This window comes from Methylocapsa sp. S129 (assembly GCF_009765995.1).
Taxonomy (GTDB): Bacteria; Pseudomonadota; Alphaproteobacteria; order Rhizobiales; family Beijerinckiaceae; genus Roseiarcus.
This window is the reverse complement of record NZ_LMUI01000048.1, coordinates 397,144-452,804: the sequence shown is the minus strand read 5'-3', so window position 1 is coordinate 452,804 and position 55,661 is coordinate 397,144. Positions and strand designations below refer to the sequence as shown.

Here is a 55,661-nt window from a genome sequence, read left to right as displayed (position 1 = left end):
ACATGGGCGCCGCGCAACAGTGCGATCTGCACGGCCGCGAACCCGGTCATCGTCCCCCCACCATTGATCATAATCGTTTGGCCCGCGGCGAGTCCGAGAAGATCGAGACTGCGCGTGGCCGTTTCGACGGCCATCGGCAATGCTGCGGCTTCGACGAGATCGAGACCCTTTGGGACGGGCAGCCAGACGGCGAGGATCGCAAACTCCGACGCCCCGGCGGTCGGATAGCCCCTATAATCGGGGACGCCGAAAACGAGGTCGCCGATATTGACGCCTGTGACGCCCTCGCCGATTGCGTCAACGGCTCCCGACACGTCGAACCCTATCCCGCGCGGCGGAGGCACGGCCAAGAAGCCTTTGCATACAGCCCAATCGGCCGGGTTGAGCGCGCACGCATGCACCCTCACGCGGATGCGGTCCGCCTTTGGGCTGGGAATGGCGACTTCTTCCAGATGCAGCACGTCTGCGGGTTCGCCATAGCTACGGACCTGAAGTGTTTTCATGGTGGCGGAAGCTTGATCGGCCATCGTGGTTCTCCTGGCTGGTCGCCTCGTGGGCGCGAATGCCTGTTGGCGGTTGTGCAATCCAAGCCGCGCGGCTAGGATCAGTCAGTGACTGACATAACAGATAATGTCAGTCACTGACAATAACATTCGGATGGTTCGATCCATGCCTCGAAGCGGAGAGAAAGTGCGCCGCCGTCTTCAGCAGGCGGCCTTGGAACTGTTCGGAGAACGTGGCTATGAGCTGACCACAGCCGCCGAGATCGCCGCGAAAGCAGGGGTCACGGAACGCACCTTTTTCCGTCACTTCGCCGACAAGCGGGAGGTGCTGTTTGACGGCGAGACGGCGCTCAGCGACATCCTGAACAGCGCCCTGCGTGAGGCGCCGGCCGAGCTTGGCCCCTGGGACGCGTTGTTCCGCGCCTTCGAGGCGGCGGAGCGGCTTTTCGTTGAGAACCGCTCCTTCGCCGAGCCTCGGCATCGCCTCATCGAGAGAAGCCCGGCGCTTCAGGAACGTGCGCTTGCCAAAACCAGATCGTTGATCGCGGGGTTAGCGTCGGCGCTACGCGAGCGAGGCGTTCCCGATCACGCGGCGATGCTCGCGGCCCAGATGGGGATGGCCGCGCTCGGCCACGCCGTCGCGTGTTGGTTCGACGACGGTTCGAGCGGTCTGGGCGACCATCTCGCGCAAGCCTTCCGTAAAGTGCGCGATCTCTCCGCGTCCAGCCCAGGGATCGGCTGACGCGCAAAGGCGCCATTCGAGAGCTTGGTGCGGCGCCCAATATCAAGAATGATGACGCACAGACTCTCGGTCGAAAATTGGCTATTTCTGAGAGAGGCGGGGCGCCACAAAGCTGCCATCTGATCCAGTTCATGTCCTCGCCGCTGCTTGGCCGCGGCCACAAGCGCCGGGAGCAACATCATGCGCAATAGCCCTGTCATGAAAAACCTGCTTCCGCTCGGCGCAACGGCGCTTTTGCTGGTCGGCGCTGTCCTGATACTGGCTGGCGTCGTCGTACAATTCGCGGGGAAGCCTGAGACGGGAGGGCAAAGCTTCTGGCTCTATGAAATCTTTATGGGCGGCGGCGCGTTTTGCATGTTTCTCAGCGTCTGGATCAGTTGGCGATGGCGCAAAGGGCAACGGCGCCTGCAGCGATGACGACGATCCGGCGCTCATCGAGCGGGAAGCGGCTCAAGGGCCGTGCAGATATCAAGACTTCCGCACGGTCCGCGGGGCGTCTCGGTAGCGCAGCGCATTGACCAGCAAAGCGAAGGCGGGCGTGGGCTGGCGACGGCTTGGATAGTAGAGGTGGTAGCCGGGATAGGGCGGACACCAATCGGCGAGCGCGCGGATGAGCCTCCCCTCCGCGAGATGCGTCTTCACGCTGTCCTCGGGCAGATAGGCGAGGCCGAACCCCGCCAATGCAGCGTCGAGTATGGGGGCGCTTCCGTTAAACACGAGTTGCCCCTCGACCCTCACCCTCAGCTCGCGGCCGCCTTTCTCGAATTCCCAGGCATAGAGCCCGCCATGGGTCGGCAGGCGCAGGTTGACGCAGATATGGCCGGTCAGGTCTTGCGGAATCTTCGGCATTGCCCGTTTGGCGAAATAGGACGGCGCGCCGACGACCGCCCAGCGCAGGTCCGGCCCGATGCGCACGGCGACCATGTCCTGCGCCACCATCTCGCCGGCGCGAATGCCGGCGTCGTAGCGCCCCGCGACGATGTCGGTCAGGCCGTAGTCGATGATGGCCTCCACTTTGATATCCGGGTAATCCGGCAGAAGCTTCTCCAGGGCAGGCCAGAGGACTGTTTTTAGAGCGTGGTCGTGCATCGTGATGCGGATCGTGCCGGAAGGCTTGTCGCGCAGCGCGCTCAGTGCGGCCAGTTCCGCGTCGACCTCCTCAAGGCGCGGCCCGGCGGCGCGGATCAACCGCTCCCCGGCTTCGGTCGGCGCGACGCTGCGTGTTGTGCGGGTCAGCAGCCGGATGCCGAGCCGCGCCTCGAGCCCGCGAACGGTCTGGCTCAGCGCCGATTGCGAGACGCCGAGCTGCGCGGCGGCGCGTGTGAAGCTGCGCTCGCGAGCCACTGCGAGAAAAGCTGCGATATCGTTGAGATCGGCGCGGGGCATTCAGAAGCTCAACTTATAGGTCCATTCGGACTTTAACGCCTAATCCTGGACAGACACACCCTTTAAATACTTCACCGACAGCCACGGACCGCCCGGCGCCCTCAGCAGGGCGAGGCGACCCTGGACCCATGGCGAACGATGGAGACGGACGATGGAGATCAAGCGACCAGGCTTTCAGCCTTCCGGCAAGGGACCGGCCGACTGGTTTACGGGCGCGGTCCGCATCGACCCGCTGTTCAGCCCGCCCGACCCTGCCCGCGTCGCCGGCGCGCTCGTCACTTTCGAGCCGGGCGCCCGCACGGCCTGGCATACCCATCCGCTCGGCCAAACGCTGATCGTGACGAGCGGCTGTGGCCGGGTGCAGCGCGAGGGCGGCCCCATCGAGGAAATCCGGCCCGGCGACGTCGTCTGGTTTGAGCCGGGCGAGAAGCACTGGCACGGGGCCGCGGCGACCACAGCCATGAGCCATATCGCGATCCAGGAGAAGCTGAACGGTTCGCCCGTCGACTGGCTGGAGCACGTCACCGACGAGCAGTACCGCAAATAAGCTCGCGTCTTGGCGATGCAAGAGGAATTCGTTGTGAACTTATCTTTTGATAACAAAGTCGCCCTCGTCACCGGCGCCGCTTCTGGCATGGGCCTGGCGACGGCTAAGGCCTTCGCAGAAGCGGGCGCCGCCGTCGCGCTCGCGGATGTCAATGAGACTGCTGTTCGCTCCGCCGCGGAGGACTTGGCGGCTGTTGGCCATAAGGCGATTGGCATCCGCTGCGACGTCGCCGATGAGGCTGAGGCGGCGATCATGGTCCAGCAGACCGTCGCCACCTTCGGACGGCTGGACGCGGCGTTCAACAATGCCGGCGTGCAGGCTCCCCCGAGCGACATGGCCGACGAGGCCGCCGAGGAATTTGATCGCGTGAACGCGATCAACCTGCGCGGCGTGTGGGCGTGCATGAAGCACGAACTCCGTCACATGCGCGAGCAAGGGAGCGGTGCGATCGTCAACTGCTCTTCGCTGGGTGGTCTCGTGGGGCTGCCCAGCCGGGCGGCCTATCACGCCTCCAAGCATGGCGTGATCGGACTGACCAGGAGCGCCGCGCTTGAATATGCCCCGCGGAATATCCGCATCAACGCGGTATGCCCCGGGATCATCGATACGCCGATGGTCGCCGGCATGCTGGTCAGTCAATCCGAAGCCATGAAGGAAATGATGAAGGATGTGCCGATCGGGCGGCTTGGCCGTCCCGAGGAGATCGCCGCGGCGGTTCTTTGGCTTTGCAGCCCTGACGCAAGCTTCGTGATCGGTCACGCACTTCCGGTGGATGGCGGCTACACCGTCCGCTGAACGACGAGAAAAGAGCGAGGCGTGTTCGCCGATACTTTGTGACAGGCGCCGTCAAAGCAAGGAGCTCACCCATGCGAGGAACTGTTCTCTACGGCCCAGGCGATGTGCGTTTCGAGGAGCGCGAAGCCCCCAAAATTCTCGCGCCGACGGATGCCGTCATCCGGATCTCGGCGACCTGCGTCTGCGGGTCGGACCTGTGGCCCTACCGCGGCCTGCAAGCGACTCCCGGACCGACGCCGATGGGACATGAATATTGCGGAATCGTCGAGGAGGTCGGCAGCGCGGTCAAGTCGGTCAAGCCGGGGCAGTTCGTCATCGGCTCGTTCTTCGCCTCCGACAATACCTGTCCGCACTGCCGCCTGGGCTATCAGACCTCCTGTCAGAACAGGGAATTCGTAGGCGGGGCGCAGGCGCCGCTGCTCCGCGTCCCTATGGCCGACGGTACGCTCGTCGCCACGCCGGGGATTCCGTCCGACGATCTGATCCCGAGCCTGTTGGCGATCTCGGATGTGATGGGCACTGGCTGGTTCGCCGCCGATGCGGCGAATGTAAAGCCGGGCGCAACCGTCGCCGTCGTCGGCGACGGGGCAGTCGGCCTGCTCGGCGTGCTCTCCGCCAAGCTCATGGGCGCCGAGCGGATCATCGCGATGAGCCGTCACGAGTCGCGGCAGAAGCTCGCGCGCGATTTCGGCGCGACCGACATCGTCGTCGAGCGCGGCGAGGAGGGCGTGGCTCGCGTCAAGGATATGACCGACGGAGTTGGCGCTGATTCGGTCCTGGAATGCGTCGGCACACAGGAAGCGATGATGCAGGCGATCCGCTCCATCCGCCCCGGAGGTTTCGTGGGTTACGTCGGCGTTCCGCATGGCGTCGAGATCAATGGCGAGGCGCTGTTCTTTACCCATGTTCACCTTCACGGCGGCCCGGCACCGGTGCGCCGCTACCTACCCGACCTTATCGAACAGGTGTGGGACAGGAAGATCAACCCCGGCAAGGTTTTCGATCTCACGCTGCCCCTCGACCAGGTGGCGGAAGGCTACCGCGCCATGGACGAACGCCGCGCGATCAAGACGCTGCTGCGTCCATAGATCAGGGAGCGTTCGCACATGACGACATGGCCGAAAGACGAATTGCGCGAGATCGCCGAGGCCGACGATTTGCGCATCGCGCCGTACCGCGACGACGGCGTGACCTACGGCACGCCGACATGGATATGGTCTGTGGCGGTTGGCGACGCGCTTTATGTGCGCGGCTACAACGGGCGGAAGTCTCGGTGGCTTCAGGCCGCGCTGCGGCAGAAGGCGGGACGGATCGCCGCCGCCGGCATGACGAAGGAAGTCGCCTTCGAGCCGGTCGATGGACCGATCAACGACCGCGTCGATGACGCCTACCGTGCGAAATATCGCGGCAGTCCGTATCTCAATCCGATGATCGGCGCCGGCGCGCGCGCCGCGACAGTCAAGGTCATGCCACGCGAAACGCATGACTGACAATCAATTCTTCGATCGCCTCAACGGAGGACACTATGCAGAAGCGTAAGCTCGGAAACAGCAACCTCGAAGTCTCGGCTCTTGGGTTTGGTTGCATGGGCTACGGCCCGGCCGCGGACAGGAAGGACATGATTGCGCTGATCCGGGCGGCGGTCGAGCGCGGCGTCACTTTCTTCGACACGGCCGAGACCTACGGTCCCTTCACCAACGAAGAACTCGTCGGCGAAGCCCTCGAGCCCCTCCGTAGCGAGGTGGTGATTGCAACCAAGTTCGGCCACAACATCGATCCGAAGACTGGACAACGTCTCGGCGGCCAGAACAGCCGTCCCGATCACATCAAGGTCGCGACGGAAGGTATGCTGAAACGGCTTAGGATCGATTGCATCGACCTGCTCTATCAGCATCGGGTCGATCCCGACGTGCCGATGGAGGATGTCGCCGGGGCGGTGAAGGACCTCATCCAGCAGGGCAAGGCCAGGCACTTCGGCATGTCCGAGGCCGGCGTGCAATCGATCCGCCGCGCGCATGCCGTCTTGCCCGTCACTGCGCTTCAAAGCGAATATTCGCTATGGACGAGGGAACCGGAAGCGGACGTTCTGCCTGTTCTCGAAGAACTCGGGATTGGCCTCGTTCCTTACAGTCCGCTCGGCAAGGGCTTCCTGACCGGCAAGATCAACGACGCAACGACATTCGACAACTCGGACCTTCGTAGCCGCATTCCACGGTTCGAGCCGGAAGCGCGCCGGGCGAACCAGGCGCTGGTCGATCTCCTCCGTTCGATCGCCGATCGCAAGGGAGCGACGCCCGCGCAGATCGCGCTTGCGTGGCTGCTAGCGCAAAAGCCCTGGATCGTTCCGATCCCCGGCACCCGGAAACTGGATCGCCTGGAGGAGAACCTCGGATCGGTGTCGGTGGCGCTGACATCCATGGATCTGCGCGAAATCGAGGAGGCCGCCGCCAAGATCAAAGTGCAGGGCGCCCGCTATCCCGAGGACATTTTGAAATTGTCCGGTCTCTGAACGCAGCCCGGCGGCGTCGGTCAGAGGCGCCAGCTTTCCGGAGGACGCCGACATCAACGAAATCCTGTTCAGGCCGACCAGCCAGGCCTATTGAGGAAGAAGCATGCCCCACGTCATTGTAAAATTGTCTTCAGGCAGATCGGAGCCGCAAAAAGCGCGCATCGCCGAGGAAATCACGAAAGCCGTCATGGCCAGCGCAAACTGCACGGAGGCAGCGGTCTCGGTGAGCATCGAAGATGTCGAGCCGAACGATTGGGTCGAACGCGTCTACAAGCCTGATATCGCCGGCCAGTGGAACAAACTCTACAAGAAGCCAGGGTACAACCCGCTTTAGCTCGCGCGATTTCAGCCTCGGGCTCCAGGCAGAGGACGCCCCGGCAGCGCGCGAGCCCCGTGGCGCCGATCCCAATCCTGCTGGACGCGTTCGAGCACGCGCATGGTCGGCAAGACCGACCAGCCGGGGACCGCGGAGTCGCGCCCCTCACGCGCAGCCTGCACGAAGTCGCGCAGCGCCATGGCGCATTCCTCTTGCTGCGCGGCCATTGCGATCTCGCCGTCGCCCGTCGTCAGAAGCGCCTTGAGTTCGTCGAAACGATAGGAGTCGCGATCGGTCACGACGAGGAGATCGTAAATCCAGGCGCGCGAATAATAGGAGCCGGTGCAGACGATCGCACAGTCGTGCGCCGCCTCGATCATCAGCGCGACCTCCATCGGAATGCCGGTACGGACGTCGACGGGCGACATCAACGAATGAACGGCGAGGATTTCGTCATCGGCCTTGGCGAGATCGCCGCCGGCGGCCATCCACAGGGCGAAATCGACGAGATGCGTGACGTGGTGCCACAATAAATTGTCGGTCCAATCGCGCCTCAGCCCTGTGGCGCCGGTGTTGGACAGGCGATGGATGAAGAAACGGCAGTCGATCAGCCGGACACGCTCCGCCCCGGCATGGACCCGCTGGCGCAACGCCTCACGCTCCGCGCCAAAGCGGCGGGGGTGACAGAGGCCGAGAATGCGTTTGTGCCGCTTCGCCGTCGCCGCCACGCGTTCGGCGTCGGCAAGATTCATCGCGATGGGGATCTCGACCAGCACATGCTTGCCATGTTCAAGCGCGGCGATGGCCTGTTCCGCATGCAATTCGCTCGGCGTGGCGATGACGACAATATCAACTTCGGGATCGTTCAGCGCAGCGCCATAGTCCGTCGTCCAATGGAGGTAGCCTTGCGCGGCGGCGAAGGCGGCCGTCTGATCCGGCTGCACGCCGACGAGCGTATGCCGGCGGCCGTCGATCGCCCTGAGATTTTCGGAATGCCACTTCCCCATCATGCCGTGGCCGACCATGCAGACATTCATCAATGGGTCTCCCGCCTGCGCGCTGACCGGCGCGGCCTGGTTGCGATTGCCAGGATGTCATGTTGCCGTATAACATGATTATAGACAAGACGACGTCGACGCAGGAACGCCGAAACGGCGCATGAATATGGGAGGAAAAAATGTCGCCATCGAGCGTGACGCGCCGACAAATGCTCGCCGCTTCGGCGGCTGTCCTGGCCGGCGGCGGGGCTCTGTCCCGCCCGGCGGCGGCGGACCAGCAGGTGACGCTGCGCGTCTCGTCTTCCGATCCGATCGACGAGAACGCCGCTCACTACCTCTGGTTCGCAAAATTCGCGGCGAACCTGAAAAACGCGGTCGGCGACCGCATCAAATTCGACTATTTCCCCAATAGTCAACTCGGCAAGGAGGCCGACGTCGTCGAACAGGTGAAGATCGGCTCGACCGACATGATGGTCACCGGCTCCTCGATCTGGGCGACCGTGGCGCCTGAACTTGGCATGCTCGACCTTGGCTATATGTTCGACAGCTACGATCATGTCGCCAAGGCGATGGATGGCGAAGCGGGCAAGGCGCTGGAGAAGATCCTTGCCGACCGCACCGGGGTGGGCGTGCTGGGCTGGGGCTTCCATTTCGGCGCGCGCAGCGTCTACACGAAGAAGCCGGCGGCGCGTCTCGCCGATCTCAAGGACGTCAAGCTGCGCGTATTGCCCGCGCCCGCCTTTATCGAAACGTTCAAGGTGATGGGCGCGATCCCGACGCCCATTCCCGTGAACGAGCTTTACACCGCGCTGCAGACCGGCGTGGTGGACGGGTTTGAACATGACCCCGGCACATGTCTCTCCCTGAAGCTCTATGAGATCACTAAATTCTGCTTTCTGACCGAACATTTGTTCAGCCCCATGGGCGCCTTCATCGGCAAGCGCGCGCTCGCCAAAATCCCCGACGATTTGAAGCCGGCGTTCGCCAAAGCGGCGCTCGCCGCGACCGCTGAGGAGCGCGCCGTTGCGCTCGAGAAAACGAAGAGCGAGATCGAGCAGTTGAAAGGCTTCGGCGTAGCCTTCGCCGCAATGCCGGCCGAAGAACGTCGCGCGATGCAGGACGAGATGGCTAAGCGCCTCTATGCCGATTTCGCTGAGAGCCATCCCGCGACAAAGCCGGTCTTTGCCGCCATCGCCGCGGCGCGCGGCTGACGGGGGGCGCCGGTCTGGGGAGCGAAGCCGCGTGAGCGCGAGCCTCGAAACGCTGCAGTCGCCGCTGCCGCCATTCGCCGCCTTCGGCTGGGCCGGGCGTTGGCTCGCCGGCATGATTGCGCTCGTCGAATATATCTCGGCGCTCGTGCTCGCCGTCGACGTCGCGGTCGTATTCGCTTCCGTCATCTGCCGTTACTTCCTGCAGCAGCCGCTCGATTGGGCCGAGGAGGTGGCGCGCGCCCTGATGGTGACGCAAGTGTTCCTGGGCGCCGCCGGCATGGTCGGACGTCGCGGTCACGCCGGTATCGATGCGGCGCGCGGCCTGTTTCCGGCGCGCTGGCGTCCCTACCTCGTTCAGTTGTCGGCATGGATCATCGCCGCGATCGCCGCCGCGATATTCGCTTCCTCCATCGATCTTTTGATCGAGACGGAAGGCCAGACGACGCCATTCGGCATGCCGGGATGGATTTTCATCTATCCGGTCATGGCCGGTGGGCTCATCATGTCCATTCTCGCAATCGCCGTCGCCTTGACGGGTCCTGCGCGAACCGCGTGGATCACGCTTGGCGCGGGAATCGCCCTCGTATTGGCCGTCTGGGGTTGGAACGAGGTCATGCCGGCGGCGGCGCTCTCACCTTTCGCGCTGCTGAGCAGTGCTTTCCTCGGCAGCCTCGCGATCGGCGTGCCGATCGCTTTCGCCCTGGCTCTCTCGGCGCTTCTCTACTTCCTGGCGGATCCGAGCCTGCCCATGTCGATCTACTCCCAGCAATTGATGGCCGGAAGCGACCATTTCGTACTGCTCGCCGTGCCGTTCTTCGTTCTTGCCGGCCTCGCCATGGAGGCGAACGGCATGTCTGCGCGCCTGATCGAGCTTCTCTTACGCCTGATGGGACGCCTGCGCGGCGGCACGAATCTGATCATCATCGTCGCCACCGCGTTCTTCTCCGGCATTTCCGGTTCGAAGCTCGCCGATATCGCGGCGGTGGGCGGCATCATCATGCCGGCCGTGCGCAAGACCGGACAGGATCCCAATGAAGCGGCCGGCCTCCTGGCGAGTTCGGCGATCATGGCCGAAACGATTCCCCCTTGTGTCAACATGATCATCTTCGGCTTCGTCGCCAATGTGTCGATCGGCGGCCTGTTCATCGCCGGCCTCGTCCCGGCGGCGGTGCTGGCCGCCGGGCTCGCGGCGGTGGCGGTGATCTACGGCAAGCGCATCGATCCGAGCGAGGCTTTGACCACGCACACGCCGCTGCTGCGCCTGATCGGCGGCGCGCTCGTCGCTTTGGTGATGGTCGCGCTTATCGGACGCGGCGTCACGTCGGGCGTCGCGACTTCCACGGAGATTTCCGCTTTCGCCGTGGTCTACGCTCTGGCGGTCGGCGGGCTGGCGTTTCGCGAATTGACGCTGCGATCGCTGATGCGGCTGTTTGTCCGATCCGCCTCGATGGCGAGCGGCATCCTGTTCATCGTCGCCGCCGCTTCGAGCTTTTCCTTCGCCCTGACCATCGAGCAGATACCGCGTTACCTCTCCGACGGATTGACCGCCTTCGGAGAGGCCAATGGCGCGCGCGCCTATCTCTTGGCGGCGGCGGCGCTGATGATCGGTTTCGGCTCGGTGCTGGAAGGCGCCCCTGCCCTTATCATCTGGGGTCCCTTGCTGACCCCGATCGCCCAGCGCCTCGGCATCCATCCCTTGCAGTTCGGGACTGTGATGGTGATCTCGATGGGGCTCGGCCTGTTCTCGCCGCCGGTGGGTCTTGGCCTCTATGCGACCTGCGCCATCACCGGCACGGAGACGACAAAGGTGGCGCGGCCGATGATGAAATATCTCGCCGTTCTGATCGTCGGACTGGCGCTCCTGATCTTTGCGCCAGAGCTTTCCCTCTGGCTGCCCGGGCGGTTCGGGCTGCGCTGAATCCCGCGATCACTTCGCCGACAAATCCTTGAGCCACGCCAGAACGGAATCCGCCGCCTGGTCTGGCGTGTTGAGGTGGTTGCCCGCGACCGAGACATAACGGTTGAGCGGATTGGCCGGAGCCCCTGCGAAGGCATAGCCAGGACCTCCGCGCTGCGTTGGATCGTCGGCGCCCGCCACCCACAGCAGCGGCGCCGTAAGCTTGCGCGCATTGTCGGGAATATTGGCGGACGAAGCCGGGCCGAAGAAGCTCAGATAGATCGCAGAGGTCGTAGCAATTTCCGTCGTATAGGCGCCGGTCGGGCCAAACACGATATCGGCGAACGAAACGGTCTCGTCGCCATTGCCGTTCGCGACAAGTTCGTGCGCCCTCGCGATGCTATCAGCGACTTCGGCGATTTGAGCGACCTCGCGCGCATCATGCGCCGGCGCCAGACCGAAGATCCCAAGCAATCCGCTGTGACCAGCCCCATAAGCGATGGCGGCATTGCCACCGAGACTGAAGCCGCCAACCACGATCGACGTCGCCCCGAGATTCCTAAGCCTGACGATCGCTTCATCGATGACAGCCAGGCAATCAGCGAACGGCGCCTCATAGGCGCGACGGCCGGACCAACACATATCCGGACGGCCAACGAGATAGCCGGCCTTCTCCATCGCCTGCGCCAGGCCATCGATAACGCGGCCAGGCGCGCCCTGCTCGCCATGCATCAGCACGATTCCGATTCTGTCGGCAGCATGGGCTGGCGCGAGCGCCGCCGCGATGCAGCACATGGCGCCCAGCGCGACAATCAGTGTAACGAAGCGTCGAAGTCCGAGATCGGCAACCGTCATGGACAGCCTCCCAATCGATCATTCATCGGCCGCGGCAAGCGACTATTCCTTCACCGCCCCGGTCAGGCTCGATACGTAATATTCGACGAAGAACGAATACAGGATCACGACCGGCAAGGAGCCAAATAGCGCCGCCGCCATCAGAGAACCCCAATGATAAACGTCGCCCTCCACGAGTTCGGTGATCGCGCCGACGGACACTGTCTTGTTCTCGGAGGAGGAAATGAAGGTGAGCGCGTAGATGAATTCGTTCCACGACAAAGTGAAGGCGAAGATGCCCGCCGAGATCAAGCCAGGCACCGCGAGCGGCAGCGTGATCCACCACAGAACCTGCAGTCGCGAGGCGCCGTCGATCAGCGCGCATTCCTCCAGCTCATAGGGGATGGTGCGGAAATAACCCATGAGCAGCCAGGTGCAGAACGGCACGAGGAACGTCGGATAGGTCAGGATCAAAGCCCAGTCGCTGTCATAGAGGCCGAGCTGGAAGATGATCGCGGCGAGCGGGATGAACAGGATGCTCGGCGGCACGAGATAGGCGAGGAAGATGGCGAGGCCGACGTAGCGCGCCCCTGTGAAGCGCAGCCGTTCGATCGCATAGGCCGCACAGACGCTCGAGAATAGCGACAGGATCGTCGACGCCACCGTGACAAAGATCGTATTGAACAACCATTGCGGATAGCTCGTCTCGAACAGGAGTTTATAGATATGCGACAGGGTCGGATGGACGATCCAGAACGGATTGAAGCGCGCATAGTCATAGAGTTCTTCGTCCGGTTTGAAGGTCGTCGTGGTCATCCAATAGAAGGGAAAGAGCAGCACGAAGACGAGGATGGCGAGCGGAAGGTACAGCGTGACCACACGGCGCGGCAGCCGCTCCAGATAGTCCATTCCCTGCGGTTCGCCTTGCCTGGCCATGGTTTAGTCCTGTGATCCATGTTGCCAGCGTCGACGCTGTAGTCCGAAATAACTGAACATGATGGCGGCGAGCAGGAACGGCACCATGGCGTCGGCGATCGCCGCGCCCTCGCCGAGATGACCGCCGGTGATGGCGCGCTCGAACGACAGCGTGGCCATCAGATGGGTGGCGTTGATCGGGCCGCCGCGCGTGATGGCGTAGATGAGCTGAAAGTCGGTGAAGGTCAGCAGCACTGAAAAGGTCATCACCACGGCGATGATTGGCGAGAGCACCGGCAGTGTGATGTAATAGAAGCGCTGCCAGGAACTGGCGCCATCGAGCGTCGCCGCCTCGTAAAGAGAAGGCGAGATTGTCTGCAATCCGGCGAGCAGTGTGATGGCGACGAAAGGAATGCCGCGCCATACGTTGGCCGCGATCACCGCCCAACGCGCATGCCAGGGTTGGCCGAGAAAATCGATATATTGGTGAAGGAGGCCGAACTTGATCAGCGCCCAGGAGACGATCGAGAATTGCGGATCGTAGATCCACCAGAACGCGATGGCCGAGAGCACGGTCGGCACGACGAATGGCAGCAGCACGATGGCGCGAAGCAGCGATTTGAAAGGCAAACGCCGATTGAGCAGCAAGGCGAGATAGAGGCCGAGAGCGAACTTCAGAATGCTGGCGACCACTGTGTAGAAGGTCGTATTGAACACGGCGAGCCAGAATACGGAATCATGGGCGAGCGAGACGAAATTGGCGAGGCCGACGAAATGCCCGGGCGCGCCGATCGGCGTGTCCGTGAGGCCTAGCCAGAATCCAAGGCCCAAGGGATAGGCGAGAAACACCAGCAGGATGGCGGCCGCCGGAAGCATGAAGACGAGGCCGAGAAAATTGCGATCGTCAGCCAGGCGCGCAATCCATCGGCGCCGAACCGCGATTGGCCGGATGTCCGCGCCCATCATGGCGCCGTTCCGCTTCTGTTGGCTCTCATCAACTCTTGTAGTAGCGCTTGGCGCGTTCGGCGGCGCGCTGCGCGGCGGCCTTGGGAGTCTGGTCGCCCGTACAGGCTTCCGCGAACATGTCGACGCAGACGAAATCGCCCATCACCGCCGCCGAAGCCTGGCCGAGCGTGCCTGAATAGCCGACGGGGAGAGCGTATTTCAAGACATCGCGGAACGGCGTCGTCTTAGGATCGGCCGTCCAGATCGGATTGTCGTTCCAGGCCGGCAAAGGCGGCGCGACATAACCGTTCGAAGCGGTCTCCCAGAAGTCCACCTGCGCCTTCTCCCACATGAAGCGCAGATATTCGCGCACGGCGTTCGGATATTTCGTATAGGCGTAGGAATAGGTGTTGAGGATGTTCTGCTGTTCCGTCGGGTGGCCAGACAGCCCGATCGGCATGTTGGCGTGATCCATGTCGGCGGCTATCGCGTTGAGCGCCGGTTCGGGCGAATTCTTGGCGACGGTGTAAATCGATATTCCGTTGAACGTCAGGCTGATCTGATCAGCGAGGAACGCCTTGTTGTTGCTCGAATCATTCCATGAAAGAACGCCGTCGATATAGGTCGCGTAAAGCTGCTTGGCGTATTCGAGGGCGGCGACCGTTTCGGGCGAATCGATGACGACATTGTTATTGTCGTCGACCATTTTTCCGCCATGCGCCCATAGGCACCAATGGACCCAGCCGTTCGCATCGCCGGTGGCGTGACCAAGGGCGAAACCTGCCGGTTTGCCCGCGGCTTTCAGCCCCTGGCACAGCTTGAGATAGCCGGGGAGATCCCTGGGGAACTCTTCGAACCCGGCGGCGCGCATCGTGCTGATGCGGTAGTTGAGGCAACCGCCGGTCGCGCCTTGCGGCAAGGCGATCCATTTCTTGCCAAGCATGCCGTAGGTTCGGGCGATCGGATACCAGCCGCCATATTTTGCGCCGAGGTATTCGGCGAGATCGGTGACGTCCAGGAGCTTTTCCGAGAACTTGAAAGGATCGTCGTTGGTGCCCATGATGATGTCAGGGCCGGCCCCAACATTAGCCGCGACGGCGGCCTTCGGGCGGATGTCGTCCCAGTTCTCCGCGTCGACGCGCACCTTGACGCCGGTCTGTTCGCTGAATTTTTTGGAATTGGCGACAAAGCTGTCAAATTCCGCCTGGATGAACTGCTTCCAGCGCAGCACTCGGATCGAAGCGTTTGGCTCGGGGGCGCCGCCGCTCCACGTCGCATCCGCCAGCGCCGTCCGACTCTGGAGAAGGCCGGCCCCCACGGCGATCGCGCCGGACTTCAGTATTTGCCGTCTTGTCACGTCGCTCATGCATTCCTCCCTTGATCGCGGCGCCGGCGCTTCTTCATCGCGCCGTTTCTTTTGGCCGATCGTTATTTTGCCATTCGCACCACAAAAACCGGCGGAAAGGAAGGCGGACGAGGCCGCTATTGCCGCGTCGTGTTTTCAACGAGAGCGGCGAGGAACCCCTCCTCCTCGGGCGTGAGATCGACCAGGGGCGAGCGAACCGGGCCGGCCGGACGGCCGACGACGCGCAGGCCGGCCTTGACGATGCTGACGGCATAGCCGCGCCGCCGGTTGCGGATGGCGAGGTAAGGCACAAAGAAGCGCCGTAGCGCCTGGCTGGTGAATGCGCTGTCCTGCGCCTGAACCGCGGCGTGAAAGCGCATCGCAAATTCGGGAATGAAATTAAACACAGCCGAAGAATACGTCGAGATTCCAATGCCGTGATTGGCGTTTGCGTAGACTTCGGCGGTCGGCATTCCGCCGACATACACCAACCGATCGCCCAGAATGGTGCGAATGCACGTCAATTGCTCGACATTGCCATGGCCGTCCTTGAAGCCGATCAAATTCGGATGGGCGTCGCAGAGCAGGCGCAGGGTCTCGAGTTCGAACAGGCAATTGTCGCGATGATAGACGATCACGCCGATGCCCACGGCGCCGCATAAAGCGGCGACGTGCCGCCGCAGGCCTTCCTGCTCCACCTGAACGAGATAGGGAGGCAACATCAAGATTCCGTTGGCGCCCGCGCGCTCGGCGCGGCGCGCGAACTCGATCGCCAGCGTTGTGCCGTAGCCGACGCCCGCGATGACCGGCGTTCTTCCGCCGGCGGCTTCGACAGCGGCTGCAATGACGCTTTCATATTCATCCAGACCGAGCGAGAAGAATTCCCCCGTTCCACCGGCCGCGAACAATGCAGCCGGCCCGTGGTCGAGGAGATCGGCGACATGATGGCGATAGTTTTCAGGATCGAAAGCTCCCGCCGCTGTAAAATGCGTGACCGGAAAGGACAGCAGTCCGGCGCCGACGACCGCCTTTAAATGCTCGTGTTGACTCACCATGAAATGATCTCTGCTCGTGACATGTTCTTAAGCCGGCGGTCTCGAACGGCGTTCGGGACCGAGGCCGGGCGATTGTTATTTGATTTGCTCAACGTCGCCTGGAGCGCGGAAGCGCTTATTGACTCGCGGTCCTGCGCAAACGGCCCCTTCTCCGCCTTTTGTCGAGGCGCGGTTCGTCGCTTGGAGACAGACTCAATCTGAGCCCAATCTACGGCGCGGACGGGCGAACGCTCTTCGCCCATTGGAGAAGCGCCATTCGCCGCGTCCGCGCGAAAATGGCGGGTTAGATCTTGGCGGATTGATAACTCGTCACCTCCATGCCGATACACACTTCAACAACGGTCGGTGTGGTCCAGGACATATTTCTCTCCCTTGCATAAACGCCGGAATCGCCCGGCGAACGCGCTGCGCAGAGATAGCATTCACGGAGGCCGGGGACAAGAGATTTGTATGGTGACCTTATGTTATGATATACTTTCTGATGTCGTCGGCGACGCTGCGGCGGTCCCGCCCGGTCGCAAAAATGATTTGGCGGCAAACGGGGCGCCGCGGCGTCAGCGCCGTCGTACCCCGCTTGAACGCTGAACAGGGATTTGGGCTGCGACGATGGGGGGGCGCAAATGTCGTTGAAAACTAGGCGATTGGCCCTTGTAATAAGACGGGTCCGTGCAATACCGGTCAGCGAAGCTCTTTGGATGGACGGTGCGCCCTTGTGAAGAAGGCTAGAAATATTTCCCTCACGCTCGGACCCGCGCTCAACCGAACGCAGGAATTGGCCCAACGGCTGTCCGCCGAGATCAGGAGCGGACGTTTGCTCCCCGGGTCGCGTCTTCCGACCGAACAGGAATTGTCGGTGGCGACCGGCGTGAGCCGAACCGTCGTGCGCGAGGCCGTCGCGGCGTTGCGGGCCGACGGGCTCGTCATCACGCGGCAGGGGCTCGGCGCTTTTGTCGCCAGCGACGTGCAGCGCTGGCCGTTCCGAATCGATCCGAATGAATTGAAATCAGGCGCCGACGTCCTGCAGATTCTCGAACTGCGCATGAGCCTGGAGATCGAAGCTTCGAGCCTCTCCGCCGAGCGCCGCACGAGCGAAGATCTGGTGCAAATCAAGGCGGCCCTAGACGCGATCGAAACGGAAATTGAAAGCGGCGGCAACGCCGTCGACGCCGACTTCAAGTTCCATCTGACGATCTTTCGCTCGTCACGGAACCGCTACTTTCCGCAGTTCCTCGAGTTTCTCGGGAATTTCATCATCCCGCGTCAGGTTTTGAACGTGGAAAGGGAGAGCGAGAAACAGCGCAGCCAATATCTGCATCGCATCCAGGCCGAGCATGTCGCGATCTACGACGCGATCGCCGCGCAAAATCCAACGGCGGCGCGCAAGGCCGCGCGACGCCACTTGTCAAACTCGCTGCACCGGTATCAGGAAATCGCCGCGCGCGCCGCCGAGGCCGCGAGCCTCTAGCCTCGACCAGGAAAGCCGAAAAGTTCGGCGGGATTGTCCACCAATATGCGCTGGCGCGCCGAAGGCTCCGGCGTCCAGTCGGCGAGAAGGTCGAACAGGATCGCGTCGTCGGGCTTGTCGCCCGCCTTTTCGGTCGGATGCGGCCAGTCGCTGCCCCATAACATTCGCTCTGGCGCGGCTTGCGCGAAAGCCTTGGCGACCGGCGCAATGTCCGCGTAAGTCGGCGGTCCAAGTTTCGAATCCTGATAGGCGCTCGACAATTTCACCCAGGTGCGGCCGGCGTCCAGCAGCTTGCGGAGAACCGCATAGGCCGGATGGCGCACGCCCGCCTCCGGCGGAATGCGGCCGCGGTGATCGAACAGAAGGGGCGACGCCAGGCGCGTAAACAAATCCTCGGACTGGGCGATCTGATCGGCGGTCATGTGGATCTGCACGTGCCAATCGAGCTCGTGAACGCGTTTCGACAGCGGCTCCAGCATGTCGACGGTGGTTGTCCCCCCGCGCATCACCAGATTGAACCGGATGGCGCGCACGCCGTGAGCGTCGAGCCGCCTGAGTTCGGCGTCCGTGACGCTCGTGTCGACGACAGCGACGCCGCGCGCGACCGTTGGCCCGAACTGCGCCACGGCGTCCAGCGTACAGCTATTGTCAGTCCCGTAGGTCGAGGGCTGGACCACCACCACACGGCTGACGCCGAGGCGCTGCTGCAACAGGCGGTATTCGTCAACGCTGGCGTCCGGCGGCCGCAGCGCGGCGTTCGATGCGGCGGTAAAGCGGCTGTCATAGATATGGATATGGCTGTCGGTCGCGCCTGCCGGGGCGGTGGTCTTGGGGCGCTCGGCTCCCGCTGAATTTTGCGCGCTCTGCGCCGCCGCGGCTCCGGCGCCGCCAGAGCCGGCCGCGGCCAAGGCGGCGCTCTTGAGCAAGGTGCGTCGATCCACTTCCGCTTGCATGATTTTCTCCATCGCGTCTCTCGTCCGCAAGCAATTTCATCCGCGCCAAAAGGGAGCGGGGCGCAGGATCATGTTTTCCTGCCGCGCGAAATGCGGCACGCCCTTGACAAGAAACTGCTTGAACTGCGGATCGGCGAACAAAGCCGTGCGGCGTTTGATGCGATCGTCGAGACTGGCGTAGCCCCAGAGATGGACGACTTCGTCGACACGCCCGTCCAGGCTGCGGAAATAGCCCAGGCAATTGCCAAGATGATTGAGCTGGACGGGCAGTCCTTCCGCGGCATAGAGCTTAAAAAATGCATCGAGCACGCCCGTATGCGCTTGGTACGTGCGCATTTCGACGAAATCGGCGGCCTCGCCGACATTCTTCACCGGCATGAACGGCGCCGGTTGGAACAATCGATCCGACTCGCTTCTGATCATGCCCGCGACAGCGGCGCGAAAAGCACGCCAATCCGGATGGGCGGCAAGCCGCGCGCGTCGATCCGTCCGATCGGCGACATCGGTGTGACGCCACATCTGGATCACGCGTTGCAGAGATCCGATCTCGACGATGTAGCTGCCGGCGCAGTCTCCGAGCGCCTCGCGCTCGATCGCCCAGCCCTCGCGCGCATAGGCGTCAAGATAGGCGTTGAAGTGATGCGGTATCACGCTGATGACGCGGAACGCCGTAAGCAAGCGGAATGCCTCCCATCAAAGCGTTGTATGATGACCACATAAATGGATGCCGTTACGATGCGCCTTTGTCAAGGTCTCCGGTTCAGGGCGAGCGTCCAAACCTCATGGGCTGGAGCGCTGCGCCGCCAGCCGCCGCACGATGTCGAGCGCACGCCCGAGCAGCGTCGCCGAAGCCTCGTAGGTGCGAAAGCCCGAATGCGCGCTCAATGTGACGTTGTCGAGCTTGGCGAGCGGATGATCGGCCCGCAGCGGTTCAAGCGCGAAAACGTCCAGCCCGGCGCGTGCAATATGACCATCGTTCAAAGCATCTGCGAGCGCCTTCTCGTCCACCAGCGCCCCGCGCGCCGTGTTGATGAGGATGGCGCCGCGTTTCATCATCGCCAGGCGCGCGCCGTCAAGAAAACCCTTTGTCTCCTCGCTCAGGGCGAGATGCAGCGACACGACATCAGCGGTCTTCAGGAGATCCTCGATCGCCATCGGCGGCCCCACATCCGGCCGAGGCGTCCGGTTCCAGGCCAAAACCTCCATGCCGATTCCACGCGCAATCCGCACCATCTCCGCCCCGATGCCGCCCAGGCCGACGATCCCCAGGCGTTTGCCCTTGAGCTGCACGCCCTCGCGCGGGCGCCATGCGCCGCTGCGAATGTTGCGGTCCATGCGGGCAAGGTCGCGCGCGCAGGCGAACATCAGCGCCACGGCGTGCTCCGCCACCGCGGTGTCGCCATAACCCTTGATCGCATGCACTGTGACTCCCTGCCGACGCAGAGCCTCGACATCCATGTAGCTCTGCGGCCCTGTGCCGAGAAACACGATGTGGCGCAAATCCCCGCAACGCGCCACGATTTCGCTCGGCATATAGGAATGGTCGTCGATGCAGATGTCGCAGCCGTGAAGCAAGCGCGGCAGATCGTCACTCGCAAACGGCGTCGAATTCACATGAATCGGCGGATCGTCGGCGCGCGCGACCGCGTCGAACACCGGCCGCAACTGATCGTTGCAATCGAGGAAGACGATACGGGCGCTCATGCGGGCGCTCGCATATCGGCGAACCTTTGTTCGCAAGCCTTGGAATGGCGGCCGCCGCGATCGAGCGACGTGAGCGGGTGGGACAAATCCGGCGGTTCCATCATGGTTGCTTGGTCCGATCGGGTTCTGAATGGCGCCGCGCTACGCGCGGCTCGCGCGATTGTCGCGTCCCCACTGTCACCTCGTCAATTGCGTGAGGCCCGTGGGCGGCCCGTCAATGGCGGTCCAGCCCCCATCGACGAATAGCGTGCTGCCGCTGACATAGCTTGCCGCATCCGAGGCGAGGAAGGCGACTGCGCTGGCGACTTCGTCGGACGAACTCCAGCGGTTGAACACCGTATGCGCGGCGTAGAGCTTATGGATGTCAGGTCGCTGCTTGAAGGGTTCGGTCAGCGCGGTCTCGGCGATGCTGGGCGCAATGGCGTTGACGCGTACGCCAAAGCTCCCGACCTCGGAGGCGAAGCCTTTCACCAGCAGGCCGATCGCCGCCTTGGTGCAGCCGTAGACGGCGAGCCCTGGCTCAATGGTGACGGCCCGCACCGAAGAGCAGGCGATCAGGCTGCCGCCTCGCTGATCAACCATGATGCGCCCGAAAGCGCGGAAGAAATGCACCGTGCCCTTGATGTTGAGGTTGATGACCCGGTCGAGATCGTCCTCGGTATAGTTAAGGATGGTTTTGCGAATGTTCAGTCCCGGCGTCGTGACCGCGATGTCGATGCGCGGGAACTTCGCTTTGACCGACTCGGCGAGCGCGGCCACATCGACGGCGCTTGCGGCGTCGCATGCGGCCGCGTCGGCCTTGCCGCCGCTCTCGCGGATGCCGGCGGCGGTCGCCTGGCAGCGGTCGCGGTCGCGATCGGCGCATGTGACATGCGCGCCGAGCCCCGCCAAGGCCTCCGCCGAAGACTTGCCTATGCCGGAAGCCGCGCCCAACACGACGGCCGTCTTGCCGGTGAGATCGAAAAGCTTGCGATAATCGGTCACGTTGGAACGCCCTTCTTGCCTGGCAGGTTCATGGAATCATCCAGCCCAATATGGGCGTGGATTGCAGATAGACGAACAGGCAAAATCCTGCGAGCAGCGCCACGGCCCAGCCGAATACGCTGCGAAAAATCTCGCCTTCGCGCCCGATCACTCCCACGGCCGCCGCGCCGATGGCGAGGCTCTGCGGCGAAAGCATCTTTCCCAACACGCCGCCCGTCGTGTTGGTGGCGGCCAGAAGAACAGGCGAGATGCCTGTGGCTTTTGCCGCTTCCACCTGGAGATGTCCAAATAGCGCATTCGTGGAAGCGTCCGAACCGGTCACCACAACGCCGATCCAGCCTATCACGGGCGAGATCAACGCATAAGCTGGGCCGGCGCCCGCGAGGAATCGTCCAAGCGTTGTCGTCTGTCCCGACCAATTCATGATGTAAGCGATCGCGAGGATCATGAAAATCGTGGGCAGCGCCCAGCGCACCTGCGCCAAAGCAGCGCCAAAGGCGCGCAACGCCATTGCGGGCCGGACACGCAGCGCGATCATGGTCAAGACGCCGCAGAACAGCAAAAGAGTCCCCGACACCGGAAGATAGTTGACGGTGAACATCGTATTGACGGCAGTGCCGTCGGCCCGAGTCAGAGCCAAACCCGGCCATGGAAACTTATAGACGCCGTAGTTGAGGAGACGCGCAATAGGCGGTATCTGCGACAATGAGAAAACGATGACGATGAAGATGTAAGGCGCGTAGGCGAGCAGCATGTTTTGACGGCTCGGCGCCGGTCCGGCGTTTTCATTCGGCACGGTCAACACGTTGCTCGGCCGCCAAACGCGCGTCAGCGCGATAAGCGCGCCTGCCGAAACTAGCGAGGCCACGACGTCCGTAATCTGCACCGCAAAGAAATTCGAGACGACATATTGCGTGACCGCAAAGAATAGGCCAGCGGCCAGTGCCGCCGGCCACGTCATCCGCAAGCCGCGCGCGCCATCGACGATGAACACCAGGATGAAGGGCAAGATCGCCGCGATGAAAGGGCATTGACGTCCGACCATGGCGCCAAGGACGTTGTAGGGCAGATCGGTCTGGCCGTTGAGCACGGTAATCGGCGTGGCGAGGGCGCCAAAGGCGACGGGCGCGGTATCGGCGACCAGCGCCATGACCGCGGCCTTGACGGGACTAAAGCCAATTGCGACCAGCATGGCGCTGCAGATCGCAATCGGCACGCCTGACCCCGCCACGGCCTCGATCAGGGCGCCAAAGCAGAAGGCGATGATAATGGCCTGAATCCGCAGATCGTCGCTGATGTGGCTGAAGCTTTCCCTCAGGATCGCGAAATGGCCCGTCTTGACCGTGATATGGTATATCCACATCGCATTGATGAGAATCCAACCGATGGTCATCATGGAAAAGGCGACGCCATAGCCGCCGCTGTTCAACGCAACGCCAAAAGGCATTGAATAGACCAGGGTCGCGACCGCCAGGCACACAACCAGCGACACCAGCGCCGATAGCTGCGGCGAACGTTTGAACACGCCGAGCATAACGAACATCAGCGTCAGCGGAATCGCGGCGAAGATCGAGGTCCATCCAAGCGAAACGGCGACAGGATCGTAGACCTGCTGATACACGTGAACCTCCCCCACCCTCTTTTCTTATGATTGCGGATGCGGCCGAGCGCGTCAGGTTCGCGCGGCGGCGTCATTGGCTGGGCGACCCGCGACCGCTTCGGGTCGCACGCATGGCTCCGCCGTCCCTGCGTCAGAGCGGCGAGAACGCTGTCGCTTTGATGATCTTGTTCTCTTGATGCTGAACGTTGCCAGCTTCAGCGCTCTTCTTGCGATAGGACGCCCAGTCGGGGTCGGCTTCGAGAGCGCCGCGCCGCCGCTCGCGATCGGCCTGGCTCTCGAAGCGCCAGAAGAACACGACCTGATTCAAAGCCCCGACATCGGTCGTGAAAATCCCCATCGGCTCGCCCAAATGCCGGACGTGGATCGGCAGGCCTTCCGCTTCATAAAGCTTCAGCCAGGCGTTGAGGCGGCCGGGAACCATCGTATAGGTGCGCAAATCGACGATCATCGCGTTCTCCCTCTGCATGTTTCGAGGTCGGCATGCCGGCGCTCGCCGCTCGGCCTGACGGGGCGAGCGCCAGTCTGCGCGGCGCTCACTTTCCTGGCTGCCGCGACATGAAATGAGCGACCGCCTTGATGTCGTCTTCGTTCAAGGAATAAGCGATCTCCGGCATGATGACATTGCCGCGGCCCCGCCGCGCGCCATGCTGGTAATCGTGCAACGCCTTGACGATGAATTCTTCGCGCTGCCCCGCAAGGCGCGGCACCTCGCCCTGACCGGCGAATGTCTCGGTATGGCATTGGGCGCAATGGCGCTCGTTGGCGAGTTTCGCGCCGGCCTGGGTCAAGGCTGGATCGCTATCGGGGCCCGTCGGCGCGGGCGCCGGCAAGCTCAAGAAATAGGCGCCCATGTCCCGGATGTCCGAATCGGTGAGATCCTTGGCTTGCGGCGTCATCTGCTCGTTCATACGCGTCTCGCCGCGGAAATAGACCAATTGCCACTCGGTGAAGAGATCGGGAGCGCCGGCCAGATTGGGCACGCCATCAATCTGCGAGACGCCTGCCGGCCCATGACAGCCCGAGCAGATTTCAAGCTTGTCCTTGAGCGCTATGTCGGCCCCTGGCTTCGCGTCCTCGGCGCGTGACGCCGCGCCAACCGCCAGAGCCGCGCCCAAGGCGCAAAGGGAGATCACAAATCTCGACATGTCGAAACATCCGAAGCGTTGCGGAAAAAAACGCCCCGCCCTTGGCAAGCCGAAGGGCGAGGCGCGCTTTTGATCAGGTGTTATTTGCCGGTGTAGGATATCTGATAGATGGCGCTGGCCTGATCGTCCGCGATCAGCAGCGAGCCGTCAGGCGCAAGGATGACGTCGGTCGGACGACCCAGCACCTTCGTGCCGTCGGTGAACCCCGAAGCGAACACTTCCTGGCTGGCGTTGGTGCCGTCCGGATTAACCGTCACGCGCTCGATCCGGTAGCCGTTCTTCTGGTGCCGGTTCCACGAGCCATGTTCGGCGATGAAAATATTGCCAGAATATTCGGACGGGAACTGGTTGCCCGTATAGAACTTCATACCGAGCGGCGCGACATGCGGCCCAAGCTTGACGATCGGCGGGTTGAACTCGGCGCACGAATGCCCTTTGCCGTAGACAGGATCAAGAATGTCGCCCTGGTGGCAATAGGGATAGCCGAAATCCTCTCCCGTCTTCGATACGAGATTCAGCTTGTCGCTTGGAATATCGTCGCCAAGCCAGTCGCGCGCATTTTCAGAGAACCACAGATTGCCTGTGCGCGGATCGATGGCGCCGCCAACGCTGTTGCGCACGCCGATCGCCCAGAGTTCGGCGTTTCCATTTTCGGCATTGATCCGGCGCACTTGCGCCGTGCCGCTCGGCGGCAAGCATTCGTTGCACGGCGGTCCGACCGGGATGTACAATTCGCCGCTTTGACCGACGGTTATATATTTCCAGCCGTGCGGCGTGTAAGGCGGGAAATCGTCATAGACGACTTTGCCCGGCCCGAGATTGTCGAGGTGATCTTCCGGGTTCTCCCAGGCATAGACCTTGTCGATGTCGACGACGTAGAGCGTATGGTTGGTGAACGCCACGCCCGTGGCCATGCGCAGGCCTTTGATGACCGACTTAACCGTGCGCTTGCCGCCCTGTTCGGTGACGGCGCTTACCGTGCCTGCGTCCCAGGTGCCGACAAATAGCGTACCCTTCTCGCCCCAGGCCATCTGCCGCGCCTGCGGCACGCTCGATGCCCATACGCTGATCTTGAACCCCGGCGGAAGCTTGATGGCGGCAAGGTTCTTCTCGAGGTCGGCGGCGGGCGTTGGCAGCGGCTGACCGGGAACCGGCACCAGGCCGCGCTGCGCTTCGGTCTCGTCGCCTCTCCACCAATCATCGGGCGGATGCAACCAGAAATCCTTCGTCGTCGCATTATAATGCCCAAGCGGTTTGTCCTGGGCCTTGACGGTCGTTGCGCTCGTCAACGCGGCAAGGCTCAACACCCCCGCGCCAACCAGCGCCAAGCTGATCATTCTGCTCAGTTTTGCTACCATCTGACGTCCCTCCCAACACAGCCGAGATTCCACGACCTCGTTCGCGCACGCCGCCGCCCGGGGCACAGCTCCTTGGCGTTCGACAGATATGGATGCGCTAACCAGCTTATAGTATTGTCACACAACTTTGTCTAGGCCATCCGCCCATAAACTCGGTGGCGTTCAGCTCCGAAGTCCATGTCCGCTTTGGTCACAACGCGACCGAGGTCTTGCGGCGGCGCAATATGTCGCGATGGCCCACAGGCGATATTATGGGGCTCATGGTGAAGGCGCGTCGTATTGACTATATCCGTCACGGATATATGATGGCCGCATGAGCAAGTCGGAACCGCCGCTGCCGCTGACACCCGCCGTCTTCCACATCCTGCTCGCCTTGTTCGGCAAGGAGCGCCACGGCTACGACATCATGCAGCAGGTCAGGGCGGATTCGAGAGATACAGTGAAAATGGGTCCGGGAACGCTGTACGGCTCGCTCGACCGCGTGATCGAGGCGGGCCTAGTCGCCAGGGGCGACACCCAAGACTCACGCCGCATCTATTACAGGCTCACCGCGCTTGGCCAAACCGCGTTGCGCGCGGAAACAGAGCGGCTGTCGCGCGTGGCCCTCGTCGCGCGCCGCCAGCTTGGGAGCGCGTGACGCCATGACTCGGCCGACGCAGCAGAAGGAGTCCCGGTCGTTTCGCCTCTACGCGCGACTGCTGGAACTCTATCCGCCGGCGTTCCTGCAACGGCATCGCGCGGAAATGCTGCAAAACTTCGCCGACCTCGAAGACGCGGCGGCGTCGAAGGCGGCCCTGTGGATGCTGATAGGAAAGGACCTGACGATGAGCCTTATTTCGCACTTTTTAGGGTCGCGGCTTGGCAGATACGTGATCGGCGTCTTTGTCGCGTGGATAGCGCTCTTCGCGATCGGATATTTCCTCCACGGCCCCACGCCCGGCTATCCGGTTTTGCATGTTTTTGGAGGCTTCTTGCTCGGCATGCTGTCCATGTACATCGCGACGCGTCTCCACGGGACGCCGCAAAACAGCCCGCATGCTTAGAATGTTAGATGCGAACTTCCGGCCGCGGGCGTGAGGGCGTGCGCTGATAAAACTGGGCGTCTGCTCTTCCCCAAGCGTGTTCCCTGGAGCATGGGAAAGATCGCATGGATTGACGCCGAGGATCGGCAAATCCTTGATGGGTCGACATTGGAGTGTCAGCCGCGCCGCGCCGCCTTGATCGCAGCGACGTCGATCTTCTTCATGCCCATCATCGCATCAAACGCGCGCTTGGCTTCACCGCCGCCAATCGCCATCGCCTCCATCAGCACGCGCGGCGTGATTTGCCAGGAGACGCCCCACTTGTCCTTGCACCAGCCGCAGGCGCTCTCTTGACCGCCATTGCCGACGATAGCGTTCCAATAGCGGTCGGTCTCATCCTGATCGTCGGTGGCGATCTGGAACGAGAAGGCTTCGTTATGTTTGATCGCGGGACCGCCGTTGAGGCCGAGACAAGCGACGCCCGCAACCGTGAATTCGACCATCAGCACGTCGCCCTGCTTGCCGGATGGGTACTCGCCGGGCGCACGGAAGACGGCCCCCACGGCGCTGTCGGGAAAGGTCTCGGCATAGAAGCGGGCGGCAGCCTCGGCGTCCTTGTCGTACCAGAGGCAAATCGTGTTCTTCGCCATTGCGTGTCCTTTCGTTTTGAAGTCAAATTGTGGCCTTATATCCTCATCCGCTGTCTTCTGAGTTGGGTCGCCCAAGCGCATTTCTCAAAAGCGAGCGTGACGTCATCAGTTTAGGGTGTCGGTTTTATCCCGCAAGCGGACCTCCCTGAACATCTAGATGAGTCCACGCTCTAGCGCGACATTGCGGCGAGATGACGCCGTACGGCCGCCGCTTATTGTTCTCGCGGCCAAAGATGAAGCAGAGCGACGCCGGCCTCAGCCGGTCATCCGTTGCGGCAGCCAAGTGGCGAGCGCCGGAAACGCGACGAGGATGACGAGGCGGATGAGGTCCGTCACGACGAAGGGCAGCACGCCAACGAAGATCGTGGACATGCTCACGTCTTTGATCACGCTTTTGATCACGAAGACGTTCATTCCCATCGGCGGATGGATCAGTCCCAGTTCGACCGTCATCACGATCACGACGCCGAACCAAACCGGGTCGAACCCGAGCGCCGTCACCACGGGGAATACGATCGGCACGGTGAGAATGATCATCGCCATGGCGTCCATCAGGCAGCCAAGGACGAGATACATCAGCAGGATCAGCGCCAACACGCCATAGGATCCGATTCCCAGGCCTGTCAGAAACTGGGTGACGTGCTGCGGCGTCTGGGTGATGGTGAGGAAATAGCCAAAGCACAAGGCGCCGATCAATACGGTGAAGACGGCGGCCGCCGTTCGCGTCGCCTGCAAGAGCGCCTGCAGGATTCCCGCGCCCGACAATTTGCCGCGCGCCACGCCGATCGCGAAGGCGCCGACCGCGCCGACCGCGCCGGCTTCCGTCGGAATGAACAGGCCGCCATAGAGGCCGCCGATCACGAACAGGAACAGCAGCGCCGGCGACCAGACGTCGCCGATGGCTTTGGCGCGCTCGGTCCACGAACTGCGCGGGCCGGCCGGCAAGAAGCCGGGCCTGACATGGCCGATGATGGCGATGGTGATCATGTGCATCGCGATCGCCAACAGGCCGGGAAGGATGCCGGCGATGAAAAGTTGGCCAATGTCCTGCTGGGTGATGATGCCGTAAACCGCAAGCACCGTCGATGGGGGCAGCATCGCGCCGAGCGTGCCGCCGACCGCGATCACGCCGGTGGCGAAGGACTGCGGATAATTGAATCGACGCATCTCGGGATAGGCGACGGCGGAAAATGTCGCGGCGGTCGCAACCGACGAACCAGAGATCGCGGCAAAGCCGCCGCAGGCCGCAATCGTCGCAATGCCCAGGCCGCCGCGCCAGTGCCCCACGAACGTGTTGGCGGCGCGGAACAGCTCACGGCTGATGTCCGAGACCGACACAAACGCGCCCATCAGCAGGAACATCGGAATGACGCCAAACGTATAGTCGGTGACCGTACGCATGGTTGTCTGGCCGACCAGCTTCATGGCGGGCGCAAAGCCGGTGAGATAGCCAAATCCCGTAATGCCGACCAGTCCCATCGCCATGCCGACGGGCACGCGGAGCAGCATCAAGGCGAAAAGACACACAAAGCCGACGACTGCGACCATTTCGCTGCTCACAGCCGCTACTCCGTCGTCTTGATCTTGGCGTCGTGAATCTCTTCCGGATGAAATATCAGCCGGTAGGTTCGGATTGCGATCAGGAACACCGCCGCAGCGTCGCCGACCCAGGCGATCGCAAAAAACGGCCAGTTGGGAAGGCGCAGATCATAGGTCAGGATATTGTCGCGATAGGTGGCGAGCACCTTGTCGAATAATGTGGCGGTCTGCACCGTGACCACGAACAGCAACACCGATGTCGCGAACACATCGATCCACCGCTGATATCGGGGCGGCGCGCTGGCCCATACCAGATCGACGGTGATGTGCGATCCGCGATAGCTGGTCGCGGCGATGCCCCAGAAAATAAGAATGCCGAGCAATAGCCGCCCGAAATCGTAATAATCGGGAATCGTCACTGCGAAAAACTTCCGCATGACGATGGCGGCGAACGTGTTCAGCGCGACAATGCCGACGAACGCCGCCGCGATCATCTCGATCAGGTCGATGAGGCGGTCCATGACATTTTTCCTGGGCGCCGCGGGCGGCGGCCCCAGCGAATCATCCAGCGAAAAATCCGGCAATGCGGTCATGAGACACCAACAATGAATGGATTGGCGAACCGTGGCGAGGCGGACGCCGCCACGCCGATCAGTCCGGCGCCCTACAGCCCGGCGCCGTATTTCGTGATCGTGGCCGCAAGATCGGCTTCGATCGCGGCGGGGTCGCCGCCCGCTTTCTTCACCGCCTCCGCCCAGCTCGCATGCAAGGGCTGCACGGCCTTCTTCCATTGCGCCAGTTGGTCATCTGTCAGTTTGTAAACTTCGTGACCAGCAAGCGCCTTCATCTTGACGCGTCCATTGGCTTCGAAATCGGTCCAGGAATCGGAAATCTTCGATGCCCATTCCGGCGTGCAATGGTCGTCAAACACCTTCTTTTGCGCCGGCGACATCGAATTATAGGTGTCCAGATTGACGCTGTAGGTGAACACCGTCGTGTAGAGCGGAACATCCATATGAAATTTCACGACCTTGTCGATGCCGAACAGAAATATCGACCCCCATGGGAAGGTAATTTCGTCCGCCACGCCGCGCTCGATCGCATCCCGCGCCTCTGGCGCCGAGGCCTGAACATTGGTTCCACCCAACAGCTTGACCATTTCCGCGATGGTGCTCTGCGCGGGCCGCACCTTCACGCCAGCCAGATCGGAGGGAAGCTCGATCTTCTTCTTGCCATGCAGCGTGCCCGGATCGTGAATGAAGGCGAAGCACAGTTTGGTGTCCTTCATCTCAATGGCCGCGTATTTGCGATACCATTCGTCGAGCGCGAGCGTGCCCTTCTTGCCGTCGCCAAACGTGAAGGGAATCTGCCCAGCCGCGATGATCGGGAACCGGCCTGGCTGATAGCCGGGATTTACATAGGTGACGTCGGCGATGCCGTCGCGCGCCATATCATAGTGATCGAACGCCTTGCCCAATTGTTCCGAGGGAAAGATCGTCGCCTTGATCGTCCCGCCCGACGCCTTCTCGATGTCCGCCGCCCAGGCCTGCGTGGCGGACACGAGGGGATGGGCGGGAGGAACCCAAAGCGAGACTCTCAGATTGATCGTCTTTTCTTGCGCGAGCGCAGACGTCTCGCTCGTCGCGATCAGCAAAGCGCAAAAAGCCAATAAGCAGACAGCGGCCCTGCCAAATTGCCTACCGAGAACCGATTGGATCGTCGTCGACTGTGACCTCGACATTGCTCCCCTCCCAAAAATTGCGAATAGGCGCTTTGCTTCCAGAATGGCTCTTTTGTCTGCGGCATGCGGTTGTTTGGCAACTAAGGGAGCGGAGGCCTTAGTTCGGATTTGGCTTCAAGTTGCATGCTGGCGCAGGGACCGTATTTCTGACGCAGAACCCCATCAGATACGATTATCATACAAATCCTCCTTGTCCCTACCCCGCTTTCAATGCTATTGTGCCGCCATGGGAATAGTGCGGCTTCCCGGTCCAATAGAGCAAGGGAGTGGAACATGTCCTGGACGACACCGCTGATCGTTGAAGTTTGCATCGGCATGGAAGTCACGAGCTACGCCTCCGCCAAAGTATGATTGTTTTGGATATCGCGACCGGAAATGACGGAGCATAATGCCTCCTCGTTCCCGGCTCCGCGACGAGTGGCGGATTTCCGCAATGGAATCGCCACGCCCGTCGCAGATTGGCTTGAGAAGAAGGCGCGCGGAGCATGTCTCAGTTGAGCCCTGCGATGAGTGCGCAGCCTCCCCTGTTTCTTTTGAACGCCTCGCTGATCCGCGACAGCAAATCATAGGTCCATCATCCCTGACTGTCACGCGCGCTACCCAAAGGCCTGCATGGCGTTGGGGGCAGCGAGCGCGCTCCGATAGCGCCGGGCGGGCAAGACGATTTAGCGAACGCGGGAAAAAACATGGCGTCTGTGTCAATCGACAATGTGAAGAAGTCCTTCGGCCCGGTGGCGGCGCTGCATGGGGTGTCGATTTTCATCCCCGACGGCGCCTTCGTCATATTGGTGGGGCCTTCCGGTTGTGGGAAGTCGACTCTGCTGCGGATGATCGCAGGCCTCGAGCACATCACCGGCGGAGAAATCAAGATCGGCTCAAAAGTCGTCAACGGAATGGCGCCAAAGGAGCGGGACATCGCCATGGTGTTCCAATCCTATGCGCTCTATCCGCACATGACCGTCGAGCAAAATATGGCGTTTTCCCTTAAGCTCAAGAGTACGCCGAAAGGAGAGATCGAGAGCAAGGTCGCGCGCGCCGCCGATATTCTGGGCCTGCAGGATCTGCTCGCGCGTTATCCCCGGCAACTCTCGGGCGGCCAGCGCCAACGCGTCGCAATGGGGCGCGCGATCGTGCGGGACCCTTCGGTATTCCTGTTCGACGAGCCGCTTTCCAATCTCGACGCCAAGTTGCGCGTACAGATGCGCGCCGAGATTAAGTCGCTGCACCAGCGATTGGGAACCACGACGGTCTACGTAACCCACGACCAGATCGAGGCCATGACCATGGCGGATCAAATCGTGGTCATGAATGGCGGCAAGATCGAGCAAATCGGCGCGCCGCTGGCGCTTTACGATCGCCCCGCCAATCTTTTCGTCGCGGGTTTTATCGGCTCGCCTGCGATGAACTTTATCGTCGGGACGATCTGCGCGGAAGGGTTCAAAACTTCAGACGACCTCATCTTGCCGCTCGCCGCCAAATCGGCGGAGAATCTGGGAAGAGCGGCGATTTACGGAATCCGGCCTGAGCATCTGATCATAGAAGAGTCTGGCCTGCCGTTCACCGTCGATCTTGTCGAGCCGACCGGATCGGAAACACAAGTGCAAGGCAGGCTCGGCAATCAACCGATTTCCGGGGTGTTTCGCCAACGCGTCGAAACCAAGCCGGGCGAGACGATCCGAGTGACGCCCGACCTCGGCTCCGTCCATCTTTTCGACGCCCAATCGACCCAGCGGTTGTAGCCGCGTTGACCAAATTCCAGGCGAATTATCCGTTGCGAAATTGCGCGGCCAGCTTCTCCGTCCCGCGCGCCAGGACGCCGACATCGGCGCCGACGGCCGTGAAGCTGGTGCCAAGTTCAATGCAGCGCCGGGCGAAGGCCAGGTCGCCCGTGAGAATGCCGGCCGGCTTGCCTGCGGCGCGCACGCGCCGCACCGCATCCTCGATGGCGGCGACCACCTTGGGATGATCGGGCGCGCCCGCATAGCCGAGGCTCGCCGCAAGGTCGCCGGGCCCGATGAAGATTCCGTCCACGCCCTCGACGGCAGCGATCGCCTCCAGCGCGTCGAGCGCCTGTTGCGTCTCGACCTGCACGAGCAGGCACAGTTCTTCGGCGGCCCGCTTCGCGTAGCCTTCCACCCGGCCGAAACGAGTCGCGCGCGTCAAAGCGGCGACGCCCCGCACCCCCTCCGGCGCATAGCGCATCGCGGCGACCGCGCTGGCCGCTTCCTCGGCCGATTGCACAAAGGGGATGAGAAGCGTTTGCGCGCCGATGTCGAGATAGCGCTTGATGAGCACGGTGTCGTTGCTGGCCGGGCGCACGATCGCCGACACGTCATAGGCCGAGATCGCCTGAAGCTGCGCCAGCACCATGATGACGTCGCTGGGCGAATGTTCGGTGTCGAGCAGCAGCCAGTCGAAGCCGGAGCCCGCGACGACTTCCGCCGCATAGGCGCTCGGCAGGCTGCACCAAAGACCAATCTGCGACCGGCCCTCCAACAGCGCTTGGCGGAATCGGTTTGTCGGAATCTTCATCATGCAATCTCCGTCATTGGAGCGAGACAAAAGAAAGGGCGACCGCCCGAGGCTAGAGGGCGACAGCCCGGGCGGTGTCGAGAATATTCGCTATGAGCGCCGTTCTGACCGGTACCGACGCCTTCAGAATATATTCCTCGTGCGTATGGGCTCCGGCGCCATCCGCGCCGAGGCCGTCGAGGGTCGGGAGATCCGCCGCCGCGGTGAAATTGCCGTCAGAGCCGCCCCCGGTGAAGACGCCCTCCACCGTCAGGCCGAGCGCCGCGCCAAGACGCGCCGTATGATCGAACAGCTTTTTACTGCGCTCGCTCTGAACGAAAGGCGGACGATTGAGGCCGCCGATAATCTCGACCTTGATATCGGGATCGGAAGAGCCGATCGCCCTGATCGCTTTTACAATCTCATCGGCGCCGATCATATCGGCAATCCGAAAGTCGACTTGCAGCGCGCAATGTTCGGGCACGACATTTCTCGCGCTTCCGCCGCGAATCGTACCCGTCGTGACGGTCACGCCGCGCGCCGGATCATTGAGCGCGTCAAGAGCCAGCACGATGCGCGCCGCTTCCTTGATCGCGCTGCGCCCTTCGAGCGGCTTCGACCCCGCGTGAGAGGGCCTGCCCTTGACGTGGATATCGAATACGCCGACGCCCTTACGGGCGGTCACGATCTTGCCGCCGTCCCGGGCAGGCTCGACAACAAGAACGAATTTGGCCTGCTCCGCTTCGCGCACGATCATGTCTTTCGATGTTACGCTGCCTGTTTCCTCATCCGGTGCAAAAACAATCGTCGTCGGCAGGAAGTCCGGCCCCGGCTGCTGGGCGGCCATTTTCAATGCGTAAAGCGCCATCAAGGCGCCCGCCTTCATGTCGTAAATGCCCGGACCATAGATGCGCTCCCCCGCTTCGCGCCAGGGCAGTTCATCGGCGAGCGTGCCGACCGGATGCACCGTATCGAGATGGGCGAGGATCAACGCGCCTTTCTCTTCACGCGGCCCAGGCGGCGCGGAGCGGACGATCAATGCATCGCCAAGCCTGTCGCGCCCCGCCAGCCGCTCGACGACGAGCCCAAAACTTTGAGCAAGCGTCGCCACATGGTCCACGAGACGGTTGACCCTTGCCGCATCTAAAGTCGGCGTCTCCAGTTCGACCCAATGACGCAATTCAGCCAGCATCGCGGCGGCATCGACGTCTTCCGCATCAAAACGATTCTTCATCAGACAGCTCCAATGGCGCTCAAAGCATTCGCGTAGAGGTCAATCAAAATCGATCCGGTCATTTCGAATCGCTCAAAGGGAGATGGCAAGCGACATTGTCTCTCAAGATCGGCGCCTCAATCCTGCAACGGTCGATCGCTCTGGGGCATCGCGGGTGGAAGGGGCAGCCGGGCGGCGGGTCGATCGGATTCGGCGTCTCTCCGCCGACCGGCGTGCGGGCGCGCCCGCTCATCGCAAGGTCGGGGACTGCGTCGAGCAGCATGCGGGTATAGGGATGGCGCGGGTGCGCGAACAATTCCTCGGTCGGCGCAATCTCGACGAGCCGGCCCAGATACATGACGCCCACGCGCGTCGCCATATGGCGCAACACGGCAAGATTATGGGTGATCAGGAGATAGGTCAGGCCGAGCGTCTCCTGCAGATCGCGCATCAGATTGAGGATTTGCGCCTGGATCGAGACATCGAGCGCCGAGGTCGGTTCGTCGCAGACAATGAAGTCCGGATTGGCGGCGATCGCGCGCGCGATCGCGATACGCTGGCGCTGGCCGCCGGAGAACTCATGCGGATATCTACGCTTGTCGGAGGGGTCGAGGCCGACAAGGCGCAGCAAATCATCGACGCGCGCAACGATTCCGGCCTTATCAAGCGTCTTTTCGGAGCCGCTCGCCTGAGCCGCTCCAAGGCCAAACGCGACAAGCGGCTCGGCGATGACGTCGCCGATACGCCAGCGCGGATTGAGCGAGGCGTACGGGTCCTGAAAGATCATCTGCATCCGTCGCCGCACCTCGCGCCGCGCCGCCGGATCGCTGGTCGCCGCCATGTCGACGCCTTCGATCAACACCTGCCCAGCGCTCGGCCGCAGCAGGCCAACCACCATCCGCGCCAGCGTCGACTTGCCGGAACCCGATTCGCCGACGATGCCGAACGTCTGGCCGCGCTCGATCGTGAAATCGACGCCATCGACCGCCCTCAGGAGGCGGCGCGGCTCGCGATCGATGAAACGCGAGATCCAGGGTCTCGACACATCGAAGACGCGTTTGAGGCCGCGCACCGAAACAAGTTGCAAGGCGGCGCTCATCCGGGCGCCTCCGCAAACGGCCTGCCCCTCGCTTCGCCGCCAAGCGACAGGGGGATGAGCGCCCAAGCGATCGGCCAGAGAACCGCCCAAGGAGTCCGGTTTGTCACGACACGATCTCCGTCGTCATGGCCGGCGCGTGGCCGCGATCGTAAAGCCAGCACGCGGCGCTTCTGTCGCCTACCGTCAGGAGCGGCGGGCGTTCGACCCGGCAGCGGTCGAAGGCTTCTGGACAGCGAGGGCTGAAGGCGCAGCCGCGCGGGATCGCCGAAAGCCGCGGCATCGCGCCGGGGATCTGCGCGAGGCGCGCAACGCGGCCTTCTAGCGTCGGAATCGCGGCCATCAACCCCCTGGCGTAGGGGTGGAGCGGCGCCCGCACGACTTCGCTGACCTTGCCGATCTCGACGATGCGGCCAGCATACATCACGGCCACCCGGTCAGCCGTTTCGGCGATCACGCCCATATCGTGGGTGATCAGCATCACCGCGGCGCCGTGTACGCGCGTCAGCTTCTTCAGAACCGCAATGATTTGCGCCTGCACCGAAACGTCAAGCGCGGTCGTCGGTTCGTCGGCAATGACGAGAGCGGGCTCGCCGCACAACGCCAAGGCGATGACGACGCGCTGCCGCATGCCGCCAGAGAATTCATGCGGATAGCCGTCGATGCGTTTCTCGGGCGCGGGAATGCCGACCTCGCTGAGCAGAGCGATCGCCCGTTCGCGCGCCTGCTTCGGCGTCAGCGCGCTATGCGCCAGAATCGTCTCGACCAGATGGTCGCCGATGCGGAGCAGCGGATTGAGGCTGGTCAAAGGATCTTGGAAGATCATGCCGATGCGGCGTCCGCGCAGCTTGCGCATTTCGGCCGCCGGCAAATTGTCGATGCGCCGCCCGTCGAGCCTGATTTCTCCACCCGCAATATGGCCTGGCGGATCGAGGAGGCCGATGATGGCGAGCCCGGTGAGCGATTTGCCGGCGCCCGATTCTCCGACGATTCCGAGTATCTCGCCGGCCGCGATGTCCAGAGATACGCCGTCGAGCGCGACAAGCGGCCCTCGCCGCGTGGCGAATTCAACGCGCAGATCGCGGACAGAGAGGAGCGGGTTCGTCATTTCAGCCTTGGATTCAGCGCATCGCGCAACCAGTCGCCCAGAAGGTTCACGGCGAGGACCAGGATCGCCAGCGTGAGGCTGGGAAAGGTCACGATCCACCACTCGCCTGAGAACAGGAAATTCTGGCCGATGCGAATCAAAGTTCCAAGCGAGGGTTGGGTCGGCGGCAGGCCGACGCCAAGGAATGACAAGGTCGCTTCGGTGATGATGGCGAGAGCGAGGTTGATCGTCGCGATCACCAACACCGGTCCCATCACATTGGGCAAGATATGTCGGACGAGGATGCGCGCGGGCGACAAGCCAACGAGACGCGCCGCCTGAACATAATCGCGATTCTTTTCCACCATGGTGGAGCCGCGCACGGTGCGCGCATATTGCACCCAGAACGAAAGCCCTATCGAGACGACGAGAACGCCGAATGCGGTTCCTTCCCGATTCGAATTCTTCAACAAAGCTTGCGCGACGCCGTCGAGCAGCAACGCGATCAGAATCGCTGGGAAGGTGAGCTGCACATCGGCGATGCGCATGATGATGGCGTCGATCCACCCCCCGGTGTAGCCGGCGATCAGGCCGAGCGTGATGCCGATCGCCCCGCCGAACAGCACGCTGAAGATTCCGATCAGCAGCGAGACCCGAAGCCCATAGAGGATCGCTGACCACATGTCGCGACCCTGATCGTCCGTCCCGAGCAGAAAGCGCGGATCGCCGCCGGCGGCGAAGCGCGGCGGCGTGAGCGAATCGATGAGGAAATTGGTGGCGGGGTTGAACGGATTGGTCGGCGCGATCAATGGCGCGAATACCGCCGCCAGCAGCAAGATCAGGGTGATCAATCCCGCCGCGACCGTTATTTTCGAGGAAAGAAAGCTCGCGACGAGATCGTTGTCTGCGAGGCGTCCGATGAAGGAGCGCGGCGCGCTCTCTATGGTCGATGGTTCGACGGCGGGTTTGCTCATCTCAACCCGACGCTCCATGAACGGCGGCGCGAAGGCGCGGGTCAACGATCACGTAGAGAAGGTCGACGACAAGATTGATGATCACGAACAGGAAGGCGATGAACAGGAGATAAGCCGCCATGATGGGGATGTCGACATTCTGAATCGACTGCAGGAAGAGCTGACCCATGCCCGGCCACGCGAACACCGTCTCGGTGATGATGGAGAAGGCGACGATCGAGCCAAGTTGCAGGCCGACGACGGTCATCACCGGGACAAGCGTGTTTTTCAGAGCATGGTGGAAATGAACAGCGCGCTCGGACAGCCCGCGCGCGCGCGCGAAGCGGATATAATCGGCGCGCAAGACCTCCAGCATTTCAGCGCGCACCAGGCGCATGATCAGCGTCATCTGGAAGAGAGCCAGCGTGATCGCCGGCATGATGAGCGATTTCAACCCGGACATTGTGAGCAGTCCCGTCGTCCACCAAGAGCCGATAGGCACGACCGCGCCGCGGCCAAAGGACGGCAGCCAACCCAGGGTGACCGAGAAGAGATAGATGAGCAGGATGCCCGTCAGGAAAGTCGGCAGGGAGATGCCGACGAGCGACAGCGCCTGGAACAGCTTGGCGAGCGCGCTGTCGCGCCGCAGGGCGGAATAGACGCCGAGCGGAACGCCGGCCAGCAGGGAGAGGATCGAGGCGACGATCGCGAGCTCAAGCGTCGCCGGCAGGCGCGCGCCGATCATGACGGAGACCGGCTGCCTGAATTGATAGGATATGCCAAAATCGAAGCGCGCAGCGTTGAGCAGGAAGCGCGAAGCCTGAACAATCACCGGCTCATTGAGGCCAAGCTGCTGGCGCAACGCCTCGCGCTCGGCCGCTGGAGTCTCGATCCCAACCATCTGATTCACGGGATCGCCGACATAGCGAAACATCACGAAGGCGATCAGCCCGACTGCGATCAGCACGCCTAAAGATGCAAGCAGCCGGCGGATAATGAACGCGATCATGAGGAACGTCCGCCCAAGGGTTCAATCCATGGTGACCCAGGCGAAGATGTAATAATTGTCGGGGCGCTGGATCACATGCGTCTTGCGCGACACTCCCCAGGCCAGCGCCTGCTGATGCAGAGGGATGTAGCCGACATCGTCGAACAGCGAAATCTGCCAGGCCTGCTTGTAGATATCGTCGCGCTTCTTCTCGTCCATCTCCTGCAAGGCCGATTTCGCAAGCGCATCGACTTTGGGGTTGCAATAGTCGCCGACATTGTTGCCGCCCCAATTGGTCTTCTGGTCGCGACAGCCGATGATGTACTGGAACACGTTGAAGCTCTCGAGCGTCGTCGGCGTCCAGCCCAGGAGATAGAAAGACGAATCATAACCACCCGCCGCTGTGATCGCGGCGAAGAACTTCGACTTTGGCTCGGCGTTCAGGTTCACCTTGACGCCGACACGCGCGAGCATTCCCACGACCGCCTGGCAGATCTGCTCGTCATTGACGTAGCGGTCGTTCGGGCAATCCATCTGCACTTCGAAGCCATCGGGATAGCCAGCATCGGCGAGCAGCTTTTTCGAAGCCTGCGGATCGAAGGGGATGCGTTTGAAATCCTTTGCTTCGGCGTAGATCGAGGGCGCGATCATTAGAGCCGACGGCGCCGCCTGTCCGCGCATGACCTTCTGGTTGATCGCATCCTCGTCGATCGCCTGATAGAAGGCCTTGCGCACCCGCACGTCCTTGAAGGGATTCTTACCCTTGACGTTAGAATGGCCAAGCTCGTCGCGAAACTGGTCCATGCCGAGAAAAATGGTGCGGATCTCGGGACCCGCCAGGACCTGGGTGTCCGGATTGGCGTTGACGCGCGCCTGGTCGTTGAGCGGCACCGGATCCATCCAGTCGATCTCGCCCGACAAGAGCGCCGCGACTCGCGTTGCATTATTGGCGATCGGCGTGAAGACCACCTCGTCGAGATTGTGCCTGGGCTTATCCCACCAGTTCGGATTGGTCTTCCAGACGGTCTTCACGCCCGGCTCATGGCTGACTAGAATGAAGGGGCCGGTGCCGTTGGCGTGCAGCGCGGCATAGGGCGGCGTCGTGGCGTTCATCGCCGTCGCGTCCATCGCCCCGTGTTCTTCCGACCATTTCTTGGAAAAGATGCCCCAACTCTCCCATTCGTTGATCAGCAGCGGGTTCGGCGCCTTGAGGATGACGTCGACCGTATAATCGTCGACTTTGACGACGTCGGCGTCGGCCGGAATGCGCCCCTTCAAGTCGGAGCCCGCGCCGCGAACGCGCGCCGCGGAGAAAACAACGTCGTCCGCCGTGAAGTCCTGGCCTTCGTGGAATTTCACGCCTTTGCGCAGATGGAAGCGCCAGTGCAGCGGATCGAGCAGTTCCCAGCTTTCGGCGAGGCAGGGCTGGATTTTCATGTCGGGTCCGCGCCGAACGAGCCCTTCATAGACCGATTCATTGACGCTCAGGCTGAAGCTCTCATTGATCTGATAGGGGTCGACGGACTTCAATTCGCCCTGGAAGGCGAAACGCAAAGTCTTCGCCCCGGCGTCCGGCGCAAGCGCCGGCCAGACGATCGCCGCGGCGGCGCCAAGCGCGGCAAGAGCAAGCCTCTTCGCCTTGAGCGACAACCTCATCTTCATTCTCCCCGTCATCTGGAGCTTCTATCGCCCGCATGTCGCCAACGGCTCGCCGTGCGCGAACTGGCGAGCGGTCAAGGGTTTGGAACATCCAGACCGCCCCATCTAAGCGCGCGCGTCGCGATTGGTCCAGCGCCTTCATAGGTCTGCCCGGGCCGCATGCCCCGGCTTCTATCCTGGGGCCGATCACGGATTCGTGTTGCCCAACCCCAGGCGACCGGACTTCGCCTGGCAAGGAAGCGACGCAGGGCGACGGCGAGATCGGAGCGCGTCCCGCGCGATCATGCGCGTCTGATCAGATTATTTTGCCGTTCGGAACCGCCCGCGACGCTCGCAACGCGCAGCGGCGTCAGGCCGCATCGCGGTCATGGATAAGATGCATGATCCGCTCGCTCATCGGCGCGTAGCTCCGGTCGTTGATGATGTCGCCTTTGATCCGATAATCATCCATCACGACAATTCGATCGGCGAGCGTGATGATCTCGGGCATGTCGCTCGTAATCAGGAGGATCGCCGTTCCTTCATCCGCAAGCTGGCGCAACAACTCGTGGATATAGGCTTTCGTCTTGATGTCGATGCCGACCGTGGGTTCGTCGACGATCAGAATACGCGCGCCGGCGGCGAGCCATTTGGCGACGCTGATCTTCTGCTGATTGCCGCCTGACAGATTGCTGACCGTCTGGGCGAGCGATGGCGTGCGCACTTCGAGCTTGCGGATGAAAGGCAAAACATGGGAGCGGACGGTGCGGTCGCCGAGCAGCCGCAAGCGGTTCGCAAGTCCCCGCCATACGGTGATCCCGGCGTTTTGCAGCACCGAATGGGTGAGGACGAGCCCCTCCTGCTTGCGGTCCTCGCTGATGTAGCCGATCTTGCAGCGGTGAACGGCGTCGGCGACGTCGGCGATGCGCTCAGGCCTACCGGCCACGACGATTGCGCCCTGCGTGATCGCATGGAGGCCGAGGATACATTTGGCGAGCTCCGTCCGGCCCGCGCCGACGAGACCGTAGAGGCCGACGATCTCGCCGCGCCGCACGGTGAGGTCCACGGCTTTGTGGCCGAGCGAAGTCGAAACGTCGCGCAGTTCCAGCATCGGCTCGGCGGCGCCGCGGTCACGCGGCGTCCAATTCGGGATCTGTTCGCTGCGCCCGATCATCAGGCGCACGAGGTCCTGTCGCTCCAGCCCCGCCATCGACCGGCTTTCGCACGCGTTGCGGCCGTCGCGCAGCACCGTGACCTCGTCGCAAATCGCCTGCACCTCCTCAAGTTTGTGGCTGACAAAAAGGATGCCGACGCCTTCGTCGCGCAGCTTGCGCAGCAGGCCGAACAGGACCAGCGATTCATGCGGGGTGAGAGAGGCGGTCGGTTCGTCCAGCAGGAGAACGCGCGAGCGCAGCGACAACGCCTTGGCGATCTCGACGAGTTGCATCTTGGCGACATTGAGCTGTGAGACCGGCGTGCGCGGATCGAGGTCGAGTTCGAGGACGTCGAGCCAACGTCGCGCTTCCGCATGGATCGCCGCATAGTCGATGGGGCGCAACAAACCGCCGCCGAGCCGTTCGAGGAGAATATTCTCGCCGACCGAAAATCGCGGCACCAGATTGCGCTCCTGATGCACGACGCCGATCCCCGCGGCGATCGCCTCGCGCGGCCCTTCGAAACGAACAGGAGCGCCATTGAGGAGCATTTCGCCCGAATCCGGGCGATGCACGCCGGTGATGATCTTGATCAGCGTCGACTTGCCGGCGCCATTCTCGCCGAGCAGCGCGTGGATCGAGCCGCCGCGCAGCTTGATGCCGACGTCCTGCAATGCGAGCACGCCAGGAAAAGTCTTTCGGACGCCGCGCGCTTCAAATCCCACATTGTCCAAGATCAGGCCCTCTTCAACGTGCGTTGCATCCGGACTTCGCGCAACCGGTTGACGCCGACCGCCCAGAGGATCAGCAGGCCGAGCACGACCTGAACGAAGAAAGGATCAATCCGGAAAATCACCAGCGCCTGCGTGATGATCGCGACGATCACCACGCCAAACAAGGTGCCGAATACGCTGACATGGCCGCCGGAAAGGACAGCGCCGCCGATGACGGGGGCGGCGAAGGACAGGATCAGCCAGTCATCGCCGATGGTCGGCTCGCCGAGTTGAAGGCGCGCGACCAGCAACACGCCCGCAAGCGCGGCGAGGAAGCCGGACATCGCATGCGCCCAGAGCACGGCGCTCGGGACCGATATGCCGGACAATTCGGCGGCGCTCTGGTTGCCGCCAACGGCGAGGATGTAACGCCCGATGCGCTGGCGGTAGAGCAGATACCACATCGCCGCGATGACCAGGGCCGCAGGCAGCGCCAGCCAGGGAATCGGGCCGGCTATCGTCGTATTGCCGAAGGCCTTGACGCTTTCAGGCACGCCGTAAAAAGGTTGCGCGCGCGTGATGCCCAGATTGGCGCCCTTGAAGATCGACAGACTCGCAAGCGTGATGATGAACGCCGAAATGCCTGTCGCCGAGATAAGCAGGCCGTTGGCGAGACCGGCGACGATTCCGAGGGCGAGCGCGGCCGCCGCCGCCAGCAGCGGCGGCAGCCCCCATATCTGCATCATCCCCGCAAATGAGATCGCCGCGAGGCCGCCGATCGCGCCGACCGCCAGATTCATCTGGCCGATCGCAATGATGACCATCTGCGACATGGCGATGACGCAGTTTACGGCCACCGCGAGCATCAGGATCTGGATGTTGAACGGCGACAGGAACGAAGGGTCAAACGCGCTCACGATAATTGTGGCGAACACGATGACCGCGAGCGGGCCAAACCAGTCGGTGCGTGCAAGGCGCGATATCACGGGCGTCATCGGATCAAACTCCGCGCCTGGCGAGGAACGAACGTCGCGCAAGATCCATCAGCACGGCGAGCAGGAGAAGAAGGCCAAGCCAGGTCTGCACCCAGAATTCGCCGATGCGGAATTGCAGCAGGCCGTTGGTCAGCTCGCTGACCAGCGCCGCGCCCAGAAACGTGCCGAGCACCGACGCGCGTCCGCCGGCGAGCAGCGTCCCGCCAAGCACCGGCCCCAGAAACGCCGGCAGCAGCCAATCCTGGCCGAGATTGCCCGCCATCTGGGGGATAGCGGCGCCGGTGCGCGCCACGACCATGACGGCCGCGATCCCCGCCAACACGCCCGACAGCGCATGACAGATCACGATGGTCCGGCCGACGCGTACGCCCGACAATTCAGCGGCCGCGGCCTTGGCGCCCGCCGCGAGCATTTCGCGACCCAATGGGGTGAAGCGATAAAGGCCGGCGAGGAGCAGACCGATCGCGATGCTGACGAGGAGCAAAGGCGAGAGATAGCCGGCGAACCGCATCTTGCCGAAGGCGGAAAACTCCAACGGCACTTGGCGGTAGGCGTTGGCGTGAGTCAGGAACAGCATCAGGCCGAAGAAAACGCTCATCGTCGCCAAAGTGATGATGAAGCTATGCAAGCCCGAACGCACGATCAGCACGCCGTTCAAGGCGCCGAGCGCGGCGCCCAAGGCGAGCGCGGCGAAAATGGCGAGGGCGAGGGGCGCTCCGGCGACCTCAAGGAGCCAGCCGCAGCCAATCGCGACGCACACGCCGATTGCGCCGACCGAAAGATTGAGGCCGCCGGTGACAATCACCACCATCATTGAAAAGCCGATCATGATGTCGATCGCCATCGTGCGGCCGAGCGTGAAGAGATTGAATGGCGAGCTGAAGCCAGGCGTGCCGAGCGCAAAGACAGCGCCGAAGATGACGATCAGCGTGACGAGACCAAATTCATTGGTGAGCAGGAAGCGCGTCCATCCGGGCGCGCCCTTTTGCGACAAGCCATCGTCGCGGGCCGGCGGTTCGCTCTCAGCCATTGCGGCGCCTTCGACTGAAGTTGGCGCGTTCATGCTACATCCTTCGCTTGGCTGCAATGATCTCCGCGACGGGAAAAAAGCCCATCGCGGAGCGCGTAAAGGCAGAGACTTTGCGGCGCCAAGCCGGGCTGATCCGGCTTGGCGATCGTCCATACGCTTCGCGTATCCGACCTTCTCAAGGGCAAGTCAGATAGGTGCTCGCGAAATCGGCAAAGATTTTCTTGGTGATCGCCTGCATGGAGCCGACGTAATTGTCGACGGCGTCCTTGTCGGCATAGACCGTGCCCGAATCGATGAAGCGATTGGTCAGCGCGATCGTCTTGAACGGCGCGCCGGCCTTCACCTTGCAACCATTGCGGATGCGGTCGAGCGCATAGGAGCCGATATAGCCCTGGCCGTAAGGGTTCTGCAGCATCGTGCCGTTGACATAGCCATCCTTGATCGCCTTCAGCACGACTTCGTCATGATCGATGCCGACCATTTTGATGCGCTTGTCGCCGATCTTGCGCAGCGCGTTGGACGCCACAACAGCCGGAACCCAGGCGGTGGTGACGATGCCGTCGACGTCATTGGCGTGGGCGGCGAGATAGGCGTTGATCTTCTCTTCTGCCGGCTCCGGCGCGTCGATATCGGCGATCACCTGAACGACGCTCACCGCGCCATTGGTCTCTTTGGCGGCCTTCTCCACTGCGTCGATGCGCAATTGCGTGTTGGGGTCGACGAGGAATCCCGTGAGGTGGACGATGCGGCCCTTGCCGCCCATCGCCTTGATGAGCTCCTTGGTGCCGAGATAAGCCGAATTGCCGGTGTCGGTGCCAAAGCAGAACAGAGCGGTCGTCGGCTCTTTCAGGCAACCCGCAGTCGCGATGACGGGCGCGCCATTTTCGGTCAGCTCGGCGACGGTGCTGTTGGAGCCGACCGGATCGCCGGGAAATACGAGGAATGCGTTGTAGCCCTGGCTGAGCAAGCTCTCGAGAAGGGAATTCTGCTGGCTCAATTCCCATTTCTGGGGCACACGATAGTCGGCCGCGCCGAGCTTGAAATCCTTCATCGCATCCTGGCCGGCCTTCTCCCAGGCGGCAAAATAGGGATGCGGACCGCCGGGGACGAGAGCGACCTTGGTAGCGTCGGCGGCCGCAGCGGGCGCCGCCCATCCCGCAAGCGCCAGACCGGCGGCGGCAAACATCTTCAACACGGATTCTGAGCGTAACATCTTGATCCTCCTGGTTTCCTCTCGGCCTGTTCGTTGACAGGACGGCCGGCAATCGTGGGCGACCCCTTGCGATCACATAGTACCCTAGTATACAAGCATGAAATGCGCAACGCCTTTATGCTTTGATCGAGAGTCGGGAGACGATGCGATGCCGGTTGAGATCGGAGCGGAACCGGAGGCGGAAGTCGAAGACGATTCCGCGCTCCAGTTGCACATAAAATTTGATCCGCGCCGACAGGTCAGCGCCCAGGTCTACGAGGCGCTCAAGAAGGCCATCGTCTCGTTGCAACTTCCGCCCGGCAGTTCGATCAGCGAGAATCGCATCTGCCGTCACATCGGCGTTTCGCGAACGCCGGTGCGTGAGGCCATCATCCGTCTGGTTGAAGACGAGCTGATTGAGGTCTTCCCGCAGAAAGGCAGTTTCGTCGCGCCGATCAAGCTCAGCGCCGTGAGGGAAAATCATTTCAGCCGCAAAGCGCTCGAACTCGCGGTGCTGCGCCGCGCCGCCGCATCGTGGAGCGCGCTCCATAGTTCAAGGGCGCGCTATATCGTCGACCGGCAAGCGGCGGCGCTCGGCGCTGAGGATTTCGATGATTTTCACGCGCTCGACGAAACTTTTCACCGATCGTTTTGTGTAGCGGCGGAGCTGGAAGGCGTGTGGAGCACGATCCAGACCATGAAGGCGCGCGTCGATCGCGTCCATCGGCTTTCCGCCGTACAGGGCCGTCTGCCGAAAGTCATTGCCGAACACGGCGCCATTCTCGACGCCCTCGATGCAAGCGATTGCGAAGGCGCACTCGCGCGGCTCGAATATCATCTCGAACAGGCGCCGACGATGCTGGAAACGCTGATCGGAAAGCACGAAAAATATTTCGTCGACTAAAAGTGCCGCCAAACCGGCGAGTCGGCTTATGCCAAATCTAGGAATGGCAAGATCGGGAGGGATTCATGGCGACGATAGAGCGGGTCGAAATCCGCATGGTGGATCTGAAACCCAAGGTGAAACGCGTCGATGCGATCCAGTCGTTCATCAGCCAGGAAACGCCGATCGTGCGCGTCACCGATTCGGATGGCGCTGTCGGTACGGGCTATAGCTATACGATCGGCGCTGGCGGCCATTCCGTCGTAGAATTGCTGAGCCGGACGCTGGCGCCCACGCTGATCGGACGCGACGCCGGCATGGTGGAGCAGATTTGGCGCGATCTGTTGTTCCTCACGCATGCGACCAGCGTCGGCGCCATCACCTCGCTCGCGCTCGCGGCGATCGATACGGCGCTTTGGGATTTGCGTTGCCGCAAGGCAGGGCTGCCGCTGCATGTGATGGCGGGCGGCGCGCGGGAAGAAATCCGCCTCTACACCACCGAGGGCGGCTGGCTTCATCTGCCGACAGAGGCGCTGGTCGCCGATGCGCTGCAAGCGAAGGCCGCCGGTTTCGGTGGATCCAAGATCAAGGTCGGCCGGCCCGCAAGCGAAGATGTCGAGCGGCTGGCGGCGGTTCGATCGGCCGTCGGGCCGGCCTTCGAGATTTTCACCGACGCCAATCAAGCCTTCACGGTGGACGAGGCGATCCGGCGTGCGAGGCTTTATGAACCCGCCGATATCGGCTGGTTCGAGGAACCGCTGCCCGCCGACGATCTTGACGGCCATGTCCGGCTGTCGCGCGGCACGTCGATTCCGATAGCGATCGGCGAGAGCCTCTACAGCCCGCTGCATTTTCGCGAATACCTGCAGCGCGGCGCATGTTCGATCGTGCAGGTCGATGTCGCGCGCATCGGCGGCGTGACGCCATGGCTGAAGGTCGCGCATCTTGCCGAGACGTTTAACATTCCCGTTTGCCCGCATTTTCTGATGGAGCTGCATGTCGCTTTGTGCTGCGCCGCGCCGAACGCGCGCTGGCTCGAATATATTCCTCAGCTCGACGACATCACCGCCGAGCGCATGGCGATTCGCGACGGCTTTGCGATGCCGAGCGCTTCGCCGGGGCTCGGCATAGAATGGGATTTCGAAGCCATCGAGCGTTTGACGCTTGAAGGCAGCCTGCGGAACGTTGGCAAGAAAGACTGAATAGATCGACGCTTTCGCGTGATCACAACAGAAAGGGAGCGCCGCCATGCGGCGAATGGGTCTCTGCAATCGGCTTCGCCCGGAAAAAGCGGCGGAATATAAAGCTCTGCATGCGGCGGCTTGGCCCGGCGTGCTCGCCACGATCAGCGCGTGCAACATCCGTAATTTCTCGATTTTCCTGCGCGAGCCGGAAAACCTCCTGTTCGCCTATTGGGAATATCATGGCGAGGATTTCGCGGCGGATGCACGCAAAATGGCGGCCGATCCGGTCACCCGCGCATGGTGGGCGCTCACTGACCCGTGCCAGGAGCCCCTCGAAACACGCGCGGAGGGCGAGTGGTGGGCGAGCACGCAAGAGATATTCCATCATCCGTGAGTTGGCGTCCGCGGCGCCTGATTAAGCCTTCCTCGTTTCCTTCATGCTCAGCACGCTGAGGAAACTGATCGTCGCGGCGAGAATGAGGTAATCGCCGACCCAGGGCAGGCCGCCGCGCTCCAGCAGCAATTGGGCGAGGTACGGCGCGAGCGAAGCGCCGAGAATGCCGCCCAGATTATACGCGCTTGAGGCGCCGGTATAAGCGACCGCCGTCGGGAAGAGCTCCGGCAACAGGGCGCCGAGCGGCGCGAAGGTCAGGCCCATCGCGCCAAGGGCGAGCGACAAGAACAGAAGCGTCTCCATCGCGCCGCCGCTCAGAAGGCTCGGCAATGCAAAGCCCACGAGCGCGGCCAGAACGCTGGCGCCAAGCAATACCGGTCGACGGCCGAACCTGTCGGCGAGCGCCGCCGAGAGCGGCGTCGCCGCCGCCATGAACAGCACAGCGACGCAGAGCATGCCCAGAAAATTTGTGCGGGGAATGTGCTGCACGTTCACGCCGTAGCCCAGCGCGAAAACCGTCGATATGTAGAACAATGCGTAGCAGACGACGATCGATAGCGAACCCTGGATCAGCGGCAGCCAATGATCGGCCAACACGTCAAGCAACGGAACTCTGACGCGTTCGTTGCGCGCCAGGGTTTCACGGAATGCCGGGGTTTCGCTGATCGATGTGCGCAGATACAGCCCGATCGCCACAAGGACGGCGCTGATCAGGAAAGGAATGCGCCACGCCCAGGCGACAAAGGATTCTTCGCCGAGGCCGAGGAGAAGCGCCAGGAACAGGCCATTGGCCATAAAGAACCCGAGCGGCGGTCCAAGCTGGGGAAACATGCCGAACCAGGCGCGGCGGCCACGGGGCGCATTCTCGGTAGCGAGCAAAGCGGCGCCGCCCCATTCACCGCCAAGCCCGACGCCCTGGCCAAACCGCAGCAGGCACAATAGCCAAGGCGCCAGAACTCCGGCTTGCGCATAGCCCGGCAGGATGCCGATCAGCGTCGTCGACAGGCCCATGACGAGCATCGAGGCGACAAGCGTCGACTTGCGTCCGATCCGGTCGCCGAAATGCCCGAACAGGACCGATCCGACAGGGCGGGCAAGGAAAGCGATGCCGAAAGTCAGGAAGGCGTTGAGCGCTTGCGATCCGGGCGCTGATTGCGGAAAGAAAGTCTGGCCGATCACCAGCGCGGCGGCAGTGCCGTAGATGTAGAAATCATAAAACTCGATCGTCGTGCCAACGAGGCTGGCCAGGACGATGCGGCCGACGCCGACGCTCGCCTGCGCCGCTCCGCCGCCTGCCAGGGCCGTCGTCCCAGGGGTTTCCGCCATCTCTTTTTTCCGCGCGCATTCGCGATTCGGTCGATTCGAATCCTGCCTGCGACAATAGCGCGATTGCAGTCAGTTCGCGAAGGCCGCGCGTGGCGGTCCGTCCCGCTTCTTCTATAGACCCAGCTTTCCCGCCAGTTCCCCAAAATCCCTGGCCGTGACATCCCAATCTTGGTCCGGCGCCAGATCCGAGGTCTGGCCCGCGCCATGCTCGGTCGGCCGCGGCACGAAGGCCGTTCGAAGACCGCATTTCCGCGCCGCGGCGAGATCGCCATTATGCGCCGCGACGAGGCATACCTCTTCCGGCCGCATCGCCAGAACTTCGACGGTGCGCAGATAGGCTTCCGGCGTCGGCTTGTAAGCGCGCGACACCTCGGCGCCAAGGATCGCATCCCAGGGCAGCCCGGCGCGCTTGGCCAGGTTCAGCATCAAGACAATATTGCCGTTGGAGAGTGGCGCGATGATATAGCGTGACTTCAGCCGCGCCAGCCCCGCCACGACATCGGCCCACGGATCGAGCCTGTGCCAGGCCAGAGTCAATTCATCCAATTCCGCCGCCGCCACCTGCGCGGGATCGAGACCGAACTCAGGCAGAATGGCTTCAAGGTTCTCGCGATGCAGCACATCCAGTCTCGTAAAGGGACGCCTGCCGGAACGCACCTCTTCCATCGCGGGCGAATAAAGCCGACGCCACGCATCGGCGAACAGCGCGGGATCGACATCGCCCCTACCCTGTCGCGCCAGAAAGGGCGCGGCTTCCCGCGCCACGCCGCCGCGCCAGTCCACCATAGTGCCAAAGACATCGAACACCAACGCTTTCAAGTCGTCCAACGCCATGACTTTCCTCTCTCTGCCCAGTCAGCGCGCCTATATCGGCTCGCCCTGGAAGCCGCCGCCGGCATCGCGCGGACTCCACTTGATGGTTGTTGGCTCATTTCAACTGCCCGACGCGCCGACCGTCATACCACCGCACACATAAAGCGTCTGGCCGGTGATGAAACCGCTGCGCGCGTCGAGCAGGAAGGCGACCGCATTCGCGACATCGTCCGGCGTGCCGACGCGACGCACGGGGATGGCGTCGATGATCGCCTGGGTGCGCGGGCCTGGCGGATTGGCCTGATCGAAAAGCTCGGTGCGGATCGGGCCTGGACCAATCGCATTCGCGGTGATCCCGTGACCGCCAAGCTCCAGCGCCCAGACTTTGGCCATGCCGATCAAGGCTGACTTGGTGGCGGCATAGACCGTGCGCCGCTCCTTGCCGAGCGCTGCGCGCGATGAAATGTTGACGACACGCCCGAAGCGCGCCGCCTTCATCCCGGGCAACAGGGCCTGAAGGCATTGGATGGCGCAGCGGATGTTCAGCGAGACTGCAATCTCGAGATCGTCGAAGCCCTGCTCCTCGACCGGCCCCGGACGGACGATGCCGACATTATTGACCAACCTGGTGATCGGACCGCCCCGCAACGCTTCCTCCAGCGCCGCCGCGGTCGCATCGGGAAGCGACAGGTCGGCGCGAATGCCGTCTCCGTCGCGGTCGACGCCAACCACTTCATATCCTTCGGCGCGGCATCGGTCGGCCGCGGCGCGCCCGATCCCCGCTGCGGCGCCGGTTATGAGAACCCGTTCCTTGATCGGCATCTCCTCGTCTCCCGATACAGCATCCTTCATACAGTCGCATTCCGCGCCGCCGATGAGCGCCAAGCGCGGCGTCCCACCCATCAGCGCGCAAGTAGCGCCTGCGTCAGCGGATGATCCGGCTCCATCAAGCCATCGATAACGTTGTAATGATGCCGGTCCGGTTCTTCCCTAACCGCCATCGTCGCATCAAAGCCGCTCCACATATCCGCCAGGATGCGGTTTTGGCGAATGAACTCGGGACGCTCATCGGCGCCAACCCAACAGGTGACCGTCTGACGCGCCCGCGGCGCCAGCAGGACAGGGCTCTCCAGTCTCGCCTCCTCCGCGTCAATGCCGAGCGCATCATTCATTTTGGTCGCCATCAACGGCCTCAGATCGTGGAGGCCGGCGATGGAGACCGTTCTCACGATTCTGGAGGCCGTTTGATCGCTGAGAGGCGAAGCCTGACAAATCATTCGGGTGACCAGATGGCCGCCGGCCGAATGACCGCAAAGCGCAAGTCCCCCTTCAACTTCGTTTGCGGCATATTCGATCGCAGCGGCGACTTCTCTGGCGATCTGCGAAATCCGCACATCAGGGCAAAGCGTATGGGAAGGAATGGCGACAGCATAGTTCGAGCACAATGCGCCATTGGCCAGATGCGACCATGAAGATTTGTCAAACGCCTTCCAGAAACCGCCGTGAATGAATACGGCCAATCCCTCGCATCGACCCTTGGGATAAAAAAGATCCAGCTTGTTGCGCGGAGCCGAACCATAGGAAAGATCGATTCTCGCCCGGCCAGCACTCGTCAAAGCCTCTCGAAAGATGCGGGCGCGTTCGACCCATCGCGCGGGATAAGCCGACCCCTCGGCGATGTAGGGCGAATTGGCGTAAGCGTTGTCCCAGTCAGAAATTGGATAGGCTGTCATGGGAAGAGCCCGGCATTGGCGATCATAGCTCCGTCCTCACTTGCCATAGTTCGGGAAACAGAACCACATCGAGCATCCGACGCAGATAGGAAACGCCCGACGTGCCGCCCGTGCCGCGCTTGAAGCCGATCACCCGCTCCACGGTGGTCACATGATTGAAGCGCCATCGGCGAAAATAATCCTCGAAGTCGACCAGCTTCTCTGCGAGTTCATAGAGTTCCCAGAAGCGCGCGGGATCGCGATAGACCGACGCCCAGGCCGCGCGCACGCTATCATTGGCGACATGCGTCGCCGCGACATCGCGATCGAGGATTGTTGCGTCAATCGCAAAACCGCGTCGATGCAGCGTCCGTATCGTCAGATCATAGAGGCTCGGCGCCTGACGGACAGCCTCCAGCCGGGTCAGCAACGCGCTTTCATGTTCGTGCGGACGCATCATCGCGGCGTTCTTGTTGCCGGCGAGATATTCGACCATGCGATATTGATAAGACTGAAACCCCGAGGATTGCCCGAGCGCTTCGCGAAAATGGGTATATTCGCTCGGAGTCATGGTGCGCAGCACGTCCCAGGCCGAGTTCAACTGCTCGAAAATGCGCGAGACGCGCGACAGCATTTTGAAAGCGGCGCGCAGATCGTCATCGGCGATCCGCTGACAGGCCGCGTTCAACTCGTGGATGGCGAGCTTTATCCAGAGTTCGGAAGTCTGATGCTGGATGATGAACAGCAATTCGTCATGAGCCGACGATAGCGGCTCTTGCGCATCGAGGAGCTTGTCCAGACGGAGATAGCCGCTGTACGACATACGTCCATTGAAACTCATCGTCGCGCCATCTTCGGATGGGTCGAAGGGAGTTTCGGTCATGTTAGGGTCGCTCGCTGGTGGAATGGGATGCTCTGGCTATCGCTCAGGTGACGGCGTGTCGCTGACTATAGCGGGGATCGCGCCAGACTTCGGCGCCAATACAATCGTCAAGAATCTCGGCCGCGTCCCAAACATCCGCGAAGCGCAGATAGGCCGGCGCAAAGCCGAACCGCATGATGTCGGGCGCCCGGAAGTCGCCGATCACGCCGCGTTCGATCATCGCCTGCACCACGGGATAGCCTTTGTCGAAAGCGATCGCGACCTGGCTGCCGCGAAGCGACGCCTCGCGCGGCGTGACGATTTCGAGATCGGGCAAAAGCGCGGCGACGCGGGCCATGAAGAGTTCGGTCAGGGCGAGACTCTTACGGCGCAAGGCCGAGACGTCGACGCCGTCAAGCGCGTCGAGAGAGGATTCGACGCCGCGCATTGAAAGGATCGGTTGCGTTCCGCACAGAAAGCGACGGATGCCAGAATCCGGCCTGAAATCCCGATCGAAAGCAAAAGGCGCGGCATGGCCCCACCAGCCCGAAAGCGGATTGCGCGCCTGCGCCTGAAGTCGATGCGCGACGCCAATGAAGGCCGGCGATCCCGGGCCGCCATTCAGATATTTGTACGTGCAGCCGACGGCGAAATCGATATTTTCCGCATCGAAGGCGAATTCAATGACGCCGGCGGAATGGCAAAGGTCCCAAATGACCAGCGCACCCGCCGCATGGACCTTGCGCGTAATGTCCGCGACGTCGAGCAACCGGCCGCTGCGATAGTCCACATGCGAGAGCACGACGGCCGCGACCCTGTCGTCGAGCAAAGCCTCGATCGGCCCGTCGTGCCCGATCAGGCGCCGCTGCATCGGCCGACCCGCGGAGGCCATCGCGCCCTCGACAACATAGAGGTCGGTGGGAAAGGAGCCCGCTTCGGCGACGATGACATCGCGCCCGGGCCGCAGGCCGATCGCAGCGTGGATCGCTTTGTAAAGATTGATGGAAGTCGTGTCGCAAACAAGGGTTTGCCCCGGCGCTGCGCCGATCAGAACGCCCAGCCGGTCGCCGAGCTTGGAGGGCAGGTCGAACCAGCCGGCGCTGTTCCAGCTTTTGATGAGGTCGCGCGCCCATTCCTCTTCGATCGTTCGCGCGAAAGCGGCGCCTGCGGCGCGCGGCATCGGCCCCAGCGAATTGCCGTCGAGATAGATCAGGCCGTCGGGAAGGATGAAACGATCGCGCAGGGCGCGCAGCGGATCATCCGCGTCGCGCACGACGCAGGCGGCCCGCGAAACGGGCGCTGCGGAATCAGTCATGAGGGGCTCCCGTCAGGATTCGTCAAGACTTTCAGCCTTTTGCGATCAGTCAGGAATGACGGCCGTCGCCTGGATTTCGACCTTGGCGCGCGGCTCGACCAATCCCGTCACCTGAACCACCGCCATCGGCGGAAAATGCCGCCCCATCACATCGCGATAGACCGGGCCCATGCGTTTAAGAACGGCGCGATATTCGACAATATCCGTCAGATACCAGGTCATCGATGTGATATGTTCGGGGCCCGCGCCCGCCTCTTCGAGAATGGCGACGATATTGGCCAATGTCTGACCGATCTGATCGACGAGGTCATCCGACTCGAACGCGCATTGCGCATTCCAGCCAATCTGGCCGCCGGTGAAAACGATACGCCCGCGCGCCACAATTCCGTTGGAATAGCCGACCGGCTTCGCCCAGCCTTCAGGCTGAAGGATTTCATGCATGAGGCGCTCCGTAATTCCGGTCTTGCGAGACTCGAATGTCGTCCTTCAAAATCTCCCTGGCGACGATCAGCTTCTGCACTTCGGTGGCGCCTTCGTAGATTCGCAGAGCGCGGATTTCTCGATAGAGCCGCTCTATCATCTCGCCGCTGCGCACGCCGCGCCCGCCAAACAATTGCACCGCCTGGTCGATCACCCATTGGGCGTTTTCGGTCGCCGTCATCTTGGCCATCGCCGCCTCGCGCGTCGCCGGCAGCTTCTGCACGTCGCGCCGCCAGGCGGCGCGATAGGTGAGGAGCGCGGCCGCGTCGATCATCGTCGCCATATCGCCGAGCTTGGCCTGGGTGAGCTGGAGATCGGCGAGCGTCCCGCCGAACATCCGCCGGCTGCGCACATGCGCGAGCGCCTCATCCATGGCGCGGCGGGCGAAGCCAAGCGCCGCCGCGGCGACGGAAGGGCGGAAAATATCGAGCGTGCGCATCGCGATCTTGAAGCCCTCGCCCGCCTCGCCCAGCCGGTTGCCCATCGGCACGCGGCAGTTGCGAAAGCGGATCCGCGCCAAAGGATGAGGCGCAATCACCTCGATGCGCTCGGCGATTTCGAAGCCCGGCGTATCGGCTGAGACCACGAAGGCGGATATGCCGCGCGTGCCCGGCGCCTCGCCGGTGCGCGCGAAAACCGTATAGACATCGGCGATGCCGCCGTTGGAAATCCAGGTCTTTTCGCCGTCGAGCACATAATGATCGCCGTCCAGCGTCGCGCGGCACGCCATGGCGGCGACGTCCGAACCCGCGTCGGGCTCGGAAAGCGCGAAGGCCGTGATGAGCCGGCCCTTGGCGACCTCCGGCAGGATGCGGGTTTTCAGCGCCTCGGAGCCGGCGAGACTGATGGCGCCCGAGCCAAGCCCTTGCATGGCGAAGGAAAAATCGGCGAGGCCGTCATGCCAGGCGAGCGTCTCGCGCGCCAGGCAAAGCGTGCGCGAATCGATCTCCTCGCGCGCGCCGCCATAAGCGCCGGGCGCGACATGCTTGAGCAAGCCCGCCGCGCCCAGCATCGGCGCAAGGCGCCGGCAGGCGGCGTCCGCGTCATGGTGATCGACGCCCTCGAACGGCGCCGTTGCGAGCCAGGCATCGGTCTGGCGCGCGAAGGCGCGGTGGCCCTCGTCGAAAAAGGGCCAGGCGAGCGAAGAGCGGTCGGGCCCCATTCCTGCTTTTGGCGCGCTCATGTCGTTCCTTCAATCGCCCTGAAATTCGGGCCGGCGCTTGGCGGCGAAGGCCTCGAAAGCGCGGCGGAAATCCTGCGTCGCCATACAGATCGCCTGCGCCTGCGCTTCCGATTCGATGATTTCGTCGAGCCCCATCGCCCATTCCTGGTTGAGCATCGTCTTCGTCATGCCATGGGCGAAATAGGGGCCGTCGGCGAGCGAGCGGGCGAGGTTTCCCGCCTCCTTCAACAGGTCGGCGCGCGCGTGCACAGCGTTGAAAAAGCCCCAGCGATGGCCCTCCTCGGCCGACATGGCGCGACCGGTGAACAGAAGCTCGGCGGCGCGGCCCTGGCCGATGATTCTGGGCAGGATGCCGCAGGCGCCCATATCGGCGCCGGCGAGGCCGACGCGGGTGAACAGGAATGCGGTCTTCGCCTCGGGCGTCGCCAGCCGCAGGTCCGAGGCCATCGCCATGATCGCGCCGGCGCCCGCGCAAATGCCGTCGACCGCGGCGATGATGGGCTGCGGGCAGCGGCGCATCGCTTTCACGACATCGCCGGTCATCCTCGTGAAGGCGAGGAGGTCGGGCATCGCCATTTTGGTGAGGGGCTCAATGATTTCAAAGACGTCGCCGCCCGAGCAGAAATTATCGCCCGCGCCCGTCAACACGATCGCGCGCACATCGTTGGCGTAAGCGAGATCGCGGAAGAGATCGCGCAGCTCGGCGTAGCTCTCGAAAGTCAGAGGGTTTTTTTTCTCGGGACGGTTGAGCGTGATCGT

General features: G+C 62.6%; 59 protein-coding genes (1 of these 59 running past the window's edge). 18 read left to right on the top strand and 41 right to left on the bottom strand.

Going from position 1 to position 55,661, the window contains the following annotated elements; genetic code table 11:
* Positions 1-527, bottom strand: partial view of an NADP-dependent oxidoreductase gene (locus tag GSQ90_RS27335; RefSeq protein WP_210254990.1) — the 5' portion only. The gene continues 433 nt to the left of window position 1, outside the view; 527 of the gene's 960 nt are visible here — the first part of the coding sequence; it begins with the start codon at positions 525-527; its stop codon lies beyond the left edge, outside the window.
* A gap of 163 nt (positions 528-690) precedes the next feature.
* Between GSQ90_RS27335 and GSQ90_RS27330 the strand changes: the two genes are divergently transcribed.
* Together GSQ90_RS27330 and GSQ90_RS27325 are read left to right on the top strand one after the other, a co-directional pair.
* Positions 691-1,245, top strand: coding sequence for a TetR/AcrR family transcriptional regulator (locus GSQ90_RS27330; RefSeq protein WP_246731804.1), 555 nt, complete (start codon positions 691-693; stop codon positions 1,243-1,245).
* Positions 1,246-1,425: 180 nt separating this feature from the next.
* Complete coding sequence (locus tag GSQ90_RS27325) at positions 1,426-1,662, top strand: hypothetical protein (RefSeq protein WP_158818098.1); 237 nt, start codon at positions 1,426-1,428, stop codon at positions 1,660-1,662.
* A 51-nt stretch (positions 1,663-1,713) separates the two neighbouring features.
* On the opposite strand, the gene GSQ90_RS27320 is transcribed toward GSQ90_RS27325, so the two are convergent.
* Positions 1,714-2,631 carry a LysR family transcriptional regulator gene (locus tag GSQ90_RS27320; RefSeq protein WP_158818097.1) on the bottom strand — a complete coding sequence of 306 codons (918 nt, stop codon included), beginning with the start codon at positions 2,629-2,631 and terminating at the stop codon, positions 1,714-1,716.
* A gap of 151 nt (positions 2,632-2,782) precedes the next feature.
* Here GSQ90_RS27320 and GSQ90_RS27315 point away from each other — a divergent pair, with 151 nt between their 5' ends.
* The 6 genes from GSQ90_RS27315 (at position 2,783) to GSQ90_RS27290 (ending at position 6,816) form a co-directional block, all read left to right on the top strand.
* Positions 2,783-3,178 carry a cupin domain-containing protein gene (locus GSQ90_RS27315; RefSeq protein WP_158818096.1) on the top strand — a complete coding sequence of 132 codons (396 nt, stop codon included), beginning with the start codon at positions 2,783-2,785 and terminating at the stop codon, positions 3,176-3,178.
* A 33-nt stretch (positions 3,179-3,211) separates the two neighbouring features.
* Complete coding sequence (locus GSQ90_RS27310; RefSeq protein WP_158818095.1) at positions 3,212-3,973, top strand: glucose 1-dehydrogenase; 762 nt, start codon at positions 3,212-3,214, stop codon at positions 3,971-3,973.
* Between the two features lie 71 nt (positions 3,974-4,044).
* A complete protein-coding gene (locus GSQ90_RS27305; protein ID WP_158818212.1) occupies positions 4,045-5,061 on the top strand; it encodes a zinc-dependent alcohol dehydrogenase family protein in 1,017 nt (338 codons plus the stop codon).
* 18 nt (positions 5,062-5,079) lie between these two features.
* Positions 5,080-5,463, top strand: a complete 384-nt coding sequence (locus GSQ90_RS27300) for a DUF2255 family protein (protein WP_158818094.1) — start codon at positions 5,080-5,082, stop codon at positions 5,461-5,463.
* Positions 5,464-5,498: 35 nt separating this feature from the next.
* The gene (locus GSQ90_RS27295; RefSeq protein WP_158818093.1) at positions 5,499-6,482 is read left to right on the top strand and encodes an aldo/keto reductase; all 984 of its coding nucleotides are present in this window, start codon (positions 5,499-5,501) and stop codon (positions 6,480-6,482) included.
* A gap of 103 nt (positions 6,483-6,585) precedes the next feature.
* On the top strand, positions 6,586-6,816 hold the full coding sequence (locus tag GSQ90_RS27290; RefSeq protein WP_158818092.1) for a tautomerase family protein: 231 nt from the start codon (positions 6,586-6,588) through the stop codon (positions 6,814-6,816).
* 11 nt (positions 6,817-6,827) lie between these two features.
* Here the strand turns inward: GSQ90_RS27290 and GSQ90_RS27285 are convergent, their stop codons facing one another.
* On the bottom strand, positions 6,828-7,835 hold the full coding sequence (locus tag GSQ90_RS27285) for a Gfo/Idh/MocA family protein (protein ID WP_158818091.1): 1,008 nt from the start codon (positions 7,833-7,835) through the stop codon (positions 6,828-6,830).
* A gap of 140 nt (positions 7,836-7,975) precedes the next feature.
* On the opposite strand from GSQ90_RS27285, the gene GSQ90_RS27280 reads away from it, so the two are divergent.
* The gene (locus tag GSQ90_RS27280; RefSeq protein WP_158818090.1) at positions 7,976-9,007 is read left to right on the top strand and encodes a TRAP transporter substrate-binding protein; all 1,032 of its coding nucleotides are present in this window, start codon (positions 7,976-7,978) and stop codon (positions 9,005-9,007) included.
* A gap of 31 nt (positions 9,008-9,038) precedes the next feature.
* Positions 9,039-10,925, top strand: coding sequence for a TRAP transporter large permease subunit (locus GSQ90_RS27275; protein ID WP_210254989.1), 1,887 nt, complete (start codon positions 9,039-9,041; stop codon positions 10,923-10,925).
* A 9-nt stretch (positions 10,926-10,934) separates the two neighbouring features.
* On the opposite strand, the gene GSQ90_RS27270 is transcribed toward GSQ90_RS27275, so the two are convergent.
* The 6 genes from GSQ90_RS27270 to pqqA (GSQ90_RS33000) form a co-directional block, all read right to left on the bottom strand.
* On the bottom strand, positions 10,935-11,759 hold the full coding sequence (locus tag GSQ90_RS27270) for a hypothetical protein (RefSeq protein ID WP_158818088.1): 825 nt from the start codon (positions 11,757-11,759) through the stop codon (positions 10,935-10,937).
* A gap of 42 nt (positions 11,760-11,801) precedes the next feature.
* Positions 11,802-12,674: a carbohydrate ABC transporter permease gene (locus tag GSQ90_RS27265; RefSeq protein ID WP_158818087.1), complete on the bottom strand. Its 873-nt coding sequence runs from the start codon at positions 12,672-12,674 to the stop codon at positions 11,802-11,804.
* A gap of 3 nt (positions 12,675-12,677) precedes the next feature.
* Positions 12,678-13,619: a carbohydrate ABC transporter permease gene (locus GSQ90_RS27260; protein WP_158818086.1), complete on the bottom strand. Its 942-nt coding sequence runs from the start codon at positions 13,617-13,619 to the stop codon at positions 12,678-12,680.
* Between the two features lie 28 nt (positions 13,620-13,647).
* Positions 13,648-14,964, bottom strand: a complete 1,317-nt coding sequence (locus GSQ90_RS27255; RefSeq protein ID WP_158818085.1) for an ABC transporter substrate-binding protein — start codon at positions 14,962-14,964, stop codon at positions 13,648-13,650.
* Between the two features lie 116 nt (positions 14,965-15,080).
* Positions 15,081-15,998: a 5-dehydro-4-deoxyglucarate dehydratase gene (kdgD, locus tag GSQ90_RS27250; protein WP_158818084.1), complete on the bottom strand. Its 918-nt coding sequence runs from the start codon at positions 15,996-15,998 to the stop codon at positions 15,081-15,083.
* Positions 15,999-16,281: 283 nt separating this feature from the next.
* On the bottom strand, positions 16,282-16,359 hold the full coding sequence (gene pqqA, locus GSQ90_RS33000; protein WP_158818211.1) for a pyrroloquinoline quinone precursor peptide PqqA: 78 nt from the start codon (positions 16,357-16,359) through the stop codon (positions 16,282-16,284).
* A 351-nt stretch (positions 16,360-16,710) separates the two neighbouring features.
* Between pqqA (GSQ90_RS33000) and GSQ90_RS27240 the strand changes: the two genes are divergently transcribed.
* The gene (locus tag GSQ90_RS27240) at positions 16,711-17,463 is read left to right on the top strand and encodes a FadR/GntR family transcriptional regulator (RefSeq protein WP_158818083.1); all 753 of its coding nucleotides are present in this window, start codon (positions 16,711-16,713) and stop codon (positions 17,461-17,463) included.
* On the opposite strand, the gene GSQ90_RS27235 is transcribed toward GSQ90_RS27240, so the two are convergent.
* The 8 genes from GSQ90_RS27235 to GSQ90_RS27200 form a co-directional block, all read right to left on the bottom strand.
* A complete protein-coding gene (locus GSQ90_RS27235; protein ID WP_158818082.1) occupies positions 17,460-18,416 on the bottom strand; it encodes an amidohydrolase family protein in 957 nt (318 codons plus the stop codon). The genes GSQ90_RS27240 and GSQ90_RS27235 overlap by 4 nt on opposite strands.
* A gap of 36 nt (positions 18,417-18,452) precedes the next feature.
* The gene (locus tag GSQ90_RS27230) at positions 18,453-19,094 is read right to left on the bottom strand and encodes an NIPSNAP family protein (RefSeq protein WP_158818081.1); all 642 of its coding nucleotides are present in this window, start codon (positions 19,092-19,094) and stop codon (positions 18,453-18,455) included.
* Between the two features lie 102 nt (positions 19,095-19,196).
* Entirely contained in the window at positions 19,197-20,120 is a 924-nt protein-coding gene (locus tag GSQ90_RS27225; RefSeq protein WP_158818080.1) for an NAD(P)-dependent oxidoreductase, read from the bottom strand.
* A 177-nt stretch (positions 20,121-20,297) separates the two neighbouring features.
* Positions 20,298-21,104 carry an SDR family NAD(P)-dependent oxidoreductase gene (locus GSQ90_RS27220; protein WP_158818079.1) on the bottom strand — a complete coding sequence of 269 codons (807 nt, stop codon included), beginning with the start codon at positions 21,102-21,104 and terminating at the stop codon, positions 20,298-20,300.
* A gap of 28 nt (positions 21,105-21,132) precedes the next feature.
* Entirely contained in the window at positions 21,133-22,725 is a 1,593-nt protein-coding gene (locus tag GSQ90_RS27215; protein ID WP_158818078.1) for an L-lactate permease, read from the bottom strand.
* A 130-nt stretch (positions 22,726-22,855) separates the two neighbouring features.
* Positions 22,856-23,173, bottom strand: a complete 318-nt coding sequence (locus GSQ90_RS27210) for an NIPSNAP family protein (RefSeq protein ID WP_158818077.1) — start codon at positions 23,171-23,173, stop codon at positions 22,856-22,858.
* A gap of 85 nt (positions 23,174-23,258) precedes the next feature.
* Positions 23,259-23,870: a c-type cytochrome gene (locus GSQ90_RS27205; protein WP_158818076.1), complete on the bottom strand. Its 612-nt coding sequence runs from the start codon at positions 23,868-23,870 to the stop codon at positions 23,259-23,261.
* An 80-nt stretch (positions 23,871-23,950) separates the two neighbouring features.
* Positions 23,951-25,228, bottom strand: coding sequence for a sorbosone dehydrogenase family protein (locus GSQ90_RS27200; protein WP_158818075.1), 1,278 nt, complete (start codon positions 25,226-25,228; stop codon positions 23,951-23,953).
* Positions 25,229-25,541: 313 nt separating this feature from the next.
* Here GSQ90_RS27200 and GSQ90_RS27195 point away from each other — a divergent pair, with 313 nt between their 5' ends.
* The gene (locus tag GSQ90_RS27195) at positions 25,542-25,865 is read left to right on the top strand and encodes a PadR family transcriptional regulator (RefSeq protein WP_158818074.1); all 324 of its coding nucleotides are present in this window, start codon (positions 25,542-25,544) and stop codon (positions 25,863-25,865) included.
* 4 nt (positions 25,866-25,869) lie between these two features.
* Positions 25,870-26,271, top strand: coding sequence for a hypothetical protein (locus GSQ90_RS27190; RefSeq protein WP_158818073.1), 402 nt, complete (start codon positions 25,870-25,872; stop codon positions 26,269-26,271).
* A gap of 155 nt (positions 26,272-26,426) precedes the next feature.
* On the opposite strand, the gene GSQ90_RS27185 is transcribed toward GSQ90_RS27190, so the two are convergent.
* From GSQ90_RS27185 to GSQ90_RS27170, 4 genes are all read right to left on the bottom strand, one after another.
* Entirely contained in the window at positions 26,427-26,900 is a 474-nt protein-coding gene (locus GSQ90_RS27185; RefSeq protein WP_158818072.1) for a VOC family protein, read from the bottom strand.
* A 255-nt stretch (positions 26,901-27,155) separates the two neighbouring features.
* Positions 27,156-28,448, bottom strand: a complete 1,293-nt coding sequence (locus GSQ90_RS27180) for a TRAP transporter large permease (RefSeq protein WP_371418460.1) — start codon at positions 28,446-28,448, stop codon at positions 27,156-27,158.
* A gap of 17 nt (positions 28,449-28,465) precedes the next feature.
* Positions 28,466-28,960, bottom strand: a complete 495-nt coding sequence (locus GSQ90_RS27175) for a TRAP transporter small permease (protein WP_246731802.1) — start codon at positions 28,958-28,960, stop codon at positions 28,466-28,468.
* Between the two features lie 143 nt (positions 28,961-29,103).
* Complete coding sequence (locus GSQ90_RS27170; protein WP_158818069.1) at positions 29,104-30,180, bottom strand: TRAP transporter substrate-binding protein; 1,077 nt, start codon at positions 30,178-30,180, stop codon at positions 29,104-29,106.
* 210 nt (positions 30,181-30,390) lie between these two features.
* On the opposite strand from GSQ90_RS27170, the gene pqqA (GSQ90_RS32995) reads away from it, so the two are divergent.
* On the top strand, positions 30,391-30,531 hold the full coding sequence (pqqA, locus tag GSQ90_RS32995) for a pyrroloquinoline quinone precursor peptide PqqA (RefSeq protein ID WP_210254987.1): 141 nt from the start codon (positions 30,391-30,393) through the stop codon (positions 30,529-30,531).
* Positions 30,532-30,866: 335 nt separating this feature from the next.
* Positions 30,867-31,919 carry an ABC transporter ATP-binding protein gene (locus GSQ90_RS27160; RefSeq protein ID WP_158818068.1) on the top strand — a complete coding sequence of 351 codons (1,053 nt, stop codon included), beginning with the start codon at positions 30,867-30,869 and terminating at the stop codon, positions 31,917-31,919.
* A 25-nt stretch (positions 31,920-31,944) separates the two neighbouring features.
* Here GSQ90_RS27160 and hpaI read toward each other — a convergent pair whose 3' ends face one another.
* From hpaI to GSQ90_RS27105, 11 genes are all read right to left on the bottom strand, one after another.
* A complete protein-coding gene (gene hpaI / locus GSQ90_RS27155; protein WP_158818209.1) occupies positions 31,945-32,712 on the bottom strand; it encodes a 4-hydroxy-2-oxoheptanedioate aldolase in 768 nt (255 codons plus the stop codon).
* Between the two features lie 52 nt (positions 32,713-32,764).
* A complete protein-coding gene (locus tag GSQ90_RS27150; protein ID WP_158818067.1) occupies positions 32,765-33,925 on the bottom strand; it encodes a M20 family metallopeptidase in 1,161 nt (386 codons plus the stop codon).
* A gap of 58 nt (positions 33,926-33,983) precedes the next feature.
* Positions 33,984-35,003: an ABC transporter ATP-binding protein gene (locus tag GSQ90_RS27145; protein ID WP_158818066.1), complete on the bottom strand. Its 1,020-nt coding sequence runs from the start codon at positions 35,001-35,003 to the stop codon at positions 33,984-33,986.
* 103 nt (positions 35,004-35,106) lie between these two features.
* The gene (locus tag GSQ90_RS27140) at positions 35,107-36,108 is read right to left on the bottom strand and encodes an ABC transporter ATP-binding protein (RefSeq protein WP_158818065.1); all 1,002 of its coding nucleotides are present in this window, start codon (positions 36,106-36,108) and stop codon (positions 35,107-35,109) included.
* On the bottom strand, positions 36,105-37,061 hold the full coding sequence (locus GSQ90_RS27135; RefSeq protein ID WP_158818064.1) for an ABC transporter permease: 957 nt from the start codon (positions 37,059-37,061) through the stop codon (positions 36,105-36,107). Before GSQ90_RS27135 ends, GSQ90_RS27140 begins: the two co-directional genes overlap by 4 nt.
* Position 37,062: 1 nt before the next feature.
* Positions 37,063-38,049, bottom strand: coding sequence for an ABC transporter permease (locus GSQ90_RS27130; protein WP_158818063.1), 987 nt, complete (start codon positions 38,047-38,049; stop codon positions 37,063-37,065).
* 21 nt (positions 38,050-38,070) lie between these two features.
* Entirely contained in the window at positions 38,071-39,684 is a 1,614-nt protein-coding gene (locus GSQ90_RS27125) for an ABC transporter substrate-binding protein (protein ID WP_158818062.1), read from the bottom strand.
* A 352-nt stretch (positions 39,685-40,036) separates the two neighbouring features.
* Positions 40,037-41,545 (bottom strand): sugar ABC transporter ATP-binding protein, encoded by a 1,509-nt coding sequence (locus GSQ90_RS27120; RefSeq protein ID WP_246731812.1) that lies wholly within the window; start codon positions 41,543-41,545, stop codon positions 40,037-40,039.
* Between the two features lie 11 nt (positions 41,546-41,556).
* Complete coding sequence (locus tag GSQ90_RS27115; protein WP_158818060.1) at positions 41,557-42,528, bottom strand: ABC transporter permease; 972 nt, start codon at positions 42,526-42,528, stop codon at positions 41,557-41,559.
* Positions 42,529-42,532: 4 nt separating this feature from the next.
* Positions 42,533-43,591, bottom strand: coding sequence for an ABC transporter permease (locus GSQ90_RS27110; RefSeq protein WP_246731801.1), 1,059 nt, complete (start codon positions 43,589-43,591; stop codon positions 42,533-42,535).
* Between the two features lie 142 nt (positions 43,592-43,733).
* Positions 43,734-44,744 carry a sugar ABC transporter substrate-binding protein gene (locus GSQ90_RS27105; RefSeq protein WP_371418459.1) on the bottom strand — a complete coding sequence of 337 codons (1,011 nt, stop codon included), beginning with the start codon at positions 44,742-44,744 and terminating at the stop codon, positions 43,734-43,736.
* 175 nt (positions 44,745-44,919) lie between these two features.
* Between GSQ90_RS27105 and GSQ90_RS27100 the strand changes: the two genes are divergently transcribed.
* The 3 genes from GSQ90_RS27100 to GSQ90_RS27090 all read left to right on the top strand — a co-directional run bounded on the left by GSQ90_RS27100 (position 44,920) and on the right by GSQ90_RS27090 (position 47,211).
* Complete coding sequence (locus GSQ90_RS27100) at positions 44,920-45,654, top strand: GntR family transcriptional regulator (protein WP_158818058.1); 735 nt, start codon at positions 44,920-44,922, stop codon at positions 45,652-45,654.
* A gap of 65 nt (positions 45,655-45,719) precedes the next feature.
* Positions 45,720-46,835, top strand: coding sequence for a mandelate racemase/muconate lactonizing enzyme family protein (locus GSQ90_RS27095; protein ID WP_158818057.1), 1,116 nt, complete (start codon positions 45,720-45,722; stop codon positions 46,833-46,835).
* 46 nt (positions 46,836-46,881) lie between these two features.
* Positions 46,882-47,211, top strand: coding sequence for an L-rhamnose mutarotase (locus GSQ90_RS27090; protein WP_158818056.1), 330 nt, complete (start codon positions 46,882-46,884; stop codon positions 47,209-47,211).
* A gap of 21 nt (positions 47,212-47,232) precedes the next feature.
* Here the strand turns inward: GSQ90_RS27090 and GSQ90_RS27085 are convergent, their stop codons facing one another.
* From GSQ90_RS27085 to GSQ90_RS27045, 9 genes are all read right to left on the bottom strand, one after another.
* Positions 47,233-48,537, bottom strand: a complete 1,305-nt coding sequence (locus tag GSQ90_RS27085; RefSeq protein WP_158818055.1) for an MFS transporter — start codon at positions 48,535-48,537, stop codon at positions 47,233-47,235.
* A gap of 111 nt (positions 48,538-48,648) precedes the next feature.
* A complete protein-coding gene (locus tag GSQ90_RS27080; protein ID WP_158818054.1) occupies positions 48,649-49,371 on the bottom strand; it encodes a haloacid dehalogenase type II in 723 nt (240 codons plus the stop codon).
* A gap of 99 nt (positions 49,372-49,470) precedes the next feature.
* Positions 49,471-50,202, bottom strand: a complete 732-nt coding sequence (locus tag GSQ90_RS27075) for an SDR family oxidoreductase (RefSeq protein ID WP_246731800.1) — start codon at positions 50,200-50,202, stop codon at positions 49,471-49,473.
* 50 nt (positions 50,203-50,252) lie between these two features.
* Positions 50,253-51,083, bottom strand: coding sequence for an alpha/beta hydrolase (locus GSQ90_RS27070; protein ID WP_158818053.1), 831 nt, complete (start codon positions 51,081-51,083; stop codon positions 50,253-50,255).
* Positions 51,084-51,105: 22 nt separating this feature from the next.
* Positions 51,106-51,945, bottom strand: coding sequence for a tryptophan 2,3-dioxygenase (gene kynA, locus GSQ90_RS27065; RefSeq protein WP_158818052.1), 840 nt, complete (start codon positions 51,943-51,945; stop codon positions 51,106-51,108).
* A 43-nt stretch (positions 51,946-51,988) separates the two neighbouring features.
* Complete coding sequence (kynU, locus tag GSQ90_RS27060) at positions 51,989-53,239, bottom strand: kynureninase (RefSeq protein ID WP_158818051.1); 1,251 nt, start codon at positions 53,237-53,239, stop codon at positions 51,989-51,991.
* Positions 53,240-53,284: 45 nt separating this feature from the next.
* On the bottom strand, positions 53,285-53,680 hold the full coding sequence (locus GSQ90_RS27055; RefSeq protein WP_158818050.1) for a RidA family protein: 396 nt from the start codon (positions 53,678-53,680) through the stop codon (positions 53,285-53,287).
* Positions 53,673-54,902: an acyl-CoA dehydrogenase family protein gene (locus GSQ90_RS27050; protein ID WP_158818049.1), complete on the bottom strand. Its 1,230-nt coding sequence runs from the start codon at positions 54,900-54,902 to the stop codon at positions 53,673-53,675. The genes GSQ90_RS27055 and GSQ90_RS27050 overlap by 8 nt, the downstream gene beginning before the upstream one ends.
* A 9-nt stretch (positions 54,903-54,911) precedes the next feature.
* A partial coding sequence (locus GSQ90_RS27045; RefSeq protein ID WP_158818048.1) for an enoyl-CoA hydratase family protein occupies positions 54,912-55,661 on the bottom strand: 750 nt, incomplete at its 5' end.

Excerpts from the sequence above, each read along its gene's own strand:
- GSQ90_RS27325 (WP_158818098.1), top strand. The coding sequence starts at position 1,426 with ATGCGCAATAGCCCTGTCATGAAAAACCTGCTTCCGCTCGGCGCAACG.
- GSQ90_RS27320 (WP_158818097.1), bottom strand. The coding sequence starts at position 2,631 with ATGCCCCGCGCCGATCTCAACGATATCGCAGCTTTTCTCGCAGTGGCT.
- GSQ90_RS27315 (WP_158818096.1), top strand. The coding sequence starts at position 2,783 with ATGGAGATCAAGCGACCAGGCTTTCAGCCTTCCGGCAAGGGACCGGCC.
- GSQ90_RS27305 (WP_158818212.1), top strand. The coding sequence starts at position 4,045 with ATGCGAGGAACTGTTCTCTACGGCCCAGGCGATGTGCGTTTCGAGGAG.
- GSQ90_RS27300 (WP_158818094.1), top strand. The coding sequence starts at position 5,080 with ATGACGACATGGCCGAAAGACGAATTGCGCGAGATCGCCGAGGCCGAC.
- GSQ90_RS27295 (WP_158818093.1), top strand. The coding sequence starts at position 5,499 with ATGCAGAAGCGTAAGCTCGGAAACAGCAACCTCGAAGTCTCGGCTCTT.
- GSQ90_RS27290 (WP_158818092.1), top strand. The coding sequence starts at position 6,586 with ATGCCCCACGTCATTGTAAAATTGTCTTCAGGCAGATCGGAGCCGCAA.
- GSQ90_RS27285 (WP_158818091.1), bottom strand. The coding sequence starts at position 7,835 with ATGAATGTCTGCATGGTCGGCCACGGCATGATGGGGAAGTGGCATTCC.
- GSQ90_RS27280 (WP_158818090.1), top strand. The coding sequence starts at position 7,976 with ATGTCGCCATCGAGCGTGACGCGCCGACAAATGCTCGCCGCTTCGGCG.
- GSQ90_RS27270 (WP_158818088.1), bottom strand. The coding sequence starts at position 11,759 with ATGACGGTTGCCGATCTCGGACTTCGACGCTTCGTTACACTGATTGTC.
- GSQ90_RS27265 (WP_158818087.1), bottom strand. The coding sequence starts at position 12,674 with ATGGCCAGGCAAGGCGAACCGCAGGGAATGGACTATCTGGAGCGGCTG.
- GSQ90_RS27260 (WP_158818086.1), bottom strand. The coding sequence starts at position 13,619 with ATGATGGGCGCGGACATCCGGCCAATCGCGGTTCGGCGCCGATGGATT.
- GSQ90_RS27255 (WP_158818085.1), bottom strand. The coding sequence starts at position 14,964 with ATGAGCGACGTGACAAGACGGCAAATACTGAAGTCCGGCGCGATCGCC.
- kdgD (WP_158818084.1), bottom strand. The coding sequence starts at position 15,998 with ATGGTGAGTCAACACGAGCATTTAAAGGCGGTCGTCGGCGCCGGACTG.
- pqqA (WP_158818211.1), bottom strand. The coding sequence starts at position 16,359 with ATGTCCTGGACCACACCGACCGTTGTTGAAGTGTGTATCGGCATGGAG.
- GSQ90_RS27235 (WP_158818082.1), bottom strand. The coding sequence starts at position 18,416 with ATGCAAGCGGAAGTGGATCGACGCACCTTGCTCAAGAGCGCCGCCTTG.
- GSQ90_RS27225 (WP_158818080.1), bottom strand. The coding sequence starts at position 20,120 with ATGAGCGCCCGTATCGTCTTCCTCGATTGCAACGATCAGTTGCGGCCG.
- GSQ90_RS27210 (WP_158818077.1), bottom strand. The coding sequence starts at position 23,173 with ATGATCGTCGATTTGCGCACCTATACGATGGTTCCCGGCCGCCTCAAC.
- GSQ90_RS27205 (WP_158818076.1), bottom strand. The coding sequence starts at position 23,870 with ATGTCGAGATTTGTGATCTCCCTTTGCGCCTTGGGCGCGGCTCTGGCG.
- GSQ90_RS27200 (WP_158818075.1), bottom strand. The coding sequence starts at position 25,228 with ATGGTAGCAAAACTGAGCAGAATGATCAGCTTGGCGCTGGTTGGCGCG.
- GSQ90_RS27195 (WP_158818074.1), top strand. The coding sequence starts at position 25,542 with ATGAGCAAGTCGGAACCGCCGCTGCCGCTGACACCCGCCGTCTTCCAC.
- GSQ90_RS27190 (WP_158818073.1), top strand. The coding sequence starts at position 25,870 with ATGACTCGGCCGACGCAGCAGAAGGAGTCCCGGTCGTTTCGCCTCTAC.
- GSQ90_RS27185 (WP_158818072.1), bottom strand. The coding sequence starts at position 26,900 with ATGGCGAAGAACACGATTTGCCTCTGGTACGACAAGGACGCCGAGGCT.
- GSQ90_RS27180 (WP_371418460.1), bottom strand. The coding sequence starts at position 28,448 with ATGGTCGCAGTCGTCGGCTTTGTGTGTCTTTTCGCCTTGATGCTGCTC.
- GSQ90_RS27175 (WP_246731802.1), bottom strand. The coding sequence starts at position 28,960 with ATGGACCGCCTCATCGACCTGATCGAGATGATCGCGGCGGCGTTCGTC.
- GSQ90_RS27170 (WP_158818069.1), bottom strand. The coding sequence starts at position 30,180 with ATGTCGAGGTCACAGTCGACGACGATCCAATCGGTTCTCGGTAGGCAA.
- pqqA (WP_210254987.1), top strand. The coding sequence starts at position 30,391 with ATGCTATTGTGCCGCCATGGGAATAGTGCGGCTTCCCGGTCCAATAGA.
- GSQ90_RS27160 (WP_158818068.1), top strand. The coding sequence starts at position 30,867 with ATGGCGTCTGTGTCAATCGACAATGTGAAGAAGTCCTTCGGCCCGGTG.
- hpaI (WP_158818209.1), bottom strand. The coding sequence starts at position 32,712 with ATGAAGATTCCGACAAACCGATTCCGCCAAGCGCTGTTGGAGGGCCGG.
- GSQ90_RS27150 (WP_158818067.1), bottom strand. The coding sequence starts at position 33,925 with ATGAAGAATCGTTTTGATGCGGAAGACGTCGATGCCGCCGCGATGCTG.
- GSQ90_RS27145 (WP_158818066.1), bottom strand. The coding sequence starts at position 35,003 with ATGAGCGCCGCCTTGCAACTTGTTTCGGTGCGCGGCCTCAAACGCGTC.
- GSQ90_RS27140 (WP_158818065.1), bottom strand. The coding sequence starts at position 36,108 with ATGACGAACCCGCTCCTCTCTGTCCGCGATCTGCGCGTTGAATTCGCC.
- GSQ90_RS27135 (WP_158818064.1), bottom strand. The coding sequence starts at position 37,061 with ATGAGCAAACCCGCCGTCGAACCATCGACCATAGAGAGCGCGCCGCGC.
- GSQ90_RS27130 (WP_158818063.1), bottom strand. The coding sequence starts at position 38,049 with ATGATCGCGTTCATTATCCGCCGGCTGCTTGCATCTTTAGGCGTGCTG.
- GSQ90_RS27125 (WP_158818062.1), bottom strand. The coding sequence starts at position 39,684 with ATGAGGTTGTCGCTCAAGGCGAAGAGGCTTGCTCTTGCCGCGCTTGGC.
- GSQ90_RS27115 (WP_158818060.1), bottom strand. The coding sequence starts at position 42,528 with ATGACGCCCGTGATATCGCGCCTTGCACGCACCGACTGGTTTGGCCCG.
- GSQ90_RS27110 (WP_246731801.1), bottom strand. The coding sequence starts at position 43,591 with ATGAACGCGCCAACTTCAGTCGAAGGCGCCGCAATGGCTGAGAGCGAA.
- GSQ90_RS27105 (WP_371418459.1), bottom strand. The coding sequence starts at position 44,744 with ATGTTTGCCGCCGCCGGTCTGGCGCTTGCGGGATGGGCGGCGCCCGCT.
- GSQ90_RS27100 (WP_158818058.1), top strand. The coding sequence starts at position 44,920 with ATGCCGGTTGAGATCGGAGCGGAACCGGAGGCGGAAGTCGAAGACGAT.
- GSQ90_RS27095 (WP_158818057.1), top strand. The coding sequence starts at position 45,720 with ATGGCGACGATAGAGCGGGTCGAAATCCGCATGGTGGATCTGAAACCC.
- GSQ90_RS27090 (WP_158818056.1), top strand. The coding sequence starts at position 46,882 with ATGCGGCGAATGGGTCTCTGCAATCGGCTTCGCCCGGAAAAAGCGGCG.
- GSQ90_RS27085 (WP_158818055.1), bottom strand. The coding sequence starts at position 48,537 with ATGGCGGAAACCCCTGGGACGACGGCCCTGGCAGGCGGCGGAGCGGCG.
- GSQ90_RS27080 (WP_158818054.1), bottom strand. The coding sequence starts at position 49,371 with ATGGCGTTGGACGACTTGAAAGCGTTGGTGTTCGATGTCTTTGGCACT.
- GSQ90_RS27075 (WP_246731800.1), bottom strand. The coding sequence starts at position 50,202 with ATGAAGGATGCTGTATCGGGAGACGAGGAGATGCCGATCAAGGAACGG.
- GSQ90_RS27070 (WP_158818053.1), bottom strand. The coding sequence starts at position 51,083 with ATGACAGCCTATCCAATTTCTGACTGGGACAACGCTTACGCCAATTCG.
- kynA (WP_158818052.1), bottom strand. The coding sequence starts at position 51,945 with ATGACCGAAACTCCCTTCGACCCATCCGAAGATGGCGCGACGATGAGT.
- kynU (WP_158818051.1), bottom strand. The coding sequence starts at position 53,239 with ATGACTGATTCCGCAGCGCCCGTTTCGCGGGCCGCCTGCGTCGTGCGC.
- GSQ90_RS27055 (WP_158818050.1), bottom strand. The coding sequence starts at position 53,680 with ATGCATGAAATCCTTCAGCCTGAAGGCTGGGCGAAGCCGGTCGGCTAT.
- GSQ90_RS27050 (WP_158818049.1), bottom strand. The coding sequence starts at position 54,902 with ATGAGCGCGCCAAAAGCAGGAATGGGGCCCGACCGCTCTTCGCTCGCC.